This is a genomic window from Nocardia noduli (assembly GCF_019038455.1).
GTDB lineage: Bacteria > Actinomycetota > Actinomycetes > Mycobacteriales > Mycobacteriaceae > Nocardia > Nocardia noduli.
In genome coordinates this window covers 1-57,671 of record NZ_JAFMPL010000035.1, presented here as the reverse complement: position 1 = coordinate 57,671, position 57,671 = coordinate 1, and the positions used below count along the sequence as shown (strand labels likewise).

50 protein-coding genes and 1 pseudogene (1 of these 51 running past the window's edge) are annotated in these 57,671 nt (G+C 67.5%); 25 read left to right on the top strand and 26 right to left on the bottom strand.

Annotation, left to right across the window (positions count from 1 at the left end; translation table 11 throughout):
• Together JZ792_RS20080 and JZ792_RS20075 are read left to right on the top strand one after the other, a co-directional pair.
• A protein-coding gene (locus tag JZ792_RS20080; protein ID WP_216912194.1) for an adenylate/guanylate cyclase domain-containing protein crosses the window boundary here: on the top strand, positions 1-773 show its 3' portion. Its footprint begins 241 nt before the window's first position; 773 of the gene's 1,014 nt are visible here — the last part of the coding sequence; its start codon lies off the left edge, out of view; it ends in the stop codon at positions 771-773.
• A gap of 269 nt (positions 774-1,042) precedes the next feature.
• Positions 1,043-1,810 (top strand): pseudouridine synthase family protein, encoded by a 768-nt coding sequence (locus JZ792_RS20075; protein ID WP_254190085.1) that lies wholly within the window; start codon positions 1,043-1,045, stop codon positions 1,808-1,810.
• A gap of 8 nt (positions 1,811-1,818) precedes the next feature.
• Here the strand turns inward: JZ792_RS20075 and JZ792_RS20070 are convergent, their stop codons facing one another.
• Positions 1,819-2,430 carry a TIGR03086 family metal-binding protein gene (locus tag JZ792_RS20070; RefSeq protein ID WP_216912192.1) on the bottom strand — a complete coding sequence of 204 codons (612 nt, stop codon included), beginning with the start codon at positions 2,428-2,430 and terminating at the stop codon, positions 1,819-1,821.
• 89 nt (positions 2,431-2,519) lie between these two features.
• Here JZ792_RS20070 and JZ792_RS20065 point away from each other — a divergent pair, with 89 nt between their 5' ends.
• A complete protein-coding gene (locus JZ792_RS20065; RefSeq protein WP_216912191.1) occupies positions 2,520-2,960 on the top strand; it encodes a MarR family winged helix-turn-helix transcriptional regulator in 441 nt (146 codons plus the stop codon).
• Between the two features lie 163 nt (positions 2,961-3,123).
• Positions 3,124-3,903 (top strand): metallophosphoesterase, encoded by a 780-nt coding sequence (locus tag JZ792_RS20060; protein ID WP_216912190.1) that lies wholly within the window; start codon positions 3,124-3,126, stop codon positions 3,901-3,903.
• A 6-nt stretch (positions 3,904-3,909) separates the two neighbouring features.
• Here JZ792_RS20060 and JZ792_RS20055 read toward each other — a convergent pair whose 3' ends face one another.
• Positions 3,910-4,971 (bottom strand): AraC family transcriptional regulator, encoded by a 1,062-nt coding sequence (locus JZ792_RS20055; RefSeq protein ID WP_308165367.1) that lies wholly within the window; start codon positions 4,969-4,971, stop codon positions 3,910-3,912.
• An 80-nt stretch (positions 4,972-5,051) separates the two neighbouring features.
• Between JZ792_RS20055 and JZ792_RS20050 the strand changes: the two genes are divergently transcribed.
• From JZ792_RS20050 to JZ792_RS20035, 4 genes are all read left to right on the top strand, one after another.
• On the top strand, positions 5,052-6,542 hold the full coding sequence (locus JZ792_RS20050) for a flavin-containing monooxygenase (RefSeq protein WP_216912187.1): 1,491 nt from the start codon (positions 5,052-5,054) through the stop codon (positions 6,540-6,542).
• Positions 6,543-6,600: 58 nt separating this feature from the next.
• A complete protein-coding gene (locus JZ792_RS20045; RefSeq protein WP_216912185.1) occupies positions 6,601-8,736 on the top strand; it encodes an ABC transporter ATP-binding protein in 2,136 nt (711 codons plus the stop codon).
• Positions 8,733-9,470, top strand: a complete 738-nt coding sequence (locus JZ792_RS20040; RefSeq protein WP_216912183.1) for a CbiQ family ECF transporter T component — start codon at positions 8,733-8,735, stop codon at positions 9,468-9,470. Before JZ792_RS20045 ends, JZ792_RS20040 begins: the two co-directional genes overlap by 4 nt.
• Before the next feature lie 206 nt (positions 9,471-9,676).
• On the top strand, positions 9,677-10,321 hold the full coding sequence (locus tag JZ792_RS20035) for a DUF8020 domain-containing protein (protein WP_216912181.1): 645 nt from the start codon (positions 9,677-9,679) through the stop codon (positions 10,319-10,321).
• A gap of 37 nt (positions 10,322-10,358) precedes the next feature.
• Here JZ792_RS20035 and JZ792_RS20030 read toward each other — a convergent pair whose 3' ends face one another.
• The 5 genes from JZ792_RS20030 to JZ792_RS20010 form a co-directional block, all read right to left on the bottom strand.
• The gene (locus JZ792_RS20030; RefSeq protein WP_216912179.1) at positions 10,359-11,618 is read right to left on the bottom strand and encodes a lipase family protein; all 1,260 of its coding nucleotides are present in this window, start codon (positions 11,616-11,618) and stop codon (positions 10,359-10,361) included.
• A gap of 192 nt (positions 11,619-11,810) precedes the next feature.
• Positions 11,811-14,141, bottom strand: coding sequence for an ATP-dependent DNA ligase (locus JZ792_RS20025; RefSeq protein ID WP_216912177.1), 2,331 nt, complete (start codon positions 14,139-14,141; stop codon positions 11,811-11,813).
• Between the two features lie 53 nt (positions 14,142-14,194).
• Entirely contained in the window at positions 14,195-14,419 is a 225-nt protein-coding gene (locus tag JZ792_RS20020; protein WP_216912168.1) for an antitoxin, read from the bottom strand.
• A 51-nt stretch (positions 14,420-14,470) separates the two neighbouring features.
• Positions 14,471-15,607 carry an MBL fold metallo-hydrolase gene (locus tag JZ792_RS20015; RefSeq protein ID WP_216912225.1) on the bottom strand — a complete coding sequence of 379 codons (1,137 nt, stop codon included), beginning with the start codon at positions 15,605-15,607 and terminating at the stop codon, positions 14,471-14,473.
• 38 nt (positions 15,608-15,645) lie between these two features.
• A complete protein-coding gene (locus JZ792_RS20010; RefSeq protein WP_216912166.1) occupies positions 15,646-16,374 on the bottom strand; it encodes an enoyl-CoA hydratase in 729 nt (242 codons plus the stop codon).
• A 90-nt stretch (positions 16,375-16,464) separates the two neighbouring features.
• Here JZ792_RS20010 and JZ792_RS20005 point away from each other — a divergent pair, with 90 nt between their 5' ends.
• Entirely contained in the window at positions 16,465-17,571 is a 1,107-nt protein-coding gene (locus JZ792_RS20005; protein ID WP_216912164.1) for an NAD(P)-binding domain-containing protein, read from the top strand.
• Here JZ792_RS20005 and JZ792_RS20000 read toward each other — a convergent pair whose 3' ends face one another.
• The 6 genes from JZ792_RS20000 to JZ792_RS19975 all read right to left on the bottom strand — a co-directional run bounded on the left by JZ792_RS20000 (position 17,572) and on the right by JZ792_RS19975 (position 25,202).
• On the bottom strand, positions 17,572-18,423 hold the full coding sequence (locus JZ792_RS20000; RefSeq protein ID WP_216912162.1) for an aldo/keto reductase: 852 nt from the start codon (positions 18,421-18,423) through the stop codon (positions 17,572-17,574).
• Positions 18,424-18,571: 148 nt separating this feature from the next.
• On the bottom strand, positions 18,572-20,140 hold the full coding sequence (locus JZ792_RS19995) for a carboxyl transferase domain-containing protein (RefSeq protein WP_216912160.1): 1,569 nt from the start codon (positions 20,138-20,140) through the stop codon (positions 18,572-18,574).
• A gap of 99 nt (positions 20,141-20,239) precedes the next feature.
• Entirely contained in the window at positions 20,240-20,842 is a 603-nt protein-coding gene (locus tag JZ792_RS19990) for a GTP-binding protein (protein ID WP_198654271.1), read from the bottom strand.
• Positions 20,823-21,197 (bottom strand): DUF742 domain-containing protein, encoded by a 375-nt coding sequence (locus tag JZ792_RS19985; RefSeq protein WP_109525302.1) that lies wholly within the window; start codon positions 21,195-21,197, stop codon positions 20,823-20,825. Before JZ792_RS19985 ends, JZ792_RS19990 begins: the two co-directional genes overlap by 20 nt.
• Positions 21,198-21,204: 7 nt before the next feature.
• Positions 21,205-21,618 (bottom strand): roadblock/LC7 domain-containing protein, encoded by a 414-nt coding sequence (locus JZ792_RS19980; protein ID WP_011207200.1) that lies wholly within the window; start codon positions 21,616-21,618, stop codon positions 21,205-21,207.
• Positions 21,615-25,202 (bottom strand): sensor histidine kinase, encoded by a 3,588-nt coding sequence (locus JZ792_RS19975; protein ID WP_216912158.1) that lies wholly within the window; start codon positions 25,200-25,202, stop codon positions 21,615-21,617. The genes JZ792_RS19980 and JZ792_RS19975 overlap by 4 nt, the downstream gene beginning before the upstream one ends.
• A gap of 317 nt (positions 25,203-25,519) precedes the next feature.
• Here JZ792_RS19975 and JZ792_RS19970 point away from each other — a divergent pair, with 317 nt between their 5' ends.
• From JZ792_RS19970 to JZ792_RS19955, 4 genes are all read left to right on the top strand, one after another.
• Positions 25,520-27,562, top strand: a complete 2,043-nt coding sequence (locus JZ792_RS19970; protein WP_216912156.1) for an AMP-binding protein — start codon at positions 25,520-25,522, stop codon at positions 27,560-27,562.
• 122 nt (positions 27,563-27,684) lie between these two features.
• Complete coding sequence (locus JZ792_RS19965) at positions 27,685-28,071, top strand: hemophore-related protein (protein ID WP_216912154.1); 387 nt, start codon at positions 27,685-27,687, stop codon at positions 28,069-28,071.
• 100 nt (positions 28,072-28,171) lie between these two features.
• Positions 28,172-28,879 carry a response regulator transcription factor gene (locus JZ792_RS19960; RefSeq protein ID WP_216912152.1) on the top strand — a complete coding sequence of 236 codons (708 nt, stop codon included), beginning with the start codon at positions 28,172-28,174 and terminating at the stop codon, positions 28,877-28,879.
• Positions 28,876-30,258, top strand: a complete 1,383-nt coding sequence (locus JZ792_RS19955) for a sensor histidine kinase (protein WP_216912150.1) — start codon at positions 28,876-28,878, stop codon at positions 30,256-30,258. The genes JZ792_RS19960 and JZ792_RS19955 overlap by 4 nt, the downstream gene beginning before the upstream one ends.
• 208 nt (positions 30,259-30,466) lie before the next feature.
• Here JZ792_RS19955 and JZ792_RS19950 read toward each other — a convergent pair whose 3' ends face one another.
• Positions 30,467-31,303 (bottom strand): LppX_LprAFG lipoprotein, encoded by an 837-nt coding sequence (locus JZ792_RS19950; RefSeq protein ID WP_216912148.1) that lies wholly within the window; start codon positions 31,301-31,303, stop codon positions 30,467-30,469.
• A gap of 587 nt (positions 31,304-31,890) precedes the next feature.
• Between JZ792_RS19950 and JZ792_RS19945 the strand changes: the two genes are divergently transcribed.
• The 4 genes from JZ792_RS19945 (at position 31,891) to JZ792_RS19930 (ending at position 37,821) form a co-directional block, all read left to right on the top strand.
• Positions 31,891-33,282 (top strand): fatty acid desaturase, encoded by a 1,392-nt coding sequence (locus JZ792_RS19945; protein ID WP_308165368.1) that lies wholly within the window; start codon positions 31,891-31,893, stop codon positions 33,280-33,282.
• Positions 33,283-33,466: 184 nt separating this feature from the next.
• Positions 33,467-34,579, top strand: coding sequence for a type III polyketide synthase (locus tag JZ792_RS19940; protein ID WP_216912223.1), 1,113 nt, complete (start codon positions 33,467-33,469; stop codon positions 34,577-34,579).
• Between the two features lie 38 nt (positions 34,580-34,617).
• Complete coding sequence (locus JZ792_RS19935) at positions 34,618-36,558, top strand: ATP-binding cassette domain-containing protein (RefSeq protein WP_216912137.1); 1,941 nt, start codon at positions 34,618-34,620, stop codon at positions 36,556-36,558.
• A 90-nt stretch (positions 36,559-36,648) separates the two neighbouring features.
• Positions 36,649-37,821, top strand: coding sequence for a YhgE/Pip domain-containing protein (locus tag JZ792_RS19930; RefSeq protein ID WP_216912135.1), 1,173 nt, complete (start codon positions 36,649-36,651; stop codon positions 37,819-37,821).
• 44 nt (positions 37,822-37,865) lie between these two features.
• Here the strand turns inward: JZ792_RS19930 and JZ792_RS19925 are convergent, their stop codons facing one another.
• The 6 genes from JZ792_RS19925 to pdxH all read right to left on the bottom strand — a co-directional run bounded on the left by JZ792_RS19925 (position 37,866) and on the right by pdxH (position 43,276).
• Positions 37,866-38,375: a DUF3558 domain-containing protein gene (locus JZ792_RS19925; RefSeq protein WP_254190080.1), complete on the bottom strand. Its 510-nt coding sequence runs from the start codon at positions 38,373-38,375 to the stop codon at positions 37,866-37,868.
• Positions 38,376-38,540: 165 nt separating this feature from the next.
• Positions 38,541-39,098, bottom strand: coding sequence for a DUF3558 domain-containing protein (locus tag JZ792_RS19920; protein WP_216912131.1), 558 nt, complete (start codon positions 39,096-39,098; stop codon positions 38,541-38,543).
• Positions 39,099-39,244: 146 nt separating this feature from the next.
• The gene (locus tag JZ792_RS19915; protein WP_216912129.1) at positions 39,245-39,604 is read right to left on the bottom strand and encodes an FKBP-type peptidyl-prolyl cis-trans isomerase; all 360 of its coding nucleotides are present in this window, start codon (positions 39,602-39,604) and stop codon (positions 39,245-39,247) included.
• Between the two features lie 61 nt (positions 39,605-39,665).
• On the bottom strand, positions 39,666-40,970 hold the full coding sequence (locus JZ792_RS19910; protein WP_216912127.1) for a citrate synthase: 1,305 nt from the start codon (positions 40,968-40,970) through the stop codon (positions 39,666-39,668).
• Positions 40,971-41,180: 210 nt separating this feature from the next.
• Positions 41,181-42,476: an MFS transporter gene (locus JZ792_RS19905; protein WP_216912118.1), complete on the bottom strand. Its 1,296-nt coding sequence runs from the start codon at positions 42,474-42,476 to the stop codon at positions 41,181-41,183.
• 71 nt (positions 42,477-42,547) lie between these two features.
• Positions 42,548-43,276, bottom strand: a complete 729-nt coding sequence (gene pdxH, locus JZ792_RS19900; protein WP_216912116.1) for a pyridoxamine 5'-phosphate oxidase — start codon at positions 43,274-43,276, stop codon at positions 42,548-42,550.
• A gap of 119 nt (positions 43,277-43,395) precedes the next feature.
• Between pdxH and JZ792_RS19895 the strand changes: the two genes are divergently transcribed.
• Positions 43,396-44,544, top strand: a complete 1,149-nt coding sequence (locus JZ792_RS19895; protein WP_216912114.1) for a citrate synthase 2 — start codon at positions 43,396-43,398, stop codon at positions 44,542-44,544.
• A gap of 155 nt (positions 44,545-44,699) precedes the next feature.
• On the opposite strand, the gene JZ792_RS19890 is transcribed toward JZ792_RS19895, so the two are convergent.
• Positions 44,700-45,371 carry a hypothetical protein gene (locus JZ792_RS19890; RefSeq protein WP_216912112.1) on the bottom strand — a complete coding sequence of 224 codons (672 nt, stop codon included), beginning with the start codon at positions 45,369-45,371 and terminating at the stop codon, positions 44,700-44,702.
• A 433-nt stretch (positions 45,372-45,804) separates the two neighbouring features.
• On the opposite strand from JZ792_RS19890, the gene serC reads away from it, so the two are divergent.
• The 3 genes from serC to JZ792_RS19875 all read left to right on the top strand — a co-directional run bounded on the left by serC (position 45,805) and on the right by JZ792_RS19875 (position 49,493).
• Entirely contained in the window at positions 45,805-46,929 is a 1,125-nt protein-coding gene (gene serC, locus JZ792_RS19885; RefSeq protein WP_216912110.1) for a phosphoserine transaminase, read from the top strand.
• A gap of 320 nt (positions 46,930-47,249) precedes the next feature.
• On the top strand, positions 47,250-48,437 hold the full coding sequence (gene sepH / locus JZ792_RS19880) for a septation protein SepH (RefSeq protein WP_216912108.1): 1,188 nt from the start codon (positions 47,250-47,252) through the stop codon (positions 48,435-48,437).
• 300 nt (positions 48,438-48,737) lie between these two features.
• Positions 48,738-49,493 (top strand): DUF6928 family protein, encoded by a 756-nt coding sequence (locus tag JZ792_RS19875; protein WP_216912106.1) that lies wholly within the window; start codon positions 48,738-48,740, stop codon positions 49,491-49,493.
• Positions 49,494-49,506: 13 nt separating this feature from the next.
• On the opposite strand, the gene JZ792_RS19870 is transcribed toward JZ792_RS19875, so the two are convergent.
• Positions 49,507-49,824: a DUF2537 domain-containing protein gene (locus JZ792_RS19870; RefSeq protein ID WP_308165365.1), complete on the bottom strand. Its 318-nt coding sequence runs from the start codon at positions 49,822-49,824 to the stop codon at positions 49,507-49,509.
• Positions 49,821-50,624 (bottom strand): TrmH family RNA methyltransferase, encoded by an 804-nt coding sequence (locus tag JZ792_RS19865; protein ID WP_216912104.1) that lies wholly within the window; start codon positions 50,622-50,624, stop codon positions 49,821-49,823. Before JZ792_RS19865 ends, JZ792_RS19870 begins: the two co-directional genes overlap by 4 nt.
• A 118-nt stretch (positions 50,625-50,742) precedes the next feature.
• Between JZ792_RS19865 and JZ792_RS19860 the strand changes: the two genes are divergently transcribed.
• Complete coding sequence (locus JZ792_RS19860) at positions 50,743-51,948, top strand: GNAT family N-acetyltransferase (RefSeq protein WP_216912102.1); 1,206 nt, start codon at positions 50,743-50,745, stop codon at positions 51,946-51,948.
• A 64-nt stretch (positions 51,949-52,012) separates the two neighbouring features.
• Entirely contained in the window at positions 52,013-52,423 is a 411-nt protein-coding gene (locus tag JZ792_RS19855) for a YccF domain-containing protein (RefSeq protein WP_109525283.1), read from the top strand.
• Positions 52,424-52,428: 5 nt separating this feature from the next.
• On the opposite strand, the gene JZ792_RS19850 is transcribed toward JZ792_RS19855, so the two are convergent.
• Positions 52,429-52,866 carry a MarR family winged helix-turn-helix transcriptional regulator gene (locus JZ792_RS19850; RefSeq protein WP_216912100.1) on the bottom strand — a complete coding sequence of 146 codons (438 nt, stop codon included), beginning with the start codon at positions 52,864-52,866 and terminating at the stop codon, positions 52,429-52,431.
• 63 nt (positions 52,867-52,929) lie between these two features.
• On the opposite strand from JZ792_RS19850, the gene JZ792_RS19845 reads away from it, so the two are divergent.
• On the top strand, positions 52,930-53,169 hold the full coding sequence (locus JZ792_RS19845) for a DUF2530 domain-containing protein (RefSeq protein WP_216912098.1): 240 nt from the start codon (positions 52,930-52,932) through the stop codon (positions 53,167-53,169).
• A 12-nt stretch (positions 53,170-53,181) separates the two neighbouring features.
• On the opposite strand, the gene JZ792_RS19840 is transcribed toward JZ792_RS19845, so the two are convergent.
• Positions 53,182-55,236 carry a neutral/alkaline ceramidase gene (locus JZ792_RS19840; protein WP_216912096.1) on the bottom strand — a complete coding sequence of 685 codons (2,055 nt, stop codon included), beginning with the start codon at positions 55,234-55,236 and terminating at the stop codon, positions 53,182-53,184.
• A 125-nt stretch (positions 55,237-55,361) separates the two neighbouring features.
• Here JZ792_RS19840 and JZ792_RS19835 point away from each other — a divergent pair, with 125 nt between their 5' ends.
• Positions 55,362-55,979 carry a TetR/AcrR family transcriptional regulator gene (locus tag JZ792_RS19835; RefSeq protein ID WP_254190073.1) on the top strand — a complete coding sequence of 206 codons (618 nt, stop codon included), beginning with the start codon at positions 55,362-55,364 and terminating at the stop codon, positions 55,977-55,979.
• Here the strand turns inward: JZ792_RS19835 and JZ792_RS19830 are convergent.
• Positions 55,964-57,671: pseudogene (locus tag JZ792_RS19830) on the bottom strand (ATP-binding protein); the annotation flags it as partial. The gene JZ792_RS19835 and the pseudogene JZ792_RS19830 sit on opposite strands and share 16 nt — an antisense overlap.

Genomic DNA, 57,671 nt, shown 5'->3' with positions numbered 1-57,671 from the left:
GATTGCGCCAGCAGGCCGCCGCCGCGCGCACCCTCGGCCAAGGTATGGCGCGGCTCGCCGAATGGCAGTCGGACCTGGTGCTGGCCGAGATCACCAGCCGAGTCCAGGCGGCGACCGCCGACGGTGCGGTGACCGATCCGCAGGAACTGGCGAAGATCGCGCGAACGGCCACCGAGGAAACGGTCTCGGTGCTGGAGGAATTGCAGACCTACGCGTGGCGGCGTCACCTCGCCGCGGCGCTGGCCCGCTCGATCGACGGCGGCACCGCCGAGGATTCCACCAGGGAACTCGCGGTCGGATTCGCCGATATGGTCGGCTACACCCGCCTGACCAGGCATCTGCATCCCGACGAATTGTCCATGCTGCTGGAAGCCTTCGAATCGACCACGACGGCCGCGATCACCGAAAACGGCGGCTGGGTCATCAAGAATGTCGGCGACGAGGTGATGTTCGCGGCGGAGACGGCCGCGGCGGGCGCGCGTATCGCGCTGGCGATCCAGGAGTCGACCATGATGGTCGGCGGCACCCCGGAGCTACGGGTCGCCCTCGCCTACGGGCCGGTATTGCAGCGTTTCGGCGATCTGTACGGCTCGGTGGTCAATATGGCCTCCCGGCTCACCGGTGTCGCGCGACCGGGCACCATCCTGATCGATGACGGTGCGGCGGCCGCGCTCGACGGCGATCCGGAATTCGATCTCAGAAATCTGCGCAGCGTCCGCGTCCGCGGTTTCAACCGCTTGCGGCCGCATCTGCTGCGACCGAAGGACGCCTGATCACACCGGCTTTTTCCGCGGCATGACACTCGGTGTGGGCCGAGTGCCCTTACCGCTGCCGACCGATCCTCCCGCTTTGGAGCCGGCCTTGTCCGACGTCGACGGGCGTGACGCGCCGCCCTGGTTCTCCCCCGCTTCGGTGCCGTGTGCGCTCACTGGTTTCTCCTACTCGCTGCCGAGACGCGGTCTCGGAAATTCGGAAGAGCGGGCAAGCCCCAGAATATGACGGACTCGGCACGAAAGCCCCGATTAGGCTCCTGCGGGTGCAGATGAACTGGCCACAGTTACGTGATCGCTACCTGATCGCCGCCGACGACGCGGTGATCGCGCTGAACAAACCGGCGGGAATCTCGGTGACCGGGGAGCGGCACGACACCGATATCGTCGAACTCGCCGAGGCGGCGGGGCAGACGCTCTACCCGGTGCATCGCATCGACAAGGTGACATCGGGTCTGGTGCTGCTGGCCTTCGACCTGGCCGCGCACGGCGAGTTGACCCGCCAGTTCAACAAGCAGACCGCCCGCAAGGCCTACCTCGCGGTGGTGGACGACCCGGAACTTCCGGATCGGGGGGTGATCGATCTGCCGCTGAGCGTGGGGCGCAAGAACCGGGTGCGGATCGCCGCGCCGCGTGAGGCGATACACGAATCCGGTTCCGGCCGTTGGTATGTCGACGAGGACGACCTGCTGGACACCAAGCGATACCCGTCGGTCACCCATTTCGCGACGGTGGCGCGCGCCGAGGGGCGGGCGCTGCTGGCCCTGCGTCCGATCACCGGGAGACGGCACCAGATCCGGGTGCATCTGGCGTGGATCGGTCATCCGATCGTCGGCGATCCGCTGTTCGACCGATCCGGCGCGCAACCGCGGGCGCACCTGCATTCCTGGCGTCTCGGACTGTCGGCCTCGTGGCGGACACCGCCCGAACTCGATCTGGAGGCGACGCCCGAACCGGATTTCTGGGAGCCCGTGGCGGTGGCCGCGTCCGATCCGGTCGAGCTGCTGGACCGCGCCACCGCGCTGCTCGGCGACGACTGACCGCGCCTTCAGTCGCGCCAGTCCGGTGCGCGACCGAGCATGGCCACGATCTCGTCGAGTGTCGCCGCGCCGTGCCACGCCACCGCGGGCCCGAATGCCGACCCCGGCGCGGTCCTGATCGATCCACCCGGCACCGCTGCCGCCACCGGGCGCGCTGCCGCGAGCACGGCGGCGTCGAAATCCACCGATATTCCGAGCGTCCTGGCGACATCCCAGGAGTGCACGACGTAGTCGATGAAATGGAATCCGACGGCCTGCGCTCCGGGAAACAGGTGCGTCGGGCTGAATTCCGGTAGCGGGAACTCGCGTTCCAGCACACCGGGTTCGGCGAACGCGGCGAGGACGCCTTCGGCGCTCGCGCGGTAGTCGGCGGCGGGATCGTCGCCGAGTGGGCGCGTCTTCCACCGGTCGGCCTCGCCGATCCCGCGCGACGCGGCGGCGAAGCCGTGGTGCTGGGCGATCATGTGCGCGAGCAGGCCGTGCAGGGTCCAGTCGGCGCACGGGGTCGGTTTGCGCAGGTCGGCGTGGGTGACATGGTCCACGATGCGGATGCTCGTTCGGACCGCCGCCCCGTGGTGGGCGAGCAGGTCGGAGACGGGGACGAGGGAGTCGGCGGTCATCGGATTTCCTTCGATAGGCGAAAGTTTATCGTAAGCCTATGCACATCATATGGCTACGCTTACGATAGGCCAACCGCTATTTTCTTGATATGCCCGATGTCCGACGCCCCGACCTCGCCGCGATGATCGCTCCACTGGGGCGCGCGCTGATGAACGCGGAACTGCCGATACTGCGACGGCACGGGCTGACGATGTGGGGCTACGCGGTCCTGCTCGGCCTCGACGCGGAACCGGTCTATACACAGGCGGCGCTGGCCAAGGCGATCGGCGCGGACAAGACGCGCGTCATCGGCGTGCTCGACGAACTCCAGCGGAGTGACCTCATCGTGCGCCGACCCGATCCCGCCGACCGCCGGGTCAACCTGATCTCGATCACCGAGGCCGGGCGCACCCTGCGCGACCGGGCACAACGCGAGATTCAGGATCGGGAGGAAGCACTGCTGGCCGCACTCCCCGAGGCGGACCGCGCCGCGTTCGTGCGGGCCTTGCAGACCCTTTACAACAAGACTCTCGCCGAGCGTGTCGAATGACATAGCTGTGATGCAGATCACTGATCAACAGCACGGTCGTCCACCGTGGCGAGCCTCATGGCGACGCGTAACGCCCAGGTCATTTAGCCTGGATAGGTGCCTCGAAGGTGACGTGGGCACACTCTGACGCAATGGAGCGATCCCCCAGAGAAAGCGAACGCCGATGATCCTGGTGGCTCAGGTCAGCGATACCCACTTCGATCTCGGTGCCCGCAATACCGCACGGGTGGAACGCGTGATGAGCTTTCTCACCGGTCTACGCCGCCGCCCCGACGCGATCCTGGTCACCGGAGACGTCACCGATTCCGGCAAAGCCGAGCAGTACACCGACGCGCGCGCGGCGCTGCGGACCGACATCCCCGTCTACGCCGTCCCCGGCAACCACGACGACCGCGCCAATTTCCGGAGCGTACTTCTCGGTCAGCCCGCGTCCGACGAACCGCTCAACCAGGCGCACCGGGTCGGCGAATCCACCGTCGTACTCCTGGATTCCAGTGTTCCCGGTCAAGCCGCGGGGCGGCTGTCCGACGACACTCTCGACTGGCTGCGCGCCACTCTCGACGCCGCGCCCGACGCGCCCGTCCTGCTCGGTCTGCACCATCCGCCCGCGCACCTGTTCAGCCCGGTGGTCGACGAGATCTCCCTGCTCGAGCCGGGCGCGCTCGCCGAGGTGGTCGCGGGTGACGACCGGATCGTCGGCGTCATCACCGGCCACGCGCATTCCCCCGCGGCGACCACCTTCGCGGGTCGTCCCCTGCTCATCGGGCCCAGCACCGCCTCGATCCTCGGCGGCGAATGGGAGCTGGAACTGCCGCACCGCGTAATGGACTACGCCCCCGATCCCGCCATCGCGCTACACATCATCGACGAAAAGCGCCGACTGACAACGCATTTCCGTACGGTGCCGATGGGCGGGCGCGTCGCGGTACAGCCGTCGCACTAGGTTCGGTCAGCGCCGCGAGGCGCGGACGCGCCGATAGGCGGCGGGGGTGGCCCCGGTCCACCGCTTGAACGCGTAGATGAACGTCGACGATTCGGCATATCCGAGCCGGATCGCCACGTCGCTGACCGAAAGTGGTGTGGCGGTGAGCATTTCCTCAGCGAGGGCGCGCCGCACCTCGTCGAGCAGCGCTCGGTAACTGGTGCCAGCCGCGTCCAGGTGGCGCCGCAGCGTTCTGGTGCTCATATTGAGATCGCTTGCCACGGAGTCGATTCCGGCCGGAGCCGCGAACCCGTCGGCGTCGCCGGGGACCAGCAGTTTGCGCACCTCGGCGGCGATCCCGGTGCGCGCCCGTCTGCGATCGACCAGATCCCGGCATTGCGCCAGGCACATCGCCCAGGTGTGCTCGTTCGCCTGCGGCAGCGGCTGATCCAGGATCGCCGGGTCGATCGCGAAAAGGTTGTGCGCCATGCCGAATCGCGGCGTGATCCCGGTGACCTCGGCGATACGGTCGGCGTGGGCCGGCTCGTCGAAGGCGAATTCGGCCCGCGTCAGCGGCAACGGCCGACCGAGCAGATCGCTCATCACCTGGTTCATCGCGGTCACGTCGCGTTCCACCAGGAGTCGACGCACATCGGCCGGGACCGATTCGTCGTGCACCCACGCGACGAATTCACCATCGGACCATTCGGCCACCGGCAGACAGAACGTGAAACTCAGGTCGAGATAGTGCAACGCGAACGCGATCGCCTCGCTCAGGGTCGGACTGCTGACACAGGCGAAGCCGAAGATGCCGAAGGTGGTGATGCGGTAGCGGCGGCCGATCTCGACACCGAGCGCGGGACGTCGCTCGGCGAGTTCACCGACCAGGTTGCGAATGACCGCGAGTTCGGTGGTGGCGTCGATCTGACCGTCCGGGTCGTGCAGCATCGGCTCGATCAGACCGGTACCGGCCAGCATCCGCGCGGCGGGCACCCCGTATTCGCCCGCGTAGCCGACCATCAGCGCCACGCTGGCGATCCCGCGCGGAAAGTCCCAATCACGGATTCCCGGATCCACCACCCGCCTCACCCGGCCATTATGGCCGAAATTCTCGATCGGCCCGACGGGGCGCCCTACAGTGGAACCAGGACGTCTGTGGGGAGAATCACATGACACATACTCCTCGGCCCGTCGCCGGTACTCGATCGGGGCCATCCGTGCTGGTCATCGGCGCGGGATTCGGCGGGATCGGCGCGGCGATCGAACTCCGACGCGGCGGTTTCCGCGACGTCACCGTCCTGGAACGCGCCGACGACCTCGGCGGCGTGTGGCGTGAGAACACCTATCCGGGCGCCGCGTGCGACGTTCCGTCGCCGCTGTACTCCTATTCCTACGAACCGAAGCCGGACTGGCCACAGCGGTACTCGGGGCGCGCCGCCATCCACGAGTACCTGACCGGTGTGGCGCGCGGGCACGGACTGTTCGACGCCATCGAATTCGGCGTCGAGGTGACCGGTGCGGTATTCGACGAACACAGCGGTCGCTGGCAGGTACGCACCGCCGACGGGACGACCCGATTCGCGGACGTCCTGATTCCGGCCGTCGGCCAACTGTCCCGTCCCGCGCTGCCCGCCATCGCCGGAATCGACACCTTCGCCGGCCCCGCCTTCCATTCCGCGCGCTGGGACCACGACGTCGACCTGACCGGTAAGCGGGTGGCCTGTATCGGCACCGGGGCCAGCGCGATCCAGTTCGTACCCGAAATCCAGCCGGTGGTCGACCGGCTGACCGTGTTCCAGCGCACCCCGCCCTGGGTTATCCCGAAATTCGACACCGACTACTCCCCCGTGCAGCACCGGATCTTCGCGCGGGTGCCGGGGATGCTGTCGCTCGAACGTCTCGGGTGGTGGTCGATCGGGGAATTCGTCGCGCTGGGGCTGGTGGAATTTCCGGCCATCGCACGCCTCGTCACCTGGATCGCCGAGCGTCACCTGCGCGAACAGGTCGAGGATCCGGGGCTGCGCGCCGTTCTCACCCCGGACTATCCGATCGGATGTAAGCGCGCGCTGTTCTCCAACGACTACTACCCGGCGTTGACCCGGCCCAACGTGCGCGTGGAAACCGCCGCGATCACCGAGATCACCCCCGACGGCCCGCGCACGGCCGACGGCGTCGTGCATCCGGTCGATGTGATCATCTACGGCACCGGTTTCAAGGGCACCGAATTCCTCTGGCCCATAGAGATTCACGGCAGGAACGGACGCGAATTGGGCGACACCTGGGCGGACGGGGCGCACGCCCACTACGGCATCACCGTGCCCGGCTTCCCGAATCTGTTCATGGTCTACGGTCCCAACACCAATCTCGGCGTCGGTTCCATCGTCTACATGATCGAATCCCAGGCCCGCTACATCCGCCAGGCGGTGCGATTGCTCGCCGAACACCCAGGCAGCTACCTCGAGGTGCGCGAAGGACCCGAGCGGCAATTCAATACCGCTTTACAGAAACGCCTCGATCGCACCCCGTGGAATTTCTGCGGCAGCTGGTATCGCACCACGTCCGGGCGCATCACGAACAACTGGCCGGGGACCGTGACCAGCTATCGGCGGCGCACCAGACGGCTGAAGCCGGACGACTACGCGCTCACACCGGCGGGCTGAACACCCCCGCGATCGGTGATCGTGGGGATGGCAGGTCCGCTACTGGCAGACTTGACCCGTGAGCGAACTGCCCAGTGCCCTGGAGGGGACTGAACGGACCGACGAGCGCGGGCCGCTGCGCCCGATCGAGCTGGCCACCGGTGCGGTACTCGGCGGTGTCACGGTGGGGTTGATCACCGTCGGTTCGGTGATCCCCTTCGCCGCCGCCCTGCAACTGGTCGCCGCGGTGCCGATGGGCATGCTCGCGCATCGCTACCGGGCCCGCGCCCTCGTCACCGCGACCGTCGCGGCCACCCTGGTGACCTTCGTCGCGGCGGGGGTCATGCCCGCGCTCGGCGTCATCGGGACGGCGACCATCGGCGGCATCATCGGCTGGGTGAAGCGCCACGGGCGCGGCCTGTTCGCGGTGCTCGGGTTGTCGACGCTGGCGGGGCTCGTCTGGGCCGCGTTCACCGTCGGTTCGCTGCTGCTGTTCGCCAAGACCAGGGAACTGTTCTTCGAAACGGTCCGCAACACCGCCGCCGGGATACAGAAGATCGCCGCGCGTCAGCCGCGACTGGAACCGCTCGGCACGGCGGCGGCCGATCTCACCGATTCGGTGCTGCGCTGGTGGTGGGCCTGGGTCGGCGGCGGCGTCGCGGTCGGTGTGGTCTTCAGCGCGCTGGTGTCGTGGTGGGTGCTCGGCTCGGTACTCGACCGGCTGGCCTGGCTGCCCAATCACGACCGGCTCGACGCGCCGCCCGACGATCGCCCCATCGCGCCGCTTCCGGTGACGCTGCGTGCGGCCGGATTCCGGTACCCGGCCGCGTCCGCCGAGGCGATCAGCGAAATCGACCTCACCGTGCGAGTCGGCGAATTCGTCGCGATCGTCGGCCACAACGGGTCGGGCAAATCCACGCTGACCCGTTTGCTGGCCGGGATGCCGCCGAGTTCGGGTGAGGTGTCGCGGCCAGGTTCGGCCGGGCTCGGCCACCGCGGCGGCACCTCGCTGGTCCTGCAACGTCCGGAAAGCCAGACGCTGGGTGTGCTCGTCGCCGACGACGTGGTCTGGGGCCTGCCCGCCGAATCGGCGGGCGAGATCGATGTCGAGGGTTTGCTGAGCGAGGTCGGACTCGCCGGAATGGGCGATCGCGAGACGGCGACGCTGTCGGGCGGACAACAGCAGCGACTCGCGGTCGCCGCCGCGCTGGCGCGCAGGCCCGCGCTGCTCATCGCCGACGAGGCGACCTCGATGATCGACCCCGACGGCAGACGCGACCTGGTTACCCTGCTCGCCGATCTGCCGCGACGGCATCCGATGGCGGTCGTACTCGTCACCCATCACGAGGCCGACGCCGCCGCCGCACACCGGGTCGTCCACTTGGCCGCGGGCCGAGCCGTCGAGCGACTGCCCGCCTGGCCACGACCCGCGCGCGACGACCGACGCCGTCCGATGGGCCAACCGCTACTGGAATTGCGCGGTATCCGCCACACCTACAACCGGGGCACCCCGTGGGAGGCCCCCGCGCTGCACGGCGTCGACCTCGTGGTCCGGCGCGGCGAGGCGCTGCTCGTCGTCGGCGGCAACGGGTCGGGCAAGTCGACGCTGGCCTGGATCGTGGCCGGACTCATCCGGCCCAGCGCCGGGGCCTGCGAACTCGAGGGCAAACCGGTCACCGGCCGGATCGGCAGTGTCGCCCTGGCGTTCCAGCACACCCGCCTGCAATTGCAGAAGCAGACCGTCGGCGAGGAGATCGCGAACTGGGGTGGCCGCGCGACCGGATCCGGGGCGGTCGGCCGGGCATTGGACGCCGTCGGGCTGGACCGGGCGCTGGCCGCGCGTTCGATCGAGGAACTCAGCGGCGGGCAGGCCAAGCGGGTGGTGCTCGCGGCCATCGTGGCGAGCAGGCCCCAGGTGGTCGTACTCGACGAGCCGCTGGCAGGCCTTGATCCCGAAGGTCGCGCCGATATCGTGGAACTGCTCGCACGACTGCGGGATTCGGGACTCACGCTCATCGTGATCTCGCACGACGTCGCGGATATGGCGGCGGTCTGCGACCGAACCGTACATCTGGAAGCGGGACGTATTCCGGAGAGCGCCGCGGTGACCGACGCCGCGTCCGCCCTCGGTACCAGAACCGGGCACCACGGGCGGCCCGCCCCGCTCGCACCGGGTGACGCCGCGTGGCGCATCGACAACGGAGGACGTCCATGAGCACCGTGCTGCTGCGTCAGGTGCCGGTCGCGAGTCCGGTCCACAGCCTCTGGGCGGGCACCAAGATGATCGGCGCCTTCGTCATCAGCCTGCTGCTGATGTTCTGGCCGTCGTGGACGGTGCTCGGGGCCATGGTGATCTTCCTCGTGGCGATCGGCCTGGTCGCGCGTTTGCCGCTCGGCACGCTGCCAAGACTGCCCTGGTGGTTCTGGGCCGCGCTGGCGCTCGGCGGACTGATGAATCTGCCGGTGGGTGGCGCCGCGGTGCTGCGCTACGCCCAGGTCGTGGTGTTCGGGCTGATCCTGGTCGCCGCGTCCTTCCTCATCGCGTGGACGACCCCGATGGGCGATATCGCGCCCGCGCTGGCCAAACTCGGCGCGCCGCTGCGGCGGCTGCGGATACCGGTGGACGAGTGGGCCGTGGTCGTCGCGCTGATGCTGCGCGGCCTGCCGCTGCTCCTCGAGGAGATCCGGGTGCTGCGCGCCGCGCGCCGACTCCGTCCCAAGGACACTCTGATCGACCGGGCCGCCGACAATCCGCTCATCGATATCCTCACCGCAGCCATGGCGGTGGCGACCCGCCGTGCGACCGAACTCGGCGAAGCCATCACCGCGCGTGGCGGCACCGGCATGCTCACCGCGCATCCGAGTTCCCCCACGCGCCGCGACGCGTTCGCGCTCGGGCTGGTCGTACTGGTCTGCGCGGGTTCGGTCGGGCTCGACCTGCTGATCTGACCGCGGGATAGCGTTGCGCTATCACGAAATCCGCGGCCGAAATCCTAGACGAATGCCCCCGGTTCTGGGGTCAGAACCGTTATCCGCGAGGTAGATTGTCCTCACCCGCAATCTGAAACATCAAAGCTCCACATACCTCGGGGAGTGCTGCCGAGAGCTGGGGCATGCGTTGGGCTTGAACTGATGAAGATTGGACGACCCGGAAAATGATTCTCCGAAAGATCACCGCGGCCGCGGTACCGCTCGCCGTCGCCGTCACCGTCGGCGCGGGGGTCACCCACGCGCAGCCCGTCGAGGCGAAACTTCCCGATATCGGATACGACATGCGGCTGGTCGGCAACAAGATCGTCACCACCCTCACCCACGGAACCTTCGAGGTCACCGGGGAGACGGTGACCATCGAGGACGAGGCCGGTAACGCTGTCGCCACGCTGCCGCTGTCCTTTCAGGCCAACGGGATGGAATTCCCGCTGCCGCACGCCGTGCGCGACGCCGCCACCGTCCTCGAACTCACCGTGGTCCAGGACCGCGAACACGCCCGGCCGGTGCAGGTGAAGCCGGTGGCCTCGGCCATCGAGAATCTGCGCGCCCAATCCGAGTTCGAGACGCAGTTCGGAATCGCCACGGCCATCGGCACGTTCGTCGGCACGGCGATCGGCGCCGGGATCGGGCTCATCGGTTTCCTCGGCGGCATCGTCGGGATCGGCACGGTGGCCACCGGCGCCGCCATCGGCGGTATCGTCGGCACCCTCATCGTCGGCGGGCCCGCCCTGGTCATCGCCGCGATCGAAATGCTCAGCACGTTCACCGCCCCGCCCGGGACATCCAAGTTCGCGACGAAGCCGAATTAGCCGAAGCGGGGCGCACACCCGCGCGGGTGTGCGCCATTCAGCGCGCCAGGCATCCCGGCGCGTGCGGATATCCCGCGAAACGGTCGGCGAGATGGTCGAACGCGCCGGTCACCTCGGCCACCGCGACCGGATTGTGGCCCGGCACCGGCGAATGCCGCCCGACCAGATCCGCGCCGAGCGCGCAGTAGCGGGTGGCCAGCCCGGTGAACCCGGCCACGGGAATCACATTGTCGGATGTGCTGTGATACAGGTACATCGGCGTCGCGGGCACACGACCGCCCAACTCCTGCGATCGCAGTGCCGCCTGGAATCTCGGATGCGACAACAGGCCGGGGGCAGCGGCGAAGTCGTCCACGCGCGCGCCGCCATATTTGAAGATCAGTTCCTCGCCGCACGCGCCCGCGTCCTCCACCAGCATCGCCCGCCCACGATCGTTGAGTAGGTCGACCAGGCCCGCCTCCGGATCGTTGCGCGTGATCGCGTGCACGATCAGCACGGCGAGACCGGCCTGGGTCGTGCCCTGCACACCCTCCGCGATAGCAGCCCAGTCGGCGGGCACGCCGCCCGCGCCGATACCGGCCAACCGCAGTTCTGGCGCGTATTCGGGCTGTAGTTCCGCGGCCCACAGGGTCGCGTACGCGCCGCCCGAATATCCGTACGCCCCGACCGGACTCGACGCTCCGATGCCGCCGTGCCCCGAGGCCAGCGCCGCGCGGACACCGTCGAGCACGCCGCGACCCGAGTTCACCCCGTCGAGGAAGCGGGAATCCGGCCCCTCGTAATCGCTGACGACGACAGCCCAGCCCCGCAGCATCGCCGCGGCCATGAACGGCGAGTCCACGAGTGTGTTCCAACCGGTGGGCCAGCCGCCGTGCAGGGCGTGCGAGGGCGCGCAGCGCGACCCGATGCTGTTCTCGGCGACCTGGTAGGCCAGCACCGGGCGCGGGCCGCCGAACCACGGCAGATTCGGCACCAGCACGGTCGCCACGTTCGCGATCGGCGCTCCGTACGAATCGGTGCTCCGGTACAGCAATTGGGTGGCCGAAACCGGAAGCGGCAGACCGAACATCGCGATCGGCCGCGACCGGATGACCGCGCCCGCCGCGTACCCGGACAGTTCTTCCGGCGCGGCGTAGAACGGATCCGCTTCCGGCGGGGCCGGATCCGCCCCCGCCGAGTGCACCGGGACGAGCGACAGTGCGGCGATCATCGAGAGGACGGCGAGCAGAATCCGCCGAATTCCGTGCCTGCGTGCCGGGGCTCCCGGCGCGGTCGGCAAACAACCATGGGACCGCATCGCGCCTCCCCTGTTCTTCGAGGTGTCGATCTCGCGGACCCTCGACGGTACTGCGGTGACGCGCGCCCGGCAATGGGTCAACGACCGGCACTCGAGTCGCCTGCGATCGTCCGCCGTCCATGATCGAGGTACCGAATTCAGCCGTGAGACAACCGAATCACACCGAACCGCGAACCTCTGGCTAATACCGGCCTAATCGGCCTCGTCGGATTCGCCGAGCCAGGCCGGATGCCACAGCCGTCCGGTCTCGGTCCAGTTCATGAAACGGACCGTGCCGGTGATCGCCGGGGTGACCCACACCGCGTCCCGCTGTTCATCCGCCGTGAGGTCGTTGTCGAACGGACTGGTCTTGCGCGCCGACCTGTTCAGACGTCGCGCCAGTTCGCGCATTTCGGTATCGCCGAATCCGGTGCCGACCCGGCCGACGTAATACAGTTTGCCGCCGTGCGGAATTCCCACCAGCAGCGATTTGAATTCCCGCGCCTCGCTGCGCCGCCAGCCCCCGACCACCACCCGTTGGGTGCGCCAGTTGCGTTCCTTGACCCAGGAGTGCCCGCGTTTGCCCGGTAGATAGACCGACTCCTTGCGTTTGGCGACCACGCCCTCGGTGCCCAGCCGGGTGCTCTGATCCAGGGCCGCCGATCCGGGGCCGTCCAGGTGCGGCGGCACGAGGATGGACGGCGCGTTCGCGGCCAGGGCCTCCAGCACCCTGCGACGGTCGGAATACCGTTTGCGCAGCAACGAGGTGCCGTCCAGGTGCAGCACATCGAAGGCGACGAAGATCGCGTGTGCCGGATCCGCCCGCAACAGCCCGAGGTTGGCGACGCCGTGATCGTCGAAGACGACTGCCTCACCGTCGAGAACCACACTGTGTCCGGGCAATTCGTCGGACAGGGCCGTGATTCCGGGATAGCGGCGGGTGACCACGTTGCCCGCGCGGCTGCGCAGAGTCGTCGTACCGGAATCGATTTCGGCGAGGAGACGGAATCCGTCCCATTTCGTCTCGAAGCACCACTCGTCGTCGTCCAGTTCGCCGACGGCTCCCGGCGTGGCCAGCATCGGCGCGAGACCGCGCGGCAACGCCACGGGATCGCGCGCGGGCGCGAGCATCCCGTTCGACGGTTCGGCACGGCCGGATTCGGACGCGGCGTCGCCCGCACCCGGCTGATCGCGCATCAGATGCATCAGCCACTGTTTGCCGTTGGTCCGGATCAGCGCGTAGCGGCCGGTCAGGCGGGTGCCTCGGAATTCGACGATGACCTCGTCATCACGCCACTTCTCGGTCTCGTAGGTGCCCGAATCCCAGATGGTCATCTTCCCCGCGCCGTATTCACCCCGGGGGATCTCTCCGTGGAAGTCCAGGTACTCCAGCGGATGATCCTCGGTGTGCACGGCGAGGCGGTTCTGCTCCGAGGAGGTCGGTGGGCCCTTGGGCACCGCCCAGGAGACCAGCACACCGTCCCGTTCGAGGCGCACATCCCAGTGCAGCCGACGCGCGTGATGTTCCTGGACGACGAACCGGTCCCCCGCGCCTTCGCTGGAAACCGCCGCGGGCACCGGCTCGGGGGTGCGGCCGGGATCGCGCATCGAGCGGTAGGTGGTGAGCGCGTCGACCGGTGTTCCGCCCGATCGTGCGGCGGTGACGGGTGGATCGAGATCGGCGAGCAGGTCGCCGTCGTCACGGAAGCGGACGAGCACCTCGTCGAATCGCAAGTGCCGCAACCGATCATGATCCTCGATCTCGTCCCAGCGGCGCGGCGCCGCGGCATTGGGGACACTGCGCCCACGCATCGAATAGGGGGCGATGGTGGTCTTGGACGGATTGTTCTGACTCCAGTCCAGGAAGACCTTCCCGCGCCGCACCGCCTTCGCCATGGTCGCGGTGACCAGGTCGGGATGTAATTTCTCGAGATTGGTCGCGACCTGTTTGGCCACGGTCGACGCACCACCCGGGCTCAGCGCCCGAGCCAGCGGGACATACAGGTGGATACCCTTACTGCCGCTGGTCACCGGGAAGGCGCGCAATCCGATGCCGTCGATCATCTCGCGCACCAGCAGCGCCACCCGCGCGCATTCGGCGAGGCCCGCGCCCGGTCCCGGATCGAGGTCGAAGACCAGCCTGGTCGCCGCGCCGATCTCCCCGCCGTCGAAACGCCATTGCGGCACATGGACTTCCAGCGCCGCCTGCTGTCCGATCCAGGCGAGTCCGGCTTCGGAGTCGATCAGCGGATAGTGCACGGGGCGATCGGAATGTTCGATCGTGCGCCGCGGGATCCAGGACGGCGCGTGCGAGGGCAGATTCTTCTCGAAGAACGACTGCGCGTCGACCCCGTTCGGCCACCGTTTCCTGGTGACCGGACGGTCGGCGATATGCGGCAGCATGGCGGGCGCGACGGCCGAGTAGTAGGCGATCACCTCGCCCTTGGTCGTTCCCGTCTCCGGATACAACACCTTGTCGAGATTGCTCAGCTCGACATCGACATCCGGCTCACCGGGACCACCGCGGAACCTCCGGCGGGACAACGTATTTCAATTCCTGCGGTAGGGACCGGCACTGCACCGGCCCCCGCCACCTGTCAGACCTTCGGGCCGGGCTGACCCGGCTGACCCGGCTGTTCGGGCGGGACCACCTTCTTGGCGGCCTCTTTACCCTTCTCGATCTTGTCGGAGTACTTGCCCTTGGTCTTCTGATCGATGAAGTCGCCCGCTTTGTCGACCGCTTCGTTGATTTTGGGGGCATTCTTGGCCGCGGCGTCCTTGCCTTTACCGACCAAACCTTTGAGTGTGTCCGCCAGACTCATGCCGTCGTTCCTTTCATATCGCCGAACCGGACTCGAGTCGAAAAATGGGTGCTACCCCATATCTTCCCACCATTTTTCACCGGGCGGGAGACCGGCGGCATCGATGCGCTGACCCGGCATCGGCACCGCGACCGTCGTACCGGCCACCCGCGCGGCCTCCACCATCCGACGCACCGGTTCCGACCATCCGTGGAAGGCCAGATTGAAGGTCGCCCAGTGAATGGGCACCAGGACGCCGTGGCCCGGATCACCGGTACAGAGATCGGCGTGCGAACGCACCGCCTCCTCCGGATTCATGTGCACATCGGGCCAGTGTTCGTCGTAGGCGCCGATCGGAAGCAGGGTCAGGTCGAAGGGGCCGAGCGCCGCGCCCGCCTCCGCGAAGGCCTTGGTGTAACCGGTGTCGCCGCCGAAGTAGACGCGACGGGTAGGCCCGATGATCGACCACGACGCCCACAGGGTGGTGTTGCGGACCAGTCCTCGACCGGAGAAATGGCGCGCCTCGGTGCAGGTGAGCACCAGGTCCGTGCCGTCGCGCTCACGACCGAGCGAGGCCAGGGATACCGAAGCGCCCCAATCCAATTCGATGATCCGGTGTTCGGGGACACCCCAGTGCCGCAGGTGCGCGCCGATACCGAGCGGAACCAGGAACGGGGTCGACTGACCGACGACGAGGGCTTTGAGCGTCGCCTTGTCCAAGTGGTCGTAGTGATCGTGGGAGATGATCACCGCGTCCACCTCCGGCAGCTGCGACAGCGGCGTCGGCACCGGGTGCAGCCGAGCCGGACCGACCAGCGTCGACGGCGAAACCCGTTCGCTCCACACCGGATCGGTGAGAATGCGGTAGCCGTCCACCTCGATCAGCGCGGTCGCGTGGCCGTACCAGGTGACGGCCAGATCCGAGGCCTGCGCGGGAAATTCGGGGGCACGCAGCGGAACCGGGCGGGTCGGACGGCCGACACCGCGTTTGGTCATCGCGGACAACAGCAGCCCGGGAGCCGCGCCCGCGGCGATCTGACTGCTCGGCTCGGTGTTGTGGAACTGCCGGTCGCGATAGGTGGCCGCGCCGGTGGCGTACGGCTGGATCGCCGAGATCGACGCACCGATCGCCGACGGGATGCCCCATGCCGCTCGCACCACCCAGGCCAAGCCGACGGCTCCCGCCGCGACACCGAGGATCTTGCGCATATTCGTCATCGCGCCCTACCTGTTCTCAGCACCGGCCGTCATCGGCCGACGAATTTGGCCGTACGCTTCTCCTGCCTGGCCAGCCGCCCTTCCTCGGCGTCGGCGCTGGTCCACGCCGCCTGCAACGCCTCGCGCTGCTGCGCTGTATCGGGTTCGCGTGTTCCGTCGTCATTGAACACCAGCTTGAGGTGCCGCAGCGACAACGGCGCGAGTTCCGCGATGGATTTCGCCCACGCCTGCGCGTCGGCGAGAGTACCGAGCCGGTTGGCGAACCCGAAGGTGTAGGCGTCGGCGGCCGAGACCGTCTCCGCGCCCAGCAGGATGGTGCGGGCCGGGCCGCCGCCGATGATGGCGGACAGCCTGCGGACCGTCCAGCGGTCCACCGAGATCCCCAGCTTGGCGGCGGGGATGGCGATATAGGCGTCCGGGTCGACCACCCGCAGGTCGGAGGCCAATGCCAGCTGCACCCCCGCGCCGAGCGCCGCGCCGTTGATGGCGGCGATCACCGGAATCGGGGCGGCCTCGATCGTGTGCAGCATGTCCTGCAACGAGTGCAGGAAATCATCGGAATAGACCCCGGACAGATCCGCGCCCGCACAGAAGATCGGACCGTCTCCGGTGAGCACGATCACCCTGGCGTGTTCGCGGACGGCGGCCAGCACGGCCTCGCGCAGCATCAACACCAGTTCTTCGTTGAGCGCGTTACGACGTTCCTCACGTCGCAGTTCGATGGTGACGACGTCACCATCACGGCTGACTCCGAGCATGCATCCTCCCCAACTCACCGTGTCGTTTCGATACCTTCACTGTGCCACAGCCGGGGGGCTGGACCGTTGCAGGCGATAGCATCGGCGGCTGTGCCGACAGATTTCGACATCCTGGTGATCGGCGCTGGTCAGGCCGGGCTGTCGGCGGGATATCACCTGAAGCGACTCGGGTTGCGGCCGGAAGTGGATTTCCTCGTCGTCGACCACGCGCCCGGTCCCGGCGGCGCCTGGCAGTTCCGCTGGCCGTCGCTCACCCTGAGCACGGTCAACAAGGTGCACGATCTGCCCGGTATGTCCTTCGCCGAGACCTTGCCCGACGGATCCGACGACGTCGCGGCGGCGACAGCGGTACCGCACTACTACGCGCGTTACGAACAGCACTACGACCTGCGGGTACACCGTCCGGTCTCGGTCCGGGTCGTCTGCGATCGCACCGCCGACGGGCAACGTTGCGACGGCCGTGGCCAGGTGCTCGCCGCCGAGACCGACACCGAGGACACCATCCGGGTACGCGGACTGATCAACGCGACCGGCACCTGGGAGCACCCGTTCGTCCCGCGATACCCCGGTGCCGAGACCTTCGCTGGCCGTCAACTGCATACCCGCGACTACCGCGAGGCCGCCGACTTCGCGGGCGAGCATGTCCTCGTGGTCGGCGGCGGTATCTCCGCGGTGCAATTACTCGACGAGATCTCGCAGGTCACGACCGCCACCTGGGTGACGAGGCGCGAACCGGTGTTCCTCGACACCGAGTTCACCCCGCGGGCCGGGCGCGACGCGGTAGCCGTCGTGGAGGATCGGGTGCGACGCGGTCTGCCGCCGGGATCGGTGGTCTCGGTCACCGGTCTGCGGCTCGACGATCGGCTGCGCGCGGCGCGAGAACGCGGCGCGCTGCGGCGGCTGCCCATGTTCGACCGGATCGAACCCGACGGGGTCCGCTGGGCCGACGGGGGCTTCCAGCGGATCGACGTCATCCTGTGGGCCACCGGATTCCGCAGCGCGCTCGATCATCTCGCGCCGCTGCGGTTGCGCGGGCCCGGCGGCGGGATCACGATGGCTGGAAGCCTCGCCACCCGGGTCGCCGTCGACCCGCGCGTCCACCTGATCGGTTACGGCCCGTCGGCGAGCACCGTCGGCGCCAATCGCGCCGGACGCGCCGCCGCGGTGGAACTCACCCGATATCTGGCGACGAACTGATCACAGGCCCGCGGTCAGCTCGTCCGGATCGGGGCCGATGCGGCCGCCGCTGTCGAGACCGTCGATCGCGGCCATCTGCTCGCCGGTCAGCTCGAAACCGAAGACGTCGAAATTGGCGACGATCCGCGACGGGGTCACCGATTTGGGGATGACCACGTTCCCGAGTTGCAGATGCCACCGGATGATCACCTGCGCCGGGGTGCGCCCCACCGCCTCGGCGATGGCGGTGACCGCGGGATCGTCGAGTACCGTGCCCTGCCCGAGCGGACTCCACGCTTCGGTCGCGATGCCGTTGTTCGCGTGGAACTCACGCAGTGCGCGCTGGGCCAGCCGGGGATGCAGCTCGATCTGGTTCACCGCGGGGATCTCACCGGTTTCCGCGATGACCCGTTGCAGATGCGCCTCTGTGAAATTCGAGACACCGATCGAGCGGACCCGGCCGTCCTTCTTCAGCGCCTGGAAAGCGCGGAAGGTGTCGATGAATCTATCGGCCACGGCGACCGGCCAATGGATGAGATACAGATCGAGGTAGTCCAGTCCGAGCTTCTTCATGCTGACGTCGAAGGCGCGCAGCGTCGAATCGTAGCCCTGCTCGGAATTCCACAGCTTGGTGGTGACGTAGACCTCGTCGCGCGGTAGTCCGGATTCGCGGATAGCACGGCCGGTGCCCTCCTCGTTCCCGTAGATGGCGGCGGTGTCGATGCTGCGGTAGCCCGCCTCCAGTGCGGCCTGCACCACCGGGAACGCCTCGTCGGACGGAACTTGGAACACACCGAAGCCGAGTTGCGGGATCACGTTCCCGTCGTTCAGCACGATCGGTGGCACGGCGGAAGTCTCGCTACGGAAGGTCACCTCTTCGACCGTAGAAGTGTGCGCGCGAACCGTCAACGAGCGAGCGGGTGTGTTGGCCGGGTCGTTTCGCGCGATCGTGCCTGCTCGGATGCCTGCGCGGCCGAGGATTCGGGCGCGGTTCGGGCGTCGGCGGCCCGCGATGCCCGGTTCAGCGCGAACCGGGGACGCCGAGTCGGCGATACCGCGCCCCGCGTGAACGCCGCAGTCGCGCCGGGTCGATCGCGGTCAGGTCCGCCAGCTCTTCGGCGACGGCGCTGACCATGCGGTGGGCGAAATCGTGCGGTTCGTCGGCGGCGTCGGGCAATTCGGCCACGATCCGGTCCACGATGCCGTCCGCGCGCAGTTGCTCGGCGCCGATCCGTTGGGCGGCGGCCAATTCCGGAGCGTGGCCGGTATCCCGGTAGACGATGGCGCTCGCGCCTTCCGGCGGCAGCGGGGCGAGCCAGGCGTGCGTGGCCGCGAGCACGCGGTCCGCTGGCAGCAGCGCCAGCGCGCCGCCGCCGGTGCCCTGGCCGAGCAGCACCGCGACGGTCGGGGTGCGCACGGTCACCAGATCGGCTATGCACCGAGCTATTTCGGGAGCGAGCCCGCGTTCCTCGGCTTCTTTCGACAGCGCCGCGCCGACGGTGTCGATCACCAGGACCAGCGGTAGTCGCAGTTCCTCGGCGAGCGCCATGCTGCGGCGGGCCTCACGTAACGCGGCGGGGCCCATCGTGTTCTCGCCCCGCTGGTTGGAGCGGTCGTGACCGAACACGACGCACGGCCTGCCACGAAACCTGGCCAGCGCGAGTACGACGGTCCGGTCCGACTCGCCCTGTCCGGTGCCGCTGAGCGGGACGCGCTGGGTCACGTGGCGCAGCAGGTCGCGAATGCCGGGCCGATCCGGTCGACGGGAGGTCAAAACCGAATGCCACGTGTCGGTTTCGTCCTCGGGTGCGACGGAGCCGGATCGATGGGGCAACGCCTGAACGTCCGAATCACCTTTCACGGCAGCACTACTCGCCCGATCATTCGAAACTTCCGGTGCCACAACGCTATCCGCGATCGGAACACCACTGAACACGCTCAGCGCGCGGTGCGCGATACGACGGAAAACCGAGACGGGGACCACGCCGTCGATCACACCGCTGCGGTAGAGATTCTCGGCGGTCTGCACACCCTCCGGGAAATCCGCGCCGTACAGCGCCTTGTACACGCGGGGACCGAGGAAGCCGATGAGCGCGCCGGGTTCGGCGAAAGTGATGTGCCCCAGCGAACCCCAGGACGCGAAGACACCGCCCATGGTCGGGTTGCGCAGATACACCACGTACGGAAGGCCGGAGGTCTTGTGTTCGGCGACGGCACCGGCGATCTTGACCATCTGCACGAACGCGACGGTGCCCTCCTGCATTCTGGTACCGCCGGATGTCGGCGAGGCGATCAGCGGCAGGCCCAGTTCGGTGGCCCGCTCCACCGCGGCGACGATCCGCTCCGCGGCGGCCACCCCGATCGAACCGGCAAGAAATCCGAATTCGCAGGCGATGACGGCCACGCGCCGACCACGAAGCAGCCCTTCACCGGTCAGCACCGCTTCATCGGTGCCGGAGGCGACGGCGGCCTTGCGCAGATCCTCGCGGTACTGCTCGGATGCCGGTACCGCCAACGGCGGCCGGTCCCAGCTGACGAACGACTCCGCGTCGAGCAATTGCCCGAGCAACTCCCGCGCCGAAATCCGCATCGCGCGAGCATATCGGGCGACGCGTCACACCGGTGAGCGCGGATGTTCGACCGCACTCGAACCCGACGCCACGGACTACCGCCGCGTCGGGACCGAGTATCAGTAGCCCTGCATCACCTTGCGCAGGGCATATTCGGTGAGCGAGACGAGTGCCTGCTTGGCCGGTTCCCTGCGCCTGGCGTCGATGGACAGGATCGGGACATCGGCGGGGACCGCGAGGGCCTGCCGAATATCCTCGATCGGGTACCGCGGCGAATCATCGAATTCGTTGAGCGCCACCAAGAACGGCAGATTGCGCGCTTCGAAATAGTCGACAGCCGCGAAGCTGTCCTCCAGCCTGCGGGTGTCGACGAGCACCACCGCGCCGATGGCGCCGCGGATCAAGTCGTCCCACATGAACCAGAACCGGTACTGGCCCGGTGTACCGAACAGATACAGCACCAGATCATCGGCCAGGCTGATCCGGCCGAAGTCCATGGCCACCGTGGTGGTCGACTTCATCGGAATGCCGGTCAGATTGTCGATACCGGTACTGGCGTTGGTCACCAATGCCTCGGTGCGCAGCGGAACGATCTCCGAGACGGCACCGACCATCGTGGTCTTGCCGACACCGAACCCACCCGCGACCACGATCTTCGCCGAGGTCGGCTTGCTGGTGCGGGTGTCGACCTGCGCCGTCGAATCATATACGCCGGAGTCCACTGAGAACCCTTTCGATCAGCTCGCGACGTTCATCGTCGCTGGAATCGTCTTTCAAAGTCGCCGAAACGCGGACATGCCCGGCTTCGATGAGGTCTGCCACGAGTACTCGTGCCACGCCTATCGGAATACCCAAACGTGCCGCTACTTCAGCGACGGACGGCGATTCTCTGCACAACTCCACGATTGACGTCTCGATGTTGGTCAGTTCGAACTGCCGCTCCAGGGCGACCGGATGCGATGCCACGAGTGCCTCGAGCGCCAACTCGACCGCGGGCCTGGTGCGGCCCGCGGTCAGCGAGTAGGGGCGAACGAGACTGGGCTCGGAGCTTCCCATGCGGTGATCTTCTATGTCCATCCCACCATCAGGAACCCATCGTGACGCGCGGGGTGGCCTGCACCGTTTGACCCACACGTTCGACCAACAACGCCATCTCGTATCCGACCTGTCCGATATCGCAGGACGTATTGGTCAGAACAGCGAGGTAGGAGCCGTCGCCGACAGCCATCAACAGCAGGTAGCCGTGTTCCATTTCCACGACCGACTGCAGGACGGTGCCGCCCTCGAACAGATTCGAGACGCCGACCGAGAGGCTGGCAAGTCCCGCGGTCACGGCCGAGAGCTGTTCGGCGCGATCGACGGGAAGCTGAGCGCTCGCGGCCATGAGTAGTCCGTCAGCCGAGACCAGGACGGCATGAGCTACGCCAGGAACCTCGTTGGCGAAGTTCGAAACCAGCCAATCCAGCTGACGATTCGTACCACCTAGATCGGGGTTCATCGGTCTCCTTTATCTCCGGTTAGGTTCGGTGCCTTCATTGAGCGGCCGTCCTGGACGCCCTTTTGGTGGCGGCTCAGGCTCGACCTGATGGATTCCGGATCTCGGCGCGGTGCTCGATCCACAGCACCGTTGACGGCGCCGGGGACCAGCCTCCCGCCCGGATTGCGTTGCGGCAACCCAGCGGCGGTTTTTGTTTCGGCCTGTGCTTCGCTGGCCCGCCTCGCGGCTTGCCAGCCTTCGTCACCGGGTGAATCGAAGGCGGCTGCTACCTGGGACCGGTCCGGATTCGGATCCGAGAGCCACGACGACATCATCTCGGCGAAGATCGGACTGTCCATCGTCGCCCCCGTCTCGGCCGCCGGTTGCAGTCGAGTCTGGAAGAACGAGGCAGCCTTCTCCGGGTTGGAACGGTAGCTGTGCTTACCGGGATCGCGTACGCCCTGGCCGGTGTCGCCCGCGTCGGCGTCCGACGGCGCGGTCAGGCGATCCGATTGCGGCAGACCGACTCCGGGCGGCACGACCTCGCGCCGTGGGCCGTTCGCGCCCGGTGAGCGCTGCGGCAGACCCGTCGGGGTCTGCGCGCCCGGCTGACGCTGCGGCAGTCCGTTCCCGAGCGGCTCGCGGGTCGGCAGGCCACCGGACAGGCTGTCCAGTCGCTGACTCGCCGCGGGCTGACGCTGCGGCAGACCCGTCGGGGTCTGCGCACCGGGCTCACGTGTCGGCAGTGCTCCCGACGCGGGCTCGCGCTGGGGCAGACCGCCCGGCTGACGCTGCGGCAGACCACCGGTCCCCGCGTCGCGGGACGGAGCCCCGTTCGCACCCGGCGAGCGAGTGGGAAGCCCACTCGCGCCCGGCTCGCGCTGCGGCAGACCACCGCCGAGCGGTTCACGGGTCGGCAGGCCACCGGTGGGGGCGCCCTCCCTCGGCTGGTTCGCCGCGGGTTGACGCTGCGGCAGACCCTGGGGGATCTGAGCTCCCGGTTCCCGGGTCGGCAGACCACTCGCGCCGGGCTCCCTGGTGGGAAGGCCACCGACGGTCGGCTCGCGCGGCGGCATGCCGTTCATCGGACGCTGCGGAAGACCACCGGCGGCGGGATCGCGCGTCGGGGCTCCGTTGGCGCCGGGTTGACGCTGCGGCAGGCCACCGCCCGCCGACGGCGGACCACCGGCCGCGGGCACACCGTTGGCGCCGAGCTGGCGCTGGGGTAGCTCACCCGAGGCGGGTTCACGCGACGGCGGTTTCGCACCGCCCGCCGGTCCTCCGGGTCCCATCACGCTGGGCCCGCCCGGGCCACCCGGGCCACCGGGTCGTCCCGGACCCGCGGGTCCGCCCGGCCCACCGGGGCCGAGGTTGCGCTTGGGCATGTTCGCGGCGGCGAGTTTGCCGCGCTGAGGTCCCGGCGGCGGCGTCTGGCCCGGTGTCGGACGCAGGGTCGGACCGGACTGGGCCTGATCCGCGCCCTGTGACATCGCCGATCCCGGCTGACGCTGCGGCAGGCCACCGGCCGCCGACGGGGTCGGGGCACCGGGGCGCTTGGTGATCGGAATCGGACCGCTGACGCCCGGGTCGACGGTGACCATCATGTTGCCGCCCGGCGTGCGGGTGACCGCGCGCGTCTGCATGGACGATCCGGTCGACGGCCGCTGCGGGCCCGCCTGCTTGGGCGACTGCTGGACCGGACTCGGTGTGACCGGCTGCGCGCTGATCGGCTGACCGGCGACGATCAACCCGACGGGTACGTGCACCGTGACCGTGACGCCCGGGTCACGCGCGGTGTCGAAGGTCGGGCGCAGCCGCACGGTCAGACCGTGCCGCTCGGCGAGCCTGCCGACCACGAACAGACCCATGTGGCGGGCGGTGTCGGGGCCGGGCTCGGCGGTCTGCTCGAGCCTGCGGTTGATATCGGACATCTCGGCGGGCGGCATACCGATACCCCGGTCGGCCACCTCGATCAGCATGCCCTGGTCGTGGGCCTGCGCGAAGGTGAACTTCACGTCGGTCTCGGGCGGGGAGGCCCGCAGCGCGTTGTCGAGCAATTCGGCGAACAGGTGCGCCATGTCGGAGGCGGCGGGTTCCTTGAGCGAACCGCGCGGCGTCGCCCCCAGCTTGACCCGCTCGTAGTCCTCGACCTCGGAGATCGCGGCGCGCAGGACGTCGGCGATCTCGACCGGCGCCGATTTCGCGCGGCGCTGTTTGGTACCGGCGAGGATCAGCAGGTTGTCGCCGTTGCGGCGCATACGGGCGGCGAGGTGGTCGAGCCGGAACAGGTTCTCCAGCAGGCGCGGGTCCTTCTCGTCGTACTCCATCGCCTCGATGAGGCTGAGCTGATGGTCGACGAGGGATTTCGAGCGCCGTGCCAGGGTTTCGAACATGTCGTTGACCTGGGAACGCATCTGCGCCTGATCACTGGCAAGGCGCAGGGCCTGGCCGTGGATATCGTCGACGGCACGCGCCAGCTGGCCGATCTCCTCGGTGCTCCGTACCGGCATCGGCTCCAGCGGCACATCCTCCGGCGCGGCGCCCGCGCGCAGCTGGGCGACCTCGTGCGGCAGATCGCTCTCGGCCACGCGCAACGCCGCGAGGCGCAGTCGGTGCAGCGGCACGATCATCGACCGCGCGACGAACACCGCGAGCAGCAGCGCCGCGAGAATGGTGGCGATGACGACCGCGGTGTAGGTCCACGCGTCGGTGTTGGCCTTGCTGGACAGCGCGTTCATCGAGGTCTCGATGTCCTTGGTCGCCTTCGCGACGACACGCTCGTAGACATCGACGCTGCTGGTCATCGAGGCCTTCGACTCGCCGAGCGGGATCCGGCCCGCCTGCGCTTCCGGACTCGTGATGAGGTCGACTCGGGTCTGCACGCCCGCGCGCAGGTCCGCGATGGCGGTGTCACCGTCGGGGAACCGGTGCGCGAGCACGTTCAGCATCTGACGTTCGGTCGCCGAGGCGACCAGGAAGTTCTGGAGCGAGTCCGGCTGACGCTTGAGGATCTCGGCGAACGCGGCCAGCTCACCGACGACGGTGGCGCGGGTGTTGAGCGCGTCCACGAGCCGCAGTCGGGCCGCGTCGGTGGCGGTATCGCTGACCTGGGAGACGGTGGTCTCCACGATCCGCACGCTGAGGTTACGGATCCGGTCGATCGCGTCGATCGATTCCGCCGACGTGGCGGCGGGGGCCTTGCCCTTGGTCCGCAGCGCGCCCGCCTCGGTGATCATGTTCTCGAGCATCGCGCGCGACTCGGGCCGGGTCTTCAGCTTGGTCGTGGCCGACTGGGCCCTGGTGATGGCCTCGTCGAGGTCGCTCAGGTCCTTGTCGGTCACCACGGTCTGGCCGTTGAGTGAGACCAATTGCGAACCGGCGACCGTCGCCGAGGCAGCACTCAGCCCGGTGACGGCCGGAATCGCCTCGATGTTCTCGGCGACGGCTTCCAGCCGCTGCGCGTTCGAGAACTCGGCGGTAATCCTCGACACGCCGAGGCCGACCGCGACGGCAAGCGGCACGGCGAGAACCGCCGTAACCTTCCAGCGCAGGTCCCAATTGCCGAGCGCCCAGCGCTTACTGCCGGGCCTTGCGGCGTCACGCATCTCCCACTCACTTTCCAAACTGGCCCCAACCCGCGCCATCAGCGAGCCTCCACAATCGCATGCTGGCTCGACGGTTGGAGCTGGCCGAGAACTGCGGCTGGCCGAGAAATTGCGTCTACGACGGCCCAAATAAGTGACATCAGATTCTAACGGATCAGTAACAGCTTGGGTGACATCCGGTAAGGCTACGGGCCTTGACCTGCCTTTTCCAGACAAACCCAAAGGTCGTGCCACCCGCCCGGGCGTCGCGTGAAGTCTGCCACAATCATGCAGATCTATCGAGGCGGGCATCGAGGCGAGGCTAGGGAGTCACGAGTTTGAGCGTGAAGCACGAGTACCGGCCGGTCTATCAGACCAGCCTGGTCGACCCTGCCGAGTTCTGGACAAGTGCTGCTGAGGCCATTGATTGGGACGTCGCGCCCACGCAGATTCTCGATACGACCGCACGTCCCGTCGCCAGGTGGTTTCCCGACGCCCGTCTCAATACTTCGTTCAACGCGCTCGATCGCCACGTACTCGGCGACGCCGACGGAGTGGGCAGCCGCGCCGAACAGCCCGCGCTGATCTACGACTCCGCGATGACCGGTGCCAGGGGCGTATACACCTATGCCGAACTCCTGCGCGAGGTTTCGATATTCGCGGGGGCCATGACGCGCCTCGGCGTCACGTCCGGCGACCGGGTCGTCATCTATTTGCCGATGATTCCCGAAGCCGTCATCGCGATGCTGGCGTGCGCACGAATCGGCGCGGTGCATTCGGTGGTGTTCGGCGGCTTCGCCGCACCCGAACTCGCGGCCCGAATCGATGACGCCGAACCGGTTTTGATCATCACCGCCTCCGGTGGCCTCGAACCCCATCGCAAAATCGAATATCCGCCGATCGTGTTGCGCGCACTGGAAATAGCGGAGACGAACGCGCCACGCGCGGTGATCGTCAAACAGCGCAAGCAGTTCCAGACGATCAATTTCCCCGCACCGCAGGAGGCGACGGAATCGCTGCCGAGTTCGAGCGAGACCATCGCCGCGCGATGGCTCGATTGGGACGACGCGGTACTCGACGCCGAACCCGCCGATCCGGTATCGGTCGCCGCGACCGATCCGCTCTACATCCTCTACACCTCGGGGACGACGGGTAAGCCCAAGGGCGTCGTCCGCGACAACGGCGGTCACGCCGCCGCTCTGGCCTGGTCCATGACCAATATCTACGACGTCGGCCCGGGACAGGTGATGTGGGCCGCATCCGACGTCGGCTGGGTCGTCGGCCACTCCTACATCGTCTACGCGCCGCTGCTCGTCGGGGCGACCACCCTGCTCTACGAGGGCAAACCGGTCGGCACCCCGGACGCGGGCGCGTTCTGGCGCGTGGTCGCCGAACACAAGGTGCGGGTGCTGTTCACCGCGCCGACCGCGCTGCGCGCCATCCGCAAGGCCGACGCCGAGGCCACGCTGGCCTCCCAGCACGACCTGTCCTCGCTGCGTGCGCTGTTCTGCGCCGGTGAGCGGCTCGATCCGGCGACCTACGAATGGGCGACCACGACGCTGCTGGCCGACCGGCCTGACTGCCCGGTGGTCGATCACTGGTGGCAGACCGAGACGGGCTGGCCGATCTGCGCGAACCCGCTCGGGTTGCAGCAGCTGCCGATCAAATCGGGGTCGTCGTCGGTGCCGGTTCCCGGCTTCCGGCTGCGGGTGCTCGACGCCGAGGGCAACCCCGTCCCCGCCAACACCGAGGGCAATATCGTCATCGGGCTACCCCTGCCCCCCGGGGCGCTCACCGGCCTATGGCAGGACGAACCGCGTTTCGTCCGCTCCTACATGTCGGCCTTTCCCGGCCACTACCTCACCGGCGACTCCGGTTACTTCGACGACGACGGCTATCTCTACGTCCTCGGCCGCAGCGACGACGTGATCAACATGGCGGGGCATCGACTGTCCGCGGGCAGTATCGAGGCCGCCATCTCCGGGCATCCCGCCGTCGCCGAATGCGCGGTCATCGGTCTCGCCGACGAACTCAAGGGTCAGCGCCCGGTCGCCTACGTGGTCCTCAAGGAGGGCGTCGAGATCGCGCCCGCGCGGCTGCGCGAGGAACTGACCGTCCGGGTGCGCGAACAGATCGGCCCGATCGCCACCCTGCACGACGCGATCATCGTCTCGGCGCTGCCCAAGACCCGCTCCGGAAAGATCCTGCGCAAGACCATCAGGCAGATCACCGCGGGCGACGACTACGACATTCCCTCCACCATCGAGGACCCCGCGGTGCTGGTCGCGCTCGCCGATCAGATCCTGTCCGGACGCACGCCGATCGCGCCGATTCCCTCGTCCGCCGACACCACCGACACCGATCCGGTCCCCCCCGCTTGACTCGGATCGATCGCCGGCGGTCTCTCTCATAGATCTCTCAGAAACAGTTCAACCGGGTGCCAGCGCGACCCCATAGCGTCGACGGGGTAATTCGTTAACACGAACCGTTATCTGGAGGCACAATGAAGCGTTTTCGCAGCCGTACCACCCTCGCCGCTCTCGCCGCGGGTGGTGTCGCGAGCGCGGCGGTACTCCTGAGTCCCGGCATCGCCGCGGCGGCGCCGAACGATCTGGTCGCGCCACTGCTCAACAGCGACTGCACCTTCGCCCAGGTCGACGCCGCACTGCACGTCGAGTCGCCGCAGCTGGCCGCGTTGCTCGACGCCAACCCCAGCCAGAAGGCCGAATTGCAGCGCTCGTTCGACCAGCCCGTCGAACAGCGTCGCGCCGAGTTGCAACGCCGCATCGATGAGAACCCGGAAGCGGCCCAGCAGGCGCAGAACGATCCGCGCGCGGCCGAACTGGCCGAGACGATCGCCACCGTGGCGGCGGTCTGCCACAACTACTGACCCGGTTTCGGGCACGCCAGACTCCAGCCTTCCGCCGAACCACCGGCCCGGTGCGAGACTCTTGATGACACCAACGACCGGCGAACGCGGAGAGGCGACAATGCCCGAGGTGACTACGACCCCGACCGTCCTCGTCGTCGATGACGACGAGGACGTGCTCGGCTCGGTCGAGCGTGGACTCAGGCTTTCCGGATTCACGGTGCTCGTCGCCCGTGACGGAGCCGCGGCGCTGCGCAGCGTGAACGAGCACGCGCCGGACGCGATCGTGCTCGATATGAATATGCCGGTACTCGACGGCGCGGGCGTGGTGACCGCGCTGCGCGCCCTCGGCAACGAGGTGCCGATCTGCGTGCTCAGCGCGCGTGCCTCGGTCGACGACCGTATCTCCGGTTTGGAGTCCGGCGCCGACGATTACCTGGTGAAACCCTTCGTGCTCGCCGAACTGGTGGCGCGTATCAAGGCGTTGCTGCGCCGCCGCTCCGACACTCCCCCGACCCCGACGCCGGGCGCGATCACCGTCGGTCCGCTCGAGATCGATGTCGACGGCTACCGCGCGATCCTGCGCGGCGAGGAAATCGAGCTCACCAAGCGGGAATTCGAACTGTTGTCGACGTTGGCGCGCAACACCGGCGTGGTGCTCAGCCGGGAGCGGCTGCTCGAACTGGTGTGGGGCTACGACTTCGCGGCCGACACCAATGTGGTCGACGTCTTCGTCGGGTACCTGCGCCGCAAACTCGAGATCGATGAAACCCCCCGGCTGCTGCACACCATTCGCGGGGTGGGGTTCGTCCTCCGGGCGCCTAAATGACCTCGGCTCCGAAGCCACCGGAGCGACGACGACGGCGGCGACGGACCTTCTCCCTGCGCACCAGGGTCGCGGGAGCGGCGGCGATGGGCGCGGTGATCATCGTGACCCTGCTCAGCCTGATCAGTATTCGCGCGATCGAGCGCAACAACCTCCAGCAGAGCGATCAGCAACTCGCCCTCGCCTCGCGTCTGGTCCTGATCGAACCGGTCATCGCGGTCGGCCTGGTCGGCCTCACCGGACTGAACAATCAGATCGCGGTGACGGTGCGGGAGAACGGTTCCGTGCTCGCGAGCAGTACGACCGAGTTGCCCGACCTGCCGACCGGTTCGCATACCGCCGAGGTGAACGGCACCCCCTATCGCATTCTGACCACGACCGAGAACCAGCCGCAGGGCCGCACGGTCTCGCTCGGGATTCCGGCCGAGGAGGCCGCGCGAGCGACCGAGGAGCAACAGCGCTGGGTGCTCGCCGGAGCGCTGCTCGCCATCGCCGCCACGGCGGGGCTCGGATGGTTGCTGGCGGGTCGCGCGGTGCGCCCGATCGTGGATCTCACCCGTCAGGTCAGCGCCCACAGCGCCTACCCCGAAGCCGACGATCCCCGTCCGCCCGTGGACGGTTCGGGTGTACGCGAGGCCGAGAAACTCGCCGACGCAGTCAACACCATGTTGGCGCGCGTCGACCAAGCGCAGTCCCGAACGGCCGCCGCACTGGAGACCGCGCGCGATTTCGCCGCCGTCTCCGCGCACGAATTGCGGACCCCACTCACCGCGATGCGCACCGATCTCGAAGTGCTGACCACCCTGGACCTGGACGAGGCCCAGCGCACCGAGATCCTGGCCGACCTGCAACGCAGTCAGGGACGCGTCGAGACAACCCTGGCCGCGCTGGAACGGCTGGCGACCGGCGATCTGACCAACGCCCGCGATCATGTCGACACCGATGTCGGCGATATCTGCGACCAGGCCGCGCACGACGCCATGCGCCACTTCCCCGGTCTCACCGTCGATATCGACACCGACGCCGAATTGGTGACCCGAGGTCTGCCCGCCGGTCTGCGTCTGGCCGTGGACAACGCGCTCGCCAACTCCCTCAAACACGGCCGCGCCACCCGAGCGCTGGTCTCGGCGCACCGCACCGCGCCGGACCGCATCGTGATCACCGTCGACGACAACGGCCGCGGGGTGCCCGCCGAGGAACGCGAGGCGGTCTTCGAGCGGTTCTTTCGCGGCAGCCAGGCCAGTAAGGGCGGATCGGGACTCGGCCTCGCCCTGGTCGCCCAGCAGGCCCAGTTGCACGGCGGGCGCGCGTATTTCGCCGACAGCCCGTTGGGTGGAGCCCGCCTGGTGCTCGAACTTCCGCAGCGCGGCACACGCGGCTAGCGCACCGCGCGCGCGACCATCGCCCAGAGCCATCCACAGCTGTCCACAGCTGTCCACAGCATCGACGGAGGGTTACACCACAACTCGACTCCGGCGAACCGCGAGTTATCCACAGACACGCGAAAACCGGCCGGGTGCACGGTAGACGGCGACCGCCGGACTTCCGCGCACCCGACCGGTTTCTCAGCCGAGAGTTACTGCTACGCAATTACCCCTGGGGCTTGGTGACGGTGACCGGCTTGGCCCAGTCGGACAGCGTCACGTTGATCGATCCGTCGCCCTTCTTGATGACCGCGCGGACCAGGTTCGGGCCTGCGCCGGTCGAGGGAGCGGCCGACGGCTGCACCGACTCCGAACCGCTCGGCGGCGCGACATCGGCGATGTAGAGCGTGATCGGGAGCGAGCCGCCACCGTCACCGGACTTCGGCACGATCGGGTCGATGACCGAGGCGTCGATGGTTCCGCTCACCTTGACGACCGCGGTGCCCTCGATGGTCTCGCGACCTTCGACCTTCGGGTTCTGCACCTTCGCGATGACATTGGCCAGGCCCTTGTCCTTGTCGAGGATGACGCCCGGATCGTAGATCTTCTCCGACGGACCGAGATCGGCGTACTTGCCGTCCTCGAGCTGCGCCCACATGGACTTGTCGACGACGACGAACTTCGCCTTGATGAACGGCGCGTCCGGCTTGGTGCGGACCTTCGCCTCGCCCTGGGCGGCACCGGCGCCCTGCGGCTGGTTGGTCACGTCGGCGGAGACCGTCTCGACCGGCAGGTTCGGGATGTTGGTGACGGCCAGGTTCAGGTGGACCGCCTGCAGGGTCTGGGTGGTCTTGGCGGATTCCTGCACGATCTGGGCGGCTTCCGGCAGCGGGCCGGTCGCCGTCGCCGCGGTGGAGGTGGTGCTCGAATCGTCCGAGCCACAACCGGTCACGACCGCCGCGAACAGCGAGGCCGCGATCGCGACGGTGCCGAATCGCACCGGCGAGAGCCTGCCGATTCGAGGTTTGAGAGTTGTTGAAGTGCGCGTTGACAAGTCACTCATGTTCTGCCCCCAGAGAGTGCATATGGTCCATCGACCAGGGTTGAAGCCGGCAGCTTCTGCTGTCGGCTGAGTCGTAGTATGCAGCACTTCACCTGACGGGGAAGCTGTCCCGATTGACCGGGTCCATGCGGCCGACCCTTGGCCGAACCACGGTCTGGAACTGCTGCGGGCGCCGACGATACCCTGTGATCGGTCTTCTCGCATAGATCGGGGGCGAACCCGTCGCGATCGCGAACCGGGTTAAGGGATTGTTTAGTGAGACGTTAGGCGCTGCAAGCACGATACTGTCCATGAGCATTCGGACGGCAGGTGCGACCAGGGGAAATACCCCGGATCAACCGACTATCGCGCCCCGCACACTTCGCGAGGAATGCCTCGAAAAACCTCCGGCCGGAAGCGATACGGCCGTCCGACCGCGAATCAGCAACGAAGGAACACCGATGACGAACACCCAGCCCGACGTGGATGAGAAGGCCACAGCCGAACAGGTCGCCACAGTGCCGATCACCGCGGAACAGGGCACCGCCGACCAGGCAGCAGACGAACAGGAATTCCGTCGGCCTCCGGCTCCGGACGGCCCACCGCCGATCTCGAACGTGTGGGTGTACAACGGCAAAGCCTACGACCTCAGTGACTGGATCTCCAAGCATCCCGGCGGCGAGTTCTTCATCGGACGTACGAAAAACCGTGACATCACCTCGATCATCGGCTCGTACCACAAGAATCCCGAAGCGGTCGAGCGGATGTTGCAGCGGTACTCGCTGAACCGCGACGCCCTCCCCGAGGACATCCATCCCACGAACAACGCGCCGGACTTCCTGTTCAACGAGGGTTTCGACAGCTGGCGCGACACCCCGAAGTACAGCTTCGACAACAAGGAAGACCTGCTGCACAAGGTCAAGGCGCGGCTGCGGAATCCCGAGCTGGCGGCCCGGATCAAGCGCATGGACACGATCTTCAACATCGTCGTCGCGCTGCTGGCCGTCGCCTACTTCGCGGTCCAGGGTCTGCGACTGGCCGAACCGGGTTGGATGCCGCTGCCGATCTTCGTGATCGCGATGGTGCTGCTGCGCAGTTCGCTGGCGGGCTTCGGCCACTACGCGATCCACCGTGCCCAGAAGGGCATGAACAAGGTCTACACCAACGCCTTCGATTTCAACTACGTGGCGCTGGCGTTCGTCACCGCCGACGGCCACGCGCTGTTGCACCACCCGCACACCCAGAGCGAAGTCGACATCAAGAAGAACGTCTTCACGATGATGATGCGGGTCCCGCGGCTGTACCGGATACCGATCCACACCATCCACAAATTCGGGCACACGCTCACCGGCATGACCATCCGACTGCTCGACGTCTGCAGGCTGACGCGAAAAGTCGGCGTCAAGGAGATGTACGGGACGTGGGGCGGCGCGCTGCCGCATTTCATCGGATCGTTCGGCGTGCGATTCCTGCTGGTGGCCGAATTGGCGCTGTTCATCGCGGCGGGTGACTTCCTGGCCTGGGCATTGCAATTCGTGTTCTCGCTGTGGATCAGCACGTTCCTCGTCGTCGCCAGCCACGATTTCGAGTTGGAGACCGAGGAACTGCACACCGATACCGAGGACTGGGGCGTCAACCAGCTCGAGCAGGCGTACGACCTCAAAGTCGTCGGTAACCGCTACGTCGACTGCTTCCTCTCCGCCGGCCTGAGTTCGCATCGCGTCCACCACGTCCTGCCCTATCAGCGCAGCGGATTCGCCAATATCGCCACCGAGGACGTCCTGCGCGAGGAGGCCGCGAAATTCGGGGTGGAGTGGATTCCGGCGAAGAGTTTCTTCACCGACCGGTTCCCGAAACAGATCAGGACCTATCTGCTCTCGCGGTCGGACGAGGCCAAGGAGCGCGATTGGGGCTTCGTCCGCGAGCACTGCTCGCCATCGGCTCTGAAGACCTGCGCCGTCTACACGGTTCAGGGGTTCACCGGAATCGGCACGGTCTGACCCGATTCCGATTCATATCAACAGTTCGTCCGCCACGTCATCCACTCGCAGGCGGTGAGTTCAACACATTTATTTCGAAAGGTAGAGAGTCGTGTCTGTAACGATCGAGGAAGGCAGCGTTCGCAGCCTGGGGACAACCCGCCACCTGGCGGATGGGGAGCACGGGCACGATCTCGCCGAGCGCATGATGCCGCCGGCGCCGCCGATCACCGTGGGTGTGATCGAAAGTATCGCGACGGGTTCGCCCGCACAGGTATTCGACCAGGCCGCGGCCGCCGGACAGGTGGCCGAGTTGTTCGGCGACGAACGGCAGCGGACCAGGATCGCCCGCATCTATCAGAAGACCAGAATCGACACCCGTCGCCTCGCGGTCGATCCGCTCGACCCCGAATTCCTGGAATACAGCCGCAAACCCGGCACCATCCGCGAGCGGATGAACCTCTTCTACGAGCACGCGGTTCCGCTGGCCGTGGATGTGGCCGGACGCGCGGTCGCCGGCATCGAGGACAAAACGGATATCGGGCTGCTGGTCTTCGTCACCAGCACCGGCTTCATCGCCCCGGGGGTCGATGTCGCCGTGGTCAAACAGTTGGGCCTCTCGCCCAAGGTCAGCCGCGTCGTCGTGAACTTCATGGGCTGCGCCGCCGCGATGAACGGTATGCGCACCGCCGTCGATTACGTTCGGGCGCACCCGGACAAGAAGGCGATGCTGATCTGCATCGAGTTGAGTTCGGTCAACGCCGTGTTCGACGACGATGTCAACGATGTCATCACCCACAGCCTGTTCGGCGACGGGTGCGGCGCGGTGGTCATCGGCACCAGCCAGGTCCACCAGCCGCTGAAGCCGGGCAGTGTCGTGATCCGCGACAGCTTCAGTCATCTGCTCGACGACGCCGAGGACGGCATCGTGCTCGGGGTGAACAACAGCGGCATCACCTGCGAGCTGTCGGAGAATCTGCCGCAGTACATCTACAACGGCGTCGATCCCGTGGTCACCGAGGTCCTCGCGGCCAACGGATTGCGCAAAGCCGATGTCGACCTGTGGGCCATCCACCCGGGTGGACCCAAGATCATCGAGGAGTCGGCGCGCTCACTGGGCCTCGCGTCCGAGACGGCGGCCCTGAGCTGGGACGTGCTGGCCGAGCACGGCAACATGCTGAGCGTCTCGCTGATCTTCGTGCTGGAACGCATGATCGCGCAGACCGAATCGACCGGCCCGATCTCCACGGGCGTGGCGTTCTCCTTCGCGCCCGGCGTCACGCTCGAAGGCATGATCTTCGACATCATCCGCCGGTGAACCCCACCTCACCGGCATCCTGAGAAAGCACAGAAACCATGCAACTCATCAGATTCCTCATCTCCATCTCCTGGGTGCGGATCGTGGGCGTGATCGCCACGGGCCTCGTGGCGGGTGCGGCCAACACCTACCTGGTGACGCTGATCAACAGCGTCGTCTCTCCCGAGCCGCGCCCCGGTGACCTGCTCCAGCGCTTCGCGCTGACCGGTCTGGTCCTTCTGGTGAGTGGCTTGATTTCCCAGATCCTGCTGATCCGCCTGGCCCAGGACGCCATTTTCCGGCTGCGGGCGGATCTCAGCTCCGGGGTCGTCTCGGCCCCGCTCGAACACCTGGAACGTCTGGGCACGCATCGCCTCATCGCGACGCTCACCGAAGATGTCCGCTCGCTGTCGCAGGCGGTGACCGCGATCCCCGCGATCTGCATCGACGTGGCGACGATCGTCGGCTGCTTCATCTTCCTGGCGATCCTGTCCGGCCCGATCTTCGCGATCACGGTGGCGGGCACGCTGATCGGCATCGCGTGTGTCGAACTGTTCCTCAAGCGGGTTCGGGCCATCTACCACCACGCTCGGGAGAACGAGGACCTGCTGCTGCGCTCGTTCCAGGCCGTGACGCTCGGTATCAAGGAACTCAAACTGCACCGGGGCAGGCGCCGGGATTTCATGGACCGCCACCTGCTCGGGTCCGCGGAGACCTTGCGCGCGCAGAACGTCGACGCCAGCACCAAATTCTCGGTCGCCCAAAGCCTCGGCCAGATACTGCAACTCGGCACCATGGCGCTGATCCTGTTCGGGATCGCCGCCACGCTCGATCTGCCACGTGACGTCGTGGTCGGCTATGTCCTGGTCACCACCTTCCTCGCGATGCCGATGCAGAACTTCATGCACCGGCTCCCCGACCTGGTACGCGGTGATGTGGCGCTGGCGAAGATCCGCACCATGAACCTGTCCATGGAGACCCAGCACAACGAGGAGCAACTGCCCTTCACCGACCGTCCCGCCGCCACCGAGGCACGCCTCGAACTGACGAACGTCACCTACACCTACGCCGGTGAGCCCGTGCCGCCGTTCCCGGAGGGGCTGGGCGGACCGCCGCCCGGTGGCGGACATCCCGCCTCGGCGCCTTCCGGTGACGGACATCCCCCGCATCCGGACGAACCGCGCGTCGGCGACGGACCCCGCGAAGGACATCCGGTCGGGCCGCCTCCGGGTGGCAAACCTCCGAAGGGCCGTCACGGTGGGCCGCCGCCGCACGGTGGACACCATCGCCCGCCGCCCGGCGCGGGTCCGGGCGGGCGACCGGATGTCAACGGCCGCAAGCGACTCGACCACGGAGCCCACGGTCGGCAACCGGCTCCGGTCGGCGCGCCCGCCGCCCTCGCCGGCGAGGAAACCTCCGGATTCCAGCTCGGCCCGATCGACCTGGTCTTCGAGCCCGGACAGATCACCTTCATCGTCGGCGGCAACGGCAGCGGCAAATCGACGCTGGCGAAACTGATCACGGGACTCTATGTCCCGAGGTCGGGATCGGTGGCGCTGAACGGCGAGAAGATCGATCACGAGAACATCGAGTGGTTCCGGCAGAACTCCTCGGCCATCTTCAGCGATTTCCATCTGTTCGAGGACTACCTCGGATTCGATCGGCCCGGTATCGACGCCGAAGTGCACCGCTACCTCGAGGAATTGCAGATCGCGCACAAGGTGACCGTGCGGGACGGGAAACTGTCGACGATCGCGCTGTCGCAGGGACAGCGTAAACGGCTGGCACTGTTGACCGCACTGCTGGAGGATCGCCAGATCTATCTCTTCGACGAGTGGGCCGCCGACCAGGAACCCCGGTTCCGCGAGGTGTTCTACGACGAGATCCTCGCCGATCTCAAGCGGCGCGGGAAGACCGTCATCGTCATCACGCACGACGACCGGTATTTCGACCGCGCGGATCAGCTCGTCAAACTGGATTTCGGTCACGTGGCCGTCTGATCGGTGATTCGGCGAATGCCTTGCGGCCCTTACCGAATCCACAGAGAAAGCCCAGCGTAAGCGCAAGTTCTCACCCATAATGTCAGCGGGGTGATCGGACAACGCGCCCGCTGGGCCTTCCTCGTCTCCGCGATCTTCGTTTCGGGCGCCCTCGTCGGCGCGCTCACCGCCTGTTCCGGAACCACGCCGTCTCCGTCCACGATAGCGCTGGTGAACACCGATACCGGCCCGATCGGCGCGCGTATCGCCCAGGCGATAGAGCAGGACGGCGGCGGATTCGAGTGGGCCGTGGTCGCACCGGGTGCGGCGGATACCGACGATTACGCGGCGGTGATCACCCTGCCCGCCGATCTCACCGAGGCCATGGGCACCCTCGCGAGCCCGAACCCCCGGTATGCGGAGGTCAGGGTCGCTACGAATGAAGCCGCCGACGAGGACCTGGTGCGCGAGGCGACCGACCGGGTCACCCACCGCATCGGGGCCGCGGGGGTGGACGCCGCACTCGCCGCCGTCAGCCAGGCCAGATCCCAGCTCAGCGGGGTGCAGTTCACCGCCCAACTGCTCGGGGCGGGTGTGAACGCGGCCGCCGCCGGTGCCGACCAGTTCAGCGGCGGCGCGGAACAATTGCTCGGATTTCTCGATTTCGCGAAAGAGGGTTCGGCGCAACTCACCTCGGCCATCGCGATCCTCAACGAGACGGTCGATGGTGCTGCCGCACAGGCGAATCAGCTCGCGGCCGCCCTGGATTCGACCGATGTGACGATCGCGCAGGTCCAGCGGACCGCGACCGGTGTGAGCTCCGGACTCGACCAACTGCTGCCGCTACTGCGCGCCCTGCCCTTCGCCGGTGATCCCGCACTCGCCGACATCATCGCGAAACTCGACGGTCTGCGGAATGTCTCCGGCCAGGCGGGCGCCCAATTGGACGGTCTCGACCAATTGGTCGGCGGCGCGGTGGATCCCGAGACCGATCTCGCAACCCTCCTGCGCACCGTCGTCGGCCGGTTACAGGGCGCGAGCGCGCAATTGAACGAGGGCGCGAAACTGGCCGAGGGCCTGCCCGAACTCGCCGACACCGGCGGAGCCCAACTCGTCGACGCGATCGGGCAGCTGACCAGCGGCGTCAGCCAATTGCAGAGCGTCGTAGGCACTCTGAACACCCAGACCGGCAAGGCGATGGAGACGCTTCCGATGCGCAGCAACGCCCAGCAGTCCGCGATCGCCCTCGCTCTCACCGATCCGGTCCGGATCGTGCGGGAGTGAGTTCGACACCGCCGCGCCCCCGCATCCGCACCGTCACATCCGGATCACGCGCCTGCGGGCAAGGTCGGCACCACCTTCTCCGCCAACGCCAATCCGAGTTCGCAGGTATCCAGTTCCCCGGTCAGCAGGCTGGATCGCGGATTGTCGACATCGAATTCGAGACTTCCGCCCTTGATCTCCACATTCACGGTGCAGACCTCGGGACCGCGAGCCTCGCTCCGGTGCGCGATCGTCGCCGACCTTCCGCCGACCGTCGCGTCTCGGCCCATGGTGTAGAAAGTCTTGCGCACGAAGGGCAGAGTCATATTCGTCATCCGAATCGACACCGAATATCCGTTGTTCTTGACCCATTTACACCCTCGCCACCGCACCCCGTCCGACGCGTCCGCATCCGCCGGTCCGGTACCGCGTAAGCGCTCCGAACTCAATACGCCCTGCGGAACATCCGCGCACGGGTGGTACGACTCGGGCGGACTCGTCTCCAGCCCCAGACTGTTCACCGATTTCGCCGCCTCCCCTGAATCTCCCTCCGATGCCCCACAACCCACCGCCATCAGCGTTGCGATCACAAGACCGACGCTCGCGACAACCCGCATATTTCCCCCGATTCCCCTGCACGGCTTGCACTTCCACGCCGACTATAGGCACAACGAAGCGGCGCTCACACGGCAAACGAGCGACAACGACGAGTACTCCTGGTCACTCTCCGGCGAGGACGATCACGCGCCCGCGGGCAGCGTCTGTACGACCTTCTCCGCCAGGGCCGATCCGAGTTCGCAGGTGTCGATCGTCCCCGTCACCGCGTTCGACGGCGGATTGTCGAGATCGAATTCGATACTCCCGCCTTCGATCTGGACGTTGATGGTGCACACCTCGGTGCGGCGGGCCGCGTCACGGCGCGCGATGGTCGCGGGCCGCCCCGCCACCATCGCGTCCCGTCCCCCGTCGTAGAAGTTCTTGCGCACGAAGGGCAGCGTCATATTCGTCATCCGGATCGACACGGTGTATCCGTTGACCTTCTTCCACTGACACCCTCGCCACTGCACCCCGCCCAACGCGTCCGCGTTCGCTATCCCGACGGCGCGCAGCCGCTCCGAAGTCAACGCGCTCTGCGGAACATCCGCGCACGGATCGTAGGATTCCGGCGGACTCGCCTCCAGCCCGAGACCGTTCGCCGAATGCACCGCCGACGACGTTCCCGGATCCCCACCCGGTGACCCACAACCCACCGCCACCAGCGCGCCGACCACCAGCCCGACGCCCGCGAGCACCCGCATCCTGTCCTCGTTTTTCCCTGCACGGCTTGCATGTCCACGGCGACTATAGGGCGCAGGACCCACCTTTCGCGCCGTGTACAACCCCCGCTACGAACGACGAACGGCCCGTGCTCCACTGGGGAGCACGGGCCGTTCGGGTGCCGGGGTCAGGCGGCGTTGATCAGATCGATCACGAAGACCAGTGTCTTACCGGCCAACTGGTGTCCCGCACCGGCCGGACCGTAGGCGAGCTCCGGCGGGATGGTCAGCTGGCGACGGCCGCCGACCTTCATGCCGGGGATGCCGTCCTGCCAGCCCTGGATCAGGCCGCGCAGCGGGAAACTGATGGATTCCCCACGGCTCCAGGAGGAGTCGAATTCCTCGCCGGATTCGAATTCGACGCCCACGTAGTGCACCTCGACGGTGCCACCGGGTACGGCTTCCTTGCCTTCGCCCTCGATGATGTCCTTGATCACGAGTTCGCTGGGCGCGGGGCCTGCCTGGAATTCGATCTCCGGCTTGGTCATTCGGCTATCTCCTTCGATAGATGAGTGTGTGCGGAACTTGATCGTGTTCTGACGCCGGGTCTCAGCGGTTGTCGATACCGGCGTAATCGCGTGCGCCGTAACCGGTGTAGACCTGACGCGGGCGGCCGATCTTGAGCGGCTCGCTGTGCATTTCCCGCCAGTGCGCGATCCAGCCGGGGAGCCGGCCCATCGCGAACAGGACGGTGAACATGCGGGTCGGGAAACCCATCGCCTTGTAGATGACGCCGGTGTAGAAGTCGACGTTCGGGTACAGCTGACGGGAGACGAAGTACTCGTCGGTGAGCGCGGCTTCCTCGAGCGCCTGGGCGATATCGAAGAGTTCGTCGTCGCCGCCGAGTTTCTGCAGGATGTTGTCGGCGTGCTTCTTGGCGATCGCGGCGCGCGGGTCGTAGTTGCGGTAGACGCGGTGTCCGAAGCCCATGAGCTTCACCCCGTCTTCCTTGTTCTTGACCTTGCGGATGAACTCCTTGACGTCGCCGCCCTGGGCCTTGATGTCGTCGAGCATCTCCAGCACGGCCTGGTTGGCGCCGCCGTGCAGCGGACCCCACAGGGCGTTGATGCCGCCCGAGACCGAGGTGAACAGGTTCGCGTCCGACGAGCCGACCAGGCGCACGGTCGAGGTGGAGCAGTTCTGCTCGTGATCGGCGTGCAGGATGAGCAGCATGTCCAGCGCCGCGGCGACCTCGGGATCGACCTCGTACGGCTCGGCCGGGAACCCGAAGGTCATGCGCAGGAAGTTCTCGACCAGGCTCAGCGAGTTGTCCGGGTAGAGGAACGGCTGGCCGACCGACTTCTTGTACGAGTAGGCCGCGATGGTCGGCAGCTTCGCCAGCAGTCGGATGGTCGACAGTTCGACCTGCTCGGGATCGCGCGGGTCAAGCGAGTCCTGGTAGTACGCCGAGAGGGCGTTCACCGCGGAGGAGAGCACCGGCATCGGGTGCGCGTTGCGCGGGAAGCCGTCGAAGAACCGCTTGAGATCCTCGTGCAGCAGGGTGTGCCTGCGGATCCGGTCGGTGAAATCGTCGAGCTGGGCCTGCGTCGGTAATTCACCGTAGATCAACAGATAGCTGACCTCGATGAAGGTCGAGGTGCCCGCGAGCTGCTCGATCGGGTAGCCGCGGTAGCGCAGGATGCCCTGTTCACCGTCGATATAGGTGATCGCCGACTTGGTCGACGCGGTGTTGGTGAACCCGGGGTCGTAGGTGACGTACCCGGTGCTGGCCAGCATTTTGCCCAGGTCGACGCCGTCGTTACCTTCGGAGGCTTGGGCGATCTTCATCGCGTATTCGCCGCCGGGGTAGCTCAGCACCGGCTTGGCGTCGTTGATGTGGTCTTTTTCGGGCACGGAAGGATCCCTCTCAGGCTAGGACCGTCGGCATCGAAGTGCGGTCGGCACGGCGGTGCGATTACCTAGACGCTAGTCGCTGTCCACAGGGCCCGACGACGAGGGTGCCCGCCGGAGAACCTCACAAACATACTTCTCTCACGTGAGCATATTGCGTTCCGACGTCGAATGTGCTGGCGGATGCGACACGGTGTCACGGCTTCTCGGCGTTCACTCGATCCGTGTCACGACGGGCTCCTGCCGAGGTGAGCGCGTCACCGTGTATCGGACGAAGGCCGGGAAGGCGAGAGCCGCGAGCACCACACCGATGACGGCGAGAACGCCGCCACCCGCCGCCGCGACCGCGGTACCCAGGCTCGCGGCGGCAAAACCGTGGGCAACATCACCGATGCGCGGCCCACCGGCGACGATGACGATGAAGACGCCCTGTAATCGGCCACGCATCTCGTCGGTGGTCACCGCCTGGAGCATGGCGATGCGCAACGCGGCCGACACCATGTCGACCGCGCCGCCGAATGCCGAGCACGCCAGGGCGATCCACAGTCCGACACCGATCCCGAGGCCGTGCCCGGTCAAGCCGACCGCGGCCCCGAAACCGATCATCGCCACACCCCACAGCGCGATACAGACCACGACGGCCAAGCCCTGTCGCCGCACGTGGGAGATCCATCCGGAGAACACCCCGCCGAGCACCGCGCCGACGGACATGGACGCGAACAACAGGCCCAGTGCCACGCCGCCCTCGGCCGGGTCGTGGAAGGTTTCGTGCGCGATCTGCGGGAACAGCGCCCTCGGCATGCCGAACACCATCGCGATCACGTCGACGAGGAACGAGGCGAGCAGGATGCGCTGGGTCGCCAGGTAGACGAAACCGTCGAGCACGGTGCGCAATCCGGCGGTGCGCGCGTCACCGGTCGGCGGGATCGCGGGCAGTTTCCACACCGCCCAGATGGTGGCGAGCAGCGCGACGGCATCGATCAGGTAGAGCGTGGAAAGGCCGACGACCGGGATGAGCACACCCGCGAGCACCGGTCCCGCGATCGCCCCGGTCTGCTGCACCGTCATGCTCAGCGCGCTCGCCGAGGCGAGGTGTTCGGTCGGAAGCAGGCGCGGGATCGCGGCGCTGCGGGTCGGCTGATTGACCGCGAACAGCGCCTGCTGGGCGGCGAAGAGCACCAGGATTACCCAGACATTGTCCAGTCCGGCGGCGGCCTGGGCCCAGAAGGCGAGCGCGGTCAGGCCGGTGCCGACATTGGTGATGAGCATCAGCCTGCGCCGGTCCATCACATCGGCGAGCGCACCGCCCCACAGGCCGAACACGATCAGCGGAACCAGGCCGAACAGGCCGGCCAACCCGACGTATCCGGAACTGCCGGTGATCTGGAACAACTGCTGCGGCACCGCGACCACCGCGAGCTGCGCTCCGATGACGGTGACGATATTGCTGGTCCACAACCGTCGGAAATCCGGATAGCGCAGCGGGGTGGTGTCGGCGAGCAGTTTCACCGGCGGCAGCGTAGTGACGCGATCAGCGGCGCAGAAGGGTTGGGATCATCACAATCGTGAGGACACCGGATTCACGGCTGCAATCGGTCGACGATCTGCCGTCCCGCGTCGATGCGCACCCTGATCCGGTTGTGCAACCTGCCGCGCCGTCCCTGCCAGAATTCGACTTCGTCGGGGCGCAGCAGATAGCCGCCCCACTGCGGCGGTACCGGAATATCGTCGACGTCGGCGAAGCGGGCGGTGGTCTCGGCCAGCACCCGGTCCATTTCGGCGCGTGAACCGATCGGCCGCGATTGATGCGACGCCCACGCGCCGAGTTGGGAATCCCGTGGCCGCGACCGCCAGTACACGGAGGTCACCTCGTTCGGCACCTTGTCGACCGGTCCGCGCACATGGATCTGCCTGCCGAGCGCGGGCCACAGAAAAGTCGCGGCGGCGAACGGGATCTCGGCCAATTGGCCGCCCTTGGCCGAGTCGTAATTCGTGTAGAAAGTCACACCTTCGGGCGAGAGCCCTTTACACAGAACTGTTCGCGATACCGGGCGCGGCGATCCGCTCGCGAGCGAGACGGTGGCGAGCACCATCGCATTGGGTTCGGCCGCGCCGACCGCGGTCGCCTGTTCGATCCAATGGCGAAGCAGCGGCTCCCAGCCACCGGCCACCCAGGCCTCGTCCAGATCGGTGTCCTCGCCACTGCCGAAATGGGCGACGCCGTAATCCACACGCATCGCGGCCAGATCGGCGGTCGCGGCATATTCCGCGGCTTGCCGACCGCGCGATGAATTGTCCAGGTCACGCATGGGCCAGACGTTACTCCGCGGTAGCAGCGAGCTAAGGTTTTGGTGATCGGCATGTGCTCGGCGAAAAGCACCCAATTCGGCGAGGAATCATGCGACCCGAAGTGCAAGGAGAGTCACACATGACTACCAGCCCCGCGGTTTCCGGCGGTAAGGCCGCCGTACCGAGCGATTTCGTCAGCGGCCTCGAGGGTGTGGTGGCATTCACCACCGATATCGCCGAGCCGGATAAGGACGGCGGGGCGCTGCGCTACCGCGGCGTCGACATCGAGGATCTGGTCGGCGGCCAGGTCACCTTCGGTGATGTGTGGGCACTGCTTGTCGACGGAGCATTCGGGCACGGCTTGCCGCCCGCCGAACCTTTCCCGCTGCCGGTGCACACCGGCGACGTGCGCGTCGACGTGCAGGCCGGTTTGGCCATGCTCGCCCCGATCTGGGGATACCAGCCATTACTCGACATAGACGACGAGACCGCGCGCGAGAATCTGGCACGCGCCTCGGTCATGGCGCTGAGCTATGTCGCGCAGTCCGCGCGCGGTATCTACCAGCCCGCGGTCCCGCAGAAGAAGATCGACGAATGCACCACGGTCACCGAGCGGTTCATGACCCGCTGGAAGGGTGACCCGGACCCCAAGCACACCGAGGCCATCGACGCCTACTGGGTTTCGGCCGCCGAACACGGCATGAACGCCTCCACCTTCACCGCCAGGGTCATCGCCTCCACCGGCGCCGATGTCGCGGCCTCGCTGTCCGGCGCGATCGGCGCGATGTCCGGCCCGCTGCACGGCGGCGCGCCCGCCCGCGTGCTCCCGATGATCGAAGAGGTCGAGAAGTCCGGTGACGCGCGGGCTCTGGTCAAGGGCATCCTCGACCGCAAGGAGAAGCTGATGGGCTTCGGTCACCGGGTGTACCGGGCCGAGGACCCGCGCGCCCGCGTGCTGCGCGCCACCGCCCAGCGTCTGGACGCCCCGCGCTTCGAGGTCGCCGCGGCCCTGGAGCAGGCGGCGCTGGCCGAACTGCGTGAACGTCGTCCCGACCGCGCCATCGAGACCAACGTCGAATTCTGGGCCGCGGTGATCCTCGACTTCGCCGAGGTGCCCGCCCACATGATGCCCGCCATGTTCACCTGCGGCCGGACCGCGGGCTGGTGCGCGCACATCCTCGAGCAGAAGCAGCTCGGCAAACTGGTACGCCCGGCGGCGATCTACACCGGTCCCGATCCGCGCCGCCCGGAGGACGTCGCGGGCTGGGCGACCATCACGCACGCCTGAGACACCGATCCGAACCACCCGCGCGAGCCGGGCGTCGGCGGGAGAGCCAGAACTCTCCGCGACGCCCGGCTCGTGCGCTGTCGTACGGGCGAACTGCCTCACGACGGTCGATCACCGAGGAACGGTCCGAACCGCCGGTAACCGGGCCTCCGCCCCTACCGTTCGCCCAGTGACGCCGTCCAGTCGACGGCGACGGATTCGCCGCGATCGACGGTGAAGAACGCGACTTCGAGATGTTGTCCCAGGTCGACCAGGCCGATGGCGGCCAGCGGAACCGGCTGGACCAGGCGCACCCGCCACGGCGTCGGCTCGTCCCACGCCCGCAGTTCCAGGTCGAGCCGGAGCACCGGATCGTCGATGCCGGAATAGTCGGCGGCCACGGGGGCGGCCGCGAGTACGGTGGCGTCGGCCCGGCGACCGTCGGCAAGGGTCTTGGCGACGCTGACCCGCCGCACCTCCCCGATCTCGGGCAGGTAGAGCACCAGCCGATCCCGATCGCCCGGGTCGACGCGACAGCGGACCACATCGCCCGCCTGCGCCCATTTCAGATCTTCCGCGCGCATCCGCTGCCTGACGCGGGTCTCGTACGGCGCGACGCCGTCGACGACCACGCGCACCAGGAACACGTGCCCGCCCTCACCGTCGACCGCGCCCGGTAGTTCGAAACCCGCGACCGTCGAACCGCGGTGAACGCCGAGGACGGTCGCCACCCCCTCGGTGCCACGCATCAGGAGTTCGCGCCGCGCCGCCCCGGACAGAGCGCCTGCCCGCGACCCCCGATTCCGCGACCGCGCACGCCACTCCGAGCCCATCGACGCGATACTCATGCCCGCACCCGGCCCACCCTGTGCTCGCTCATGACGGCCTACGTTAGCCGCACTGTGGTACACGACACACCGATAGCGCGTTGGACTGCTCCGGCGAGGGCGTGTCGCGTTGACACAGAGCGCATCGAGGGGGCTGCCCGGATCGCCGTCGACGCCCGAGATCCGGCGCGACGACCGAATTTCCCGGATTGTGAAAACAAACACAGGCATCACCTCCGACAACTCCCGCACCACCCGCACGGACAGTCACTGCCGCCCCTGGCGCATCGCTGGCAAACCCGTCGGACATCGGGAAGGCGTCGACCTCGCGCGGCATCGCGCGGCGCCGTGACCCACGACCACGCGACCGACCCGACGGTTCGCGTCAGCAACGTGCCCGCAACCTCCACACCCCCTACGGCCCGCAGGTCCGGCACGCTTTAGGCTTGTTCGCATGACCACTGCGTTCCCGACGATCCCCGACGACCTCAAGCCCGCCGACGGACGGTTCGGCTGCGGCCCCTCCAAAGTTCGCCCCGAGCAGTTGCAGTCCCTGGTGAACGTCGGCGCCTCGGTGTTCGGAACCTCGCACCGGCAGAAGCCGGTGAAAGACGTGGTCGCGCGCGTGCGCGGCGGCCTGCGCGAACTGTTCTCGCTGCCCGACGGTTACGAGGTCGTCCTCGGCAACGGCGGCACCACCGCGTTCTGGGACGCCGCCGCCTTCGGTCTGATCCGCGAGCGTTCGCTGCACCTCACCAACGGTGAGTTCTCCAGCAAATTCGCCGCCGTCGCCAAGGGCAATCCGTTCATCGGCGACCCGATCGTGGTGTCGTCGGAGCCGGGCAGCGCACCGGAGCCGGTATCGGATCCGTCGGCCGACCTCATCGGCTGGGCGCACAACGAAACCTCGACCGGCGTCTCCATTCCGGTGCAGCGTCCCGCCGGTTCGGGTGACGCGCTGATCGCCATCGACGCCACCTCGGGCGCGGGCGGTCTCCCGGTCAACATCACCGATGCCGACGTCTACTACTTCGCCCCGCAGAAATGCTTCGCCGCCGACGGTGGCCTGTGGGTGGCGCTGATGAGCCCGGCCGCGCTTGCCCGGGTCGAGGAGATCAAGGCCTCGGGTCGCTGGACCCCGGAATTCCTGTCGCTGCCGATCGCCATCGACAACAGCTCCAAGGACCAGACCTACAACACGCCCGCGCTCGCGACGCTGTTGCTTTTCGCCGATCAAATCGAATGGCTCAACGGCAACGGCGGCCTGGATTGGGCGGTCAAGCGCACATTGGATTCGTCCTCGCGGCTGTATTCGTGGGCCGAGTCGAGCGAATTCGCCACGCCGTACGTCGCGGATCCGACACACCGTTCACAGGTCGTCGGAACCATTGATTTCGCCGATTCCGTCGACGCCGCCGCGGTCGCGAAGGTGCTGCGCGCCAACGGGATCGTCGATACCGAGCCTTATCGCAAACTGGGCCGCAACCAGTTGCGCGTCGGTATGTTCCCCGCGATCGACCCCGAAGACGTGAGCCTTCTTACGCGTAGCATCGACTGGGTCGTCGAGAAACTGGTCTGATAACCGGAATAAGAAAATCCGGTAACCGCTACAAATCAGCAAACCCCGGGCCGCGACGACAACTCCGGATTCGAATCCCACGGGAACCGAGTTCGCGAGTGTCGTTCGTGGCCCGGTTTTTCATGAAAAGTGGCCGCTTCGAACGGAATCGGAGGGTCGCGCGCAGTCGCGGCAAACCGAGACGAACAGAGCAGACTAGCGGTTCCGAAGGCCTGTCCGCAGATTTTCGGCCCGCGTGTCTTGCCTCGAGATCAGCGACTGTGCACTACTGTTTCGAAACAGTGGGCGGTGTCGCGAGCCGACGCGATAAGGAGGCAGTGGTGCGTGAACTTCGAGTGATCGGGGTGACGCCCGACTCCACGCACATCGTGTGCATCGACCCAGAGTCAGGAACCAAGTACCGGTTGCCCGCCGACGACAAACTTCGCGCGGCGGCACGTGGAGACCTCGCTCGATTCGGCCAGATCGAGATCGAAATGGAAGCGACCATGCGTCCACGAGATATCCAGGCCCGTATACGAGCCGGTGCCTCCGTCGATCAGGTCACCGCGGAATCCGGGATGCCGATGAGCCGCGTCGAGCGTTTCGCGTACCCGGTTCTGCTGGAGCGGGCCCGCGCGGCCGAATTGGCGCAGAAGGCACATCCGGTACGCACCGACGGCCCCGCCGTGGAAACGCTCATCGATATCGTCACCGCCGCTTTCACCGAGCGCGGGCACACCCTCGAGAATGCCGAATGGGATGCCTGGAAGGACGAGAAGGGTTTCTGGGTCGCCCAGTTGCAGTGGCAGAACGGGCGTTCCGAGATCGCCGCGCACTGGCGCTACCAACCGGACGCCCATGGCGGTTCGGTCTCCCCGCTCGATGATCCCGCCTCGGATCTGATCGACCCGGATTTCGGTCGCGCACTGCGCGGTCTGGCGTCCATCCTGCCCGCGCAGTCCGAGTTGGAGGCGCAGTCCGCGCCCGAACCGGTCATCGAGTCGACACGTCCGCCGCGCGAAAGCACCGCGACGCCCGCGCGTCCGGCGCCGAGGCCCGCGATGGACGAGTACTACGAGCGGCGTGCCGTCGCGGCGGGCGGTTCGCCCGCGGCGATTCCGGCGGCGAACGGTTCGGGTACCGGGTCGGCCGCCGCGGTACCCGCCGCGAACGGTTCCGGCCCGAAGGCGCCCGCCGCCACCGCACCCGCGGTGAACGGTGCGGTTCCCAAGGTTCCGGCGGCCACCGCACCCGCGACCAACGGTTCCGCCGCTACGGTCGCGGGCTCGCCCACCACGGCTCCCCCGGCTGCGCCCGCCGCCGCGACGACGACGCCTGCCGCGAGCACACCGGCTCCCCCGGCTGCCGCCCCCGCGGCGTCCGCGCCGCCGCATCCGACCGCCGAGGACCCGACCAAACCCGCCGCCAAACCCGCACCGGCGAAAACCAATCGGAACAAGCGCGGCAAGGCTCCGATGCCGTCCTGGGAAGACGTCCTGCTCGGCGTCCGCAGTTCCGGCCACTGAGAGTACGGCCCACGCGCGGTGGGTGTCGGCCGGATTCGGTCACATCCACCGCATACCGTGATCGAGTTTGCCAGCCGAGCCGATCAGGTTGCTGGAAGTGATGAATCGCGAAAATCTGGGGCCCGCTGGCGTGTTCGGTAGCCGAAGCCGTGCGGCCGTGCCCTTCTTGCGCGTAGATTTCTCGGTGTCGTCGGTGTTGACGTCGGCGCGGGCAGTTCGCGGTGACGCCGTGTAGGCGACAACACGCTAGTTTGCTGGAAGTTCGCGGAGCTATTTCTCGTAATTCGGGAGGTGCCGGAAATGCTGTCCAAAGCTTCTTCCCTCTGGTACGTCGACGCACCGGACCCGACGGCGGTGCTCCGCGCGAACCACGACCCAGATCCGGATGCCGCACTGGCACTGGCCACACAGCTCTACGCCGACCACGATGTCGTGCCGGGCATGGTCGGCACCCTCGGCGGCTGCGCGGGCCCGGACCGGGGCGAGGTCTACATCGGCTGCTATCCCGGCGTCACCGTGGTGTGCTCGCCCCACTCCGCCCAGGTGTACCCGACAACGCTGCCGGAACTGCTGGTCCGCCCGCTGGCCTCGGAGCACACCTACCTCGTCGCCTTCGACACCGCGCACGGCTGGGGCGCGTACGCGCAGTGGGAGCGTGGCGAATTCCGCCGGGCCTTCAGCGCGACCCGGGTGAACATCCTCGAAGACGAGGGCCTGCCACGGGTCTGGGAGCGCCCGTTCTGGGCGGGCGAACACCCCGTCGACTGGCAGCCGGGAGAAATGCCCGACCCGCAGGCCCTGCCGTTCGACCCACCCGATTTCGCGGACGCGGCGAACAACCAATGGCTCGGTTTCCACTACCGCGCGGGCGCCGAGAACGAGTCGGCGCTCTCACCGGGTGATATCTCGGTCTGCGGTTTCACCCTGCTCCCGAAGGGGCATCAGACCGATCCGGCCGAGGTCATTCCGGCCCCGCGGCGTGCCGTCGACGGAACGGCAAGGCGTCGTGGGATTTTCGGCTGGCTCGGCGGCGACCGGGTGTCCCAACACGAATGAGCCGGTCCCGGACCTAGAGTGCCGACAGACCCGTGACGACGAGCGCGAACCACGCGAGCACCACGCCCACCGCGACACCCGCGATGACCCAGCGGGTGACCGGGGTGGCGCGCCAGCGCCACGCGGTGGGCGCGGCTCCGCCGGCCGCGACGAGATTGACGAGTACCGACAGGACGGGGTGTACGCGGGCCAGCGCCTCGCCGAACGAATAGACGGCGGCGGCGGACAGTACGGCGACCATGACCGCGACCGTGATTCCCGCCGCCCACGGGGTCGGATCGCGGTACTCCGGATAGGGCCGATAGGGCTCGTAGGCCCCTCTGTCGTTCACGACAACCTCACTCGTTCATAGAACGCCATCGCGGCGGCCGTCGCCACATTGAGCGAATCGGTGCCGGGCGACATCGGGATCCTGGCCCGGATATCGGTGGCGGCCATCGCCTCCTCGGACAGCCCCGGCCCCTCCGCGCCGAGCAGCAGCGCCACGCGTTGCCCGGTCATGGCGGTCGCGAGATTCACCGCCGCCGGGCTCGGGGTGAGCGCGATGATCTGGAACCCCCCGGCGCGAAGGAGTTCCAGTCCGTCCGGCCAGGTCGGCAATTGCGCGAACGGCACCCGCAACACATGCCCCATCGAGACCCGGACCGCACGCCGGTAGAGCGGGTCGGCGCAACGATCCCCGAACAGAATCGCGTCCGCGCCCAATCCGGCCGCGTTGCGGAACATCGAGCCCAGATTCTCGTGGTCGTTGATACCTTCCAGCACCGCCACGGTCCGCGCCGTGGCGAGCACCTCGTCCACGCGCAATGCCTCCGGCCTCGGCGCGACCGCGAGCACTCCGCGATTCAGATGGAATCCGACGACTTCTGCCATCACCTCGGGATCGGCCCGGTAGTACGGCACATCGACATCCGCGAGATCCTCGGCCAACTGCTCGTACCGCTTCCCCACACCGAGCAGCGCGCTCGGCCGGAACCGCGATTCGAGCATCCGCTGCACGACCACCACCCCCTCGGCGATCACCAGTCCCTTGCGGCCGGGCAGATCCGGTCTGCGGTCCGCGGAGGACAGATCACGGAAGTCGTCCACCCTCTCGTCGGCGGGATCCTCGATATCGATCACTTCGGCCACCGCTACATCCTGCCGGGCCCGCCCACCCGTCGTGCCGCAGGTCCTGTCGCGGACCCGCGACGCGCCAGGACGCGATAATCACGTGCCCGGCCGGGACCGCGCGTGGCATGGTCGTGGCATGACTCTGGTTTCCGGAATCACCATCCGCTCGGCTACCGAGAACGATGAGGCCGGGATCGCGCTGCTCGCTTCGGTGTCGTTCGGATTCGGGTACGAACCGCCGGAGCGGCGGCAGTCGGCGCCGATCTTCCCGCTGGAGGGCTCGCTGGTCGCCGTCGAAGGTGAGCGCGTGGTCGGTCACAGCGCGTCGATGGGGATGACGCTGACGGTTCCCGGTGAACGGACCGTCCCCGCCTGCGGAATCTCGGCGGTCGGGGTGGCGCCGACGCATCGGCGGCGCGGAATTCTGCGGGCCATGTACACCGAACAGCACCGGCGGACCGAGGCGGCGGGACTGCCCGTCACCATCTTCACGGCGAGCCGCGCGACCATCTACGGACGTTTCGGCTACGCGCCGACCGTCCGGCACAACGCGATCACCATCGATCGGCGATTCGCCGAATTCCTGCCGAGCGCACCCGACCCGGGCGGGGTCACGGTGGAGGTACCGCAGAACGTCACCGAGCAGGTGAAGTCGATCTACGACCGGTGGCGCAGGCAGACGCCGGGAGCGCAGCTGCGCCCGGAAACGAGTTGGGCGCAGCGGTTCTCCGATCCGCCGCAATGGCGCGAGGGCGAGACGACCTTCTTCGCGCTGCTGCACGCCGATGGTTACGCGCTGTATCGCTACCACCGCGGGGGCCAGTACACGAACGTCCGTGTGCTCGAATTCCGCGCGGTCACCTCCGACGCGCATGCCGCGCTGTGGCGGGCTCTGCTCGGGTTGGACATCGTCACCCGCATCGAGGCGGAAATCTCCGACAACGACCCGCTGCCCTATCTGCTGACGAATTCGCGTCTGGTGACCACCCACGACCGCACCGACAGTCTGTGGATGCGTCTGATGGATGTGCCCGCCGCGCTCACCGCTCGCGCCTACCGGGGCGATCTCGACGTGGTACTCGCGGTCACCGATCCGTTCCGGGACGCGGGCGGGGTCTTCGCGCTGCGCGTACGCGACGGCGAAGCCGAATGCGCGCCGACCGGCCGGACCCCCGATATCGAACTCGGCATCGATGTCCTGGGCGGGCTCTATCTCGGCGCCTACCCGGCGCGGGCCTTCGCGGCGGCGAATCGCTTGCGATTCAAGGACACCGATCGGGTGCGAGCGCTGGATGCGGCGTTCGCGTCCGAGCGTGACGCCGAACTCGGCTGGTTCTTCTGAACACCGCGGGAACCGCCGGGAGAAGCGCGGAGCGCGGCGGCGATTTCGCCGTACCCTGGATCCTATGAAGCCGATTCAGCTGGTCCTCAATATCCTGTGGCTCATCTTCGCCGGATTCTGGATGGCGCTGGGCTACATTCTGGCCGGAATCATCTGCTTCCTGCTGTTCTTCCTGGTCGTGCCCATCCCGTTCGGGATCGCCTCGTTCCGGATCGCCGGATACGTGCTGTGGCCGTTCGGGCGCACGACGGTCGACAAACCGGGTGCGGGCACCGGGTCCATGCTCGGCAACATCATCTGGTTCATCTTCGCCGGGTGGTGGCTGGCGCTGGGACATCTGCTCACCAGCATTCCGCTGTTCGTATCGATCATCGGAATCCCGTTCGGCTGGGCGAATCTCAAATTCATCCCGCTGTCGCTGTTCCCGCTCGGCAAGGACATCGTCGAGAGCGATCAGGCCTTCGGCGGGCGCTGATCGCGCTACTCCGATTCGGTGACGATCTGTTTCATGATCCCGACCGCCTGGGTCAACACCACCAGTTGATCGTCGGTGAGGGTGGAGAGCTGTTCGGTCATCCAGGCTTCGCGCGCGCTCGCCTCGTCGGCGATGAGCGCGCGGCCCGCGGGTGAGAGCGAGACGATGATCTGCCTGCCGTCAGTCGGATGCGGTTTGCGCACGACCAGGTCCAGATCCGTCAGCGACGCGATGACCCTGGTCATCGACGGCGGCTGGACTCGTTCCTTCGCGGCCAGCGCCCCCGGTGTCATGGCGCCGTCCCGATTCAGGGTGGCGAGCGCGGAGAGTTGGGTCAGCGAAATCTGTGCGTCGGCGCGCCGACCCCGCAAATGTCGCGTCAGCCGAACCACCGCCAGTGAGAGTTCACCGGCGAGAGCTCGAACATCCGATGGCGTTGTCACAGACCGAAACGATACGGGACCGGCCGACGGGGGGACGCCGGTTCCCGACGCTAGGCTGGGGCGGTGCCCCCCGAAGTCCCGCAGATCCCGCCGCGCCTGACCGACCCGCGTCCCGTGCTCGCGGTCGGCAGCGCCCTGTGGTTGATCGCCACGATCGTGGTGTTCGCCAGCGGTGACCAGTGGGAATCGGCGCGTCCGGTGTGCCTGATGGGGTTGGCCGTCGGACTGCTCGGCACCACGATCTTCCTGATCCAGCGCCGCGGCGCTCGTCGCGGCGACAAGGGCGCGCAGACCGGGCTGTAGTGCCGCCCCGGCTCAGTCGATCTCGAATTCGTCGCTGATTCCGGTGAAGGGGCGCAGGGTCGCGTCCGTGCCGAGCGCGTCGGCGAAATGCACGAATCGGTAGCGACCCGGTGCGGCGTCACCGGGGATGTCCCAGGTGAACCCCGCCACCGATTCGGCCGCCGCCCTCTTGCTCCAGTGGTAGCGCACGGCCCACTCTCCTTCGTTCGCGACGCGCGTCCAGCCACCGGACGCGGTGCGCCGCTGCACTTCCAGGAAGGTGGCGTTGCGCCGCGGATTGTGTTTCGGGTGCGCGGAGACGAATTCCACCGCCGCCCGCTCGCCCCGCCGATAGGCGGCGACCGGTTGGCTCAGCACATCCCCGAAGGCGCGGCCGGGCGGCGTGGCGTCCGGCCCCGGAGCGGGCACGAAATTCGGTTGCATATTCGAGATGTCGCGCGGTGCCGGGCCGCGCGCGATCGCCGCGCGCGCCGCGAAAGCGGTTGCCAGCCTGGTGAATTCCTGGAGATAGGCGGGAAGTGTGTAGCGGCCGAACAGGGTCGAGCCGCCTTCGTACTGCTGCGCGTCGTATTCCTCTGGTGTGGTGACGTATTCGTGGTAGGCGTTGGCGTAGCCCTGCATGAGCACCTGCTCCTGGTCGACGCCGAGCGCCGCCGCGACCGCGCGCCGGATACGCAGGCCCGCGACGATGGTGAACTCGCCGCCACCGCCCGCCAGATAGAGCTCGCCGATGCGCATGATCTGGATCGGCACCACATTCGGCACCCACGGCGCGGGCGGCAGCAGACCGAGCGGCGCGACGATCGCCTTGGGCGCCTGGGCATCCGCGAGCCAGGCCGGCGCGGGCGCGGTCGGATCGCCGATGGCCTCGAGGAACGGATTGCGCACGCCCTCGGGAATCGGCAGGCCGGGCAGACCCGGACCGTCCTCCACGCTGCCCGCGATCAGGGCGACGCCCGCGGCGGCGGGCGCGGTGTGGCCCGATCTGCCGTCCGGGGTGAAACGTCCGTCGACGGCGATATCGGCGAGGTCGATGTAGCACAGCAGCGCGTCAACCGGACCGGCCATCGATCGGGCCGATGCGAGGGCGTCCTTCGACGCCTCGTACTGCCGCTCACCGATGATGCGGGTGTTCTCGAACTCGTCCTCGGTCGGGCCGGAGGTGGGGCGCAGATTCAGATTGGGGGACATGTCGCCCGCGTTGGTCTGAGCGAAGGCCGCGATGAAATCCGGTGCGCCGTCCAGGTATCGGATGCCGTGGTCGATATGTTCGTGCGCGAAGGAGGCGTACCCCTTGTTGTCGGAGCTGATGAGGCGATTCGAATTGCTCATCGACGTGTTGTGCGTGGCGTACCAGGTGATCGCGCCGACTCGCTTGCCGCCCTTGACGATCGACAGCGCGGTGACCGCGGGGTCGATGGCATCGGGGAAATATCGCCGGTCCGATTCCGGATTGCGGTCGAAGGCGACCCTGGAACGATTCACGCTCGCGTTGTGCAGTTCGGCGCGGCCGAGCGCGAGGGTCGCGGGTCCGAGATCGGCGTGCGCCGCCTCGATCGCCTCGACGATGCCGTTCACCTCGGCGTCGTAAACCTGTTGCTGGAAACCGAGAATGGACAGGTTGTAGGCGTAGTCGTGGCTGGAGCCGCCGCAGGTGGCGTGCGAATGCGTCGAGGTCAGCATGACGTTCTGTTCGGTGTACAGATCACCGAAGCGGCCCGCGAGTTCCCGCATGACGCCGCGGTGCACCGACTGGAAGATCATGCCGTTCTCGGCGACGACGTAGACGATCCGTCGGCCTGACGCCTCGATGACGAAGGCGCGGGCGCGCGGGCGCAAATGGATTCCGGCGGTGGTCTGTTCCAACTGCGAATAGCCCATCATCCCGCATTCGGCGGCCGGGCCGGTGAGATCGGAGATGCCGAGTCCGATTCGATAAGCCTCCGTCGCGGGGGTGGCCGTCGCTGTCGCGCCGAACATCTCGGTCGCGCCGGGCAGAGCGACCGCGGCAAGAGTAGCCGAACCCGCGACGGTGCGGGCCAGAACGGTTCTGCGTGACACAGGCATACGCGTCTCCTTCATCCGGATGGCAGCGAACCACATAACTGGACAAACGTCCAGTCGAGATTTCTGGTCACGGCGAATTGACTGCGCGCGCGCCGGACGCTTAACTCGCACAGGTGTCCTCCCGATTGAGCGTCGAAGAACGACGGGCCCACCTTATCGAGGCGGCGATCGGCCTTGCCGAGAAAAAGGGCGTTGCCGGTGTGACCACGCGCGATGTGGCTCAGGCGGCAGGCGTTTCGCTCGGTGTGGTGCATTACTGTTTCGAAAACAAGGACGCGCTGATGACCGAGCTGGTCAAAGCGCTATCGATGGAATTACGCGATTCCGTCGACGCCGATGAAACGGTATGGCAGGACGCGGGAAGTGGAAAAGAAGCGCTTCAAAGATTGGTGCGCGCGGGACTCGAACTCATGTGGCTCAACATTGAAGCCACACCGGAACGACAACTACTCACCTACGAAACCACCACTTACGCATTGCGCGAAGGGGAACAGACCCCGGCGAAAATCGCTATCGCGCGCGAACAGTACACATTCAACGATTCGACCGTGGCCGATATTCTCGATCACGCGCGCGAAGCCACCTCGACCCAGTGGACGACCCCGATACCGACACTGAGCCGGTTCACCCTCAATGTCATCGACGGGGCCGTGCTGCGCTGGCTGGTCGACAACGACAGCGAAGCGGTGCGCGAACAGTTGGATCTGCTCAGCGGCATGCTCGCGAGTTATTCCACGGCGTAGGGATTCTCGTCGGCCGATGACACGGTGCGCGGGACGCTCAGGTGCGTGGTCGCGCCATCGCGCCACCAGGGCACCGAGATCGTCGCGGTCACCGCGCCGGACAGGCGAACGGTCAGATCGTCGTGGACGACCAGTTCGCCGTCCTGCGGCGGCAGCGTGAACAGCTGACGCAGCACGACACCGAGCGGTTCGGCCGACCAGGAGGTGCGGCGACCCGAACCGACCACCTCCGCGGTCACCGACTCCGAGACCAGGGGCAGATCGAGCAGTCGGGCCAGCGCGGGTGCGCCGTCCGCACCGCCGAGCACCAGCCGCCGCGACGGCACGACCAGACCGAACCACGGCAGGTCGAGCACCATGACATCGGCCGGGTCGGCGGCGTCGCCGGACAGGACGCGGACACGTTCGGGCAGGTCGAGATCGGACAGGTCGAGTCGATTATCGGCCACCGCCGCCGCGAGCAGACGGTGCGCGTGCGCGACCACGTCGGGCGCGGGGGTTTTCGACGGGTCGGCGAGCGCGTCGAGCAGAGCCTCGGCCAGATCCGTCGTCATGGCGGCCGGATCGACGAACACCGCGCGCAGACCGTCGAGATCGGCCTGTGTGAAACCGTCGAAGGTGAATTCCGGCAGCAGACCGGTGAATTCGGTATCGGCCGGATGCCGGTAGAGCCCGAGGCGGGTGCCGTGGATGCGCGCGTGCCTGCGCAACCACCAGGCGGTGTAGCCGTCCGGATCGGCCACGAGACGCCGCGTCTCCGGCTGGGAGACCAGTTCGAGTAGCGCGTCCGGCCACGCGACCTCGTCCACCAGATCCAGATCGCGGACCGCGGCGAACTCCCTCGGATCCGTGGTCAGGGTGGCCCACCAGGATTCCTCGTCGTCCAGATCGTGATCGGGTCCGGTCGGATCGGATTCGACGACGACGGCGAAATCCCAGCCGACGCCGATCGCGCGCAGCGCCTGCGCGCCGTAGCGGTCGACGAGTTCCTCGGCGAGGGTGCCGAGCGGGGTGTCGTCGGGCAGCAGCGGGTACAGCGGCGCGCCCGGCAGCAGCAATTCGTCGGCGGGACGCAGGTCGCCGTCGGTATCGGGTAATTCGAGCAGCCCCAGCCAGGACGGCAACAGTCGCGCCTCGGCACGCGCCGCGAGCGACAGGATCGCGTCGGCGATCTCCGGATCGTCCGGGTGATCCTCCAGCTCGGCGTGCAATCCGGGATCGTTCAGCAGATCTTCCGGGTTCGCGCTGCGCGCTCCCAGCCGGGCGAGCAGCGGATGCGCGGCCTCCGGATGGACCAGCCGCGCCCAATGCAGGGGTATCGCGACGTCGAGTCGATCACCGAGTACGACGGTGCGCGGCCCCGTGACCACCCGGCCGTCGGCCAGCGGAACCGCGAGCGCCCCCAATTCCTCGGCCGCCAGCGGGTCGGCCACGAACGGTTCCAGTGCGTCGTACAGTCCACGCCACCAGTCCGGTGTCCGCTCCAAGCCGCCGGAGAGCTCGGCCAGCCGCGCCAGCCCCAGCCGATGCACGTCCAGCACCGCCAGCGCCTCGGTGTGCGCCGGTCGGGACAGTTCGGGAATCACCAGCGGGCCGACCATATCGTCGAGCAGAGCCGCGAGTTCCTGGCTCAGTCCGGTCAATACGCTGGCCCTGGTCGGGACGGCGGTGAAGTCGGGGGCGGTTCCGCTG

Bases quoted from the DNA above. Each gene is read 5' to 3' on its own strand.
- JZ792_RS20075 (WP_254190085.1), top strand. From the start codon at position 1,043: ATGAACTGGCCACAGTTACGTGATCGCTACCTGATCGCCGCCGACGAC.
- JZ792_RS20070 (WP_216912192.1), bottom strand. From the start codon at position 2,430: ATGACCGCCGACTCCCTCGTCCCCGTCTCCGACCTGCTCGCCCACCAC.
- JZ792_RS20065 (WP_216912191.1), top strand. From the start codon at position 2,520: ATGCCCGATGTCCGACGCCCCGACCTCGCCGCGATGATCGCTCCACTG.
- JZ792_RS20060 (WP_216912190.1), top strand. From the start codon at position 3,124: ATGATCCTGGTGGCTCAGGTCAGCGATACCCACTTCGATCTCGGTGCC.
- JZ792_RS20050 (WP_216912187.1), top strand. From the start codon at position 5,052: ATGACACATACTCCTCGGCCCGTCGCCGGTACTCGATCGGGGCCATCC.
- JZ792_RS20040 (WP_216912183.1), top strand. From the start codon at position 8,733: ATGAGCACCGTGCTGCTGCGTCAGGTGCCGGTCGCGAGTCCGGTCCAC.
- JZ792_RS20035 (WP_216912181.1), top strand. From the start codon at position 9,677: ATGATTCTCCGAAAGATCACCGCGGCCGCGGTACCGCTCGCCGTCGCC.
- JZ792_RS20030 (WP_216912179.1), bottom strand. From the start codon at position 11,618: ATGCGGTCCCATGGTTGTTTGCCGACCGCGCCGGGAGCCCCGGCACGC.
- JZ792_RS20020 (WP_216912168.1), bottom strand. From the start codon at position 14,419: ATGAGTCTGGCGGACACACTCAAAGGTTTGGTCGGTAAAGGCAAGGAC.
- JZ792_RS20015 (WP_216912225.1), bottom strand. From the start codon at position 15,607: ATGCGCAAGATCCTCGGTGTCGCGGCGGGAGCCGTCGGCTTGGCCTGG.
- JZ792_RS20010 (WP_216912166.1), bottom strand. From the start codon at position 16,374: ATGCTCGGAGTCAGCCGTGATGGTGACGTCGTCACCATCGAACTGCGA.
- JZ792_RS19995 (WP_216912160.1), bottom strand. From the start codon at position 20,140: ATGCGGATTTCGGCGCGGGAGTTGCTCGGGCAATTGCTCGACGCGGAG.
- JZ792_RS19985 (WP_109525302.1), bottom strand. From the start codon at position 21,197: ATGGACATAGAAGATCACCGCATGGGAAGCTCCGAGCCCAGTCTCGTT.
- JZ792_RS19980 (WP_011207200.1), bottom strand. From the start codon at position 21,618: ATGAACCCCGATCTAGGTGGTACGAATCGTCAGCTGGATTGGCTGGTT.
- JZ792_RS19975 (WP_216912158.1), bottom strand. From the start codon at position 25,202: ATGCGTGACGCCGCAAGGCCCGGCAGTAAGCGCTGGGCGCTCGGCAAT.
- JZ792_RS19965 (WP_216912154.1), top strand. From the start codon at position 27,685: ATGAAGCGTTTTCGCAGCCGTACCACCCTCGCCGCTCTCGCCGCGGGT.
- JZ792_RS19960 (WP_216912152.1), top strand. From the start codon at position 28,172: ATGCCCGAGGTGACTACGACCCCGACCGTCCTCGTCGTCGATGACGAC.
- JZ792_RS19955 (WP_216912150.1), top strand. From the start codon at position 28,876: ATGACCTCGGCTCCGAAGCCACCGGAGCGACGACGACGGCGGCGACGG.
- JZ792_RS19950 (WP_216912148.1), bottom strand. From the start codon at position 31,303: ATGAGTGACTTGTCAACGCGCACTTCAACAACTCTCAAACCTCGAATC.
- JZ792_RS19940 (WP_216912223.1), top strand. From the start codon at position 33,467: ATGATGCCGCCGGCGCCGCCGATCACCGTGGGTGTGATCGAAAGTATC.
- JZ792_RS19935 (WP_216912137.1), top strand. From the start codon at position 34,618: ATGCAACTCATCAGATTCCTCATCTCCATCTCCTGGGTGCGGATCGTG.
- JZ792_RS19925 (WP_254190080.1), bottom strand. From the start codon at position 38,375: ATGGCGGTGGGTTGTGGGGCATCGGAGGGAGATTCAGGGGAGGCGGCG.
- JZ792_RS19920 (WP_216912131.1), bottom strand. From the start codon at position 39,098: ATGCGGGTGCTCGCGGGCGTCGGGCTGGTGGTCGGCGCGCTGGTGGCG.
- JZ792_RS19915 (WP_216912129.1), bottom strand. From the start codon at position 39,604: ATGACCAAGCCGGAGATCGAATTCCAGGCAGGCCCCGCGCCCAGCGAA.
- pdxH (WP_216912116.1), bottom strand. From the start codon at position 43,276: ATGCGTGACCTGGACAATTCATCGCGCGGTCGGCAAGCCGCGGAATAT.
- JZ792_RS19895 (WP_216912114.1), top strand. From the start codon at position 43,396: ATGACTACCAGCCCCGCGGTTTCCGGCGGTAAGGCCGCCGTACCGAGC.
- JZ792_RS19890 (WP_216912112.1), bottom strand. From the start codon at position 45,371: ATGAGTATCGCGTCGATGGGCTCGGAGTGGCGTGCGCGGTCGCGGAAT.
- serC (WP_216912110.1), top strand. From the start codon at position 45,805: ATGACCACTGCGTTCCCGACGATCCCCGACGACCTCAAGCCCGCCGAC.
- JZ792_RS19875 (WP_216912106.1), top strand. From the start codon at position 48,738: ATGCTGTCCAAAGCTTCTTCCCTCTGGTACGTCGACGCACCGGACCCG.
- JZ792_RS19860 (WP_216912102.1), top strand. From the start codon at position 50,743: ATGACTCTGGTTTCCGGAATCACCATCCGCTCGGCTACCGAGAACGAT.
- JZ792_RS19855 (WP_109525283.1), top strand. From the start codon at position 52,013: ATGAAGCCGATTCAGCTGGTCCTCAATATCCTGTGGCTCATCTTCGCC.
- JZ792_RS19840 (WP_216912096.1), bottom strand. From the start codon at position 55,236: ATGCCTGTGTCACGCAGAACCGTTCTGGCCCGCACCGTCGCGGGTTCG.